Below are 57,671 nucleotides of genomic sequence, written 5' to 3'. Positions count from 1 at the left end.
TGATCCGCCTGTACGGGGCGCCGCGCCCGGCCATCCGGCTGCTCGCCACCGCCCCCGTGGCGGAAGGCGCCGGAGGACCGTCGCTCAGGTGGCGGCCGATGACACCCGGCGCTCCCATCAGCACCGGCCGGACGGTCTCCGGCACGATCACCAGGCGAGGTCCACCCGCGGCGACGCGTCACTGACGCCCCCTCGCGGCGTCACCGGCCCTCCTCCGGCGGGCCTGCGCCCTTCGAGCAGTCGCGCTTCTTGAGCGGCTTCGATCGCCCGCCGTTCCCCCTCTCACCCTTGCCTGTGTCCGGACGTCCGGCGCCACGGGCGCGGTCGTCCGGAAGATCATTCTGGAGACGGACCCGTCATGGCACTTTTCCGCAAGGCCGCCACAGCCGCGCTAGCCTGCGCCCTGCTGCTGGCTCTGCCCGCCTCACCCGCCTTTGCCCACGACACGCTCAAGCGCAGCTCCCCGGCCAAGAACGCCGAGGTCTCCTCGGTCGAGGAGATCGAGCTCGAGTACAGCGCGAGCGTGAAGTTCCCGTTCGTCGTCCTGCACGACGCGACCGGTGAGGAGGTCGCGCTCGGCGAGCCCCGGCTCGACGGGCCGCTGGTGTCCGCCGAGGTGCCGGAGCCGCTCACGCCCGGCTCGTACGTGATCGCCTGGCGTGTCGTTTCCTCCGACGGACATCCCATTGAGGGCGAAATTCCCTTCAGCGTGAAAGGATCATCTTCGGCATCGGCCTCGCCCGCAGGTCCGGCGGCGGCCACACCGCCCGGCGCGGCTCCCGGCACGGGGGCGGCCCAGCCTTCCGCGGCGGCCCCGGAGCAGGCTGCGGGGCCGGCTGTGGAGCCGGCTGCGGGGCGGTCCGCGGAGCCGGCCGGGGTTCCCGGCTGGATCTGGGGCGGGCTGGCGGTGCTGGTGGTGCTGGGCGCGTTCGTGCTGTTCAGGAGCTCGCGCCGGAGGCCCGATCGGGAGGAAGTGAATGCGGATTGAACAGGCCAGGCAGGTCGCGCGGGACTGGGTGCGGGACGAGGGCGCCGCGCTGCCCGGGTTCGGCGGGGCGTTCCTGACCGGGTCGGTGTTGTGGGCCGACCCGCGGGAGGAGCTGTCACCGACGTCGGACGTGGACGTCATGGTGGTCGCCGAGCCGGGCGCGCACCTCGGTCACATCGGGAAATTTCCGTACAAGGGGGTGCTGCTGGAGGTCTCCTCCACGGGCCCTCTCGGCTCCTCGCACGAGGTGCTGAGCGACTACCACCTCGCGGGCAGCTTCCACCTGCCCTGCGTGCTGGCCGACCCGTCCGGACGGCTGACCGAGCTTCAGCAGGTCGTCTCCCGCGACTTCGCCGAACGCCCCTGGATCCTCGCGCGCTGCACCAACGCCATGGACCGGGTGCGCGGATGGATCAACGGCGTGGACGAGTCCGCGCCGCTGCCCGACCAGGTCACCGCCTGGCTGTTCGGCACGGGGGTGACCGCGCACGTGCTGCTCGTGGCCGGGCTGCGCAACCCCACCGTCCGCCGCCGGTACGCGGCCGTCCGCGAACTGCTCGCCGAGCACGGGCGGATCGACTTCCACGAGAGCCTGCTCGACCAGCTCGGCTGCGCCGGCCTCGACGCCGCCAGGGTGCGCGGGCACCTGGCGGCGCTGAGCAAGGCGTTCGACGCGACCTCCTCGGTGCGGGTGCCCGGCTACCGGTTCGACTCCGACATCTCTCCCGCCGCCCGCCCGGCCGCCATCGACGGCGGCCTGGAGCTCATCGAGCGTGGCCTGCACAGGGAGGCGGTCTTCTGGCTGGTGGCCACGTACGCGCGCTGCCTGGCCAAACGGTCGGCGGCCGGGCTGCCCGCCGAGTACGAGGACGAGTTCCACGAGCTGCTGGCCGACCTGGGAGCGGAGACGTTCGCCGACCGCCGGCGCCGCGGGGACCGCGTCCTCGCCGCGCTGCCGGGCCTCTGGCAAACGGCCATGGCGCTCTGCTGACCACCCCCGCCACCCCGGCCGCCCGGCCGGGGTGTCAGCGGCCGTCGAGGCGGGGGAGGGCGTCGCCGTAGATGTCCGGGCTGCGGTCCACCTCGCCGACGAAGTCGCCGGGGAAGCCCAGGTCGAACTCCACCGCCGCCTCCAGCCGCCGCATCGCCTCCTCCGGCAGTGCCCGGGACGCGTCCGAAGCCCCCAGGCAGTCCTTGAGCTGCTCGGCGTTGCTCGTCCCCAGGATCGGATGCACGCCGCGCCGCAGCGCCCACCCGATCGCGACCTGCGAGGCCGTGAGCCCCAGCTCGCCCGCCACCTCCAGCACGGCACGCACCCCGGCCCGGTCCCGCTCGCTGATCGACTCGGGTGACACGCGCGAGGCCACCGCCCCCGGCTCGGCGTACCGTCCGGACAGCACCCCGTGCGCGAGCACGCCCCACGCCGCCACGCTGATGCCGAGCGCCCGCGCCATCGGCAGCAGCTCCCGCTCGATGTCCCGCTTGAGCAGGCTGTACGGCACCTGCAACCCCGCGAACGGCGTCCACCCCCGCCACTCCGCCAGCATGTCGGCCCGGCTCACCACCCACGCCGGCGCGTCGGAGATGCCCACGTAGAGCACCTTCCCCGACCGGACCACGTCGTCGAGCGCCCGCATCGTCTCCTCGATCGGGGTGTGCCGGTCCCACACGTGCACCCAGAACAGGTCGAGGTAGTCGGTACGCAGCCGCCGCAGGCTCTGCTCCAGCGACAGGACGAGGTTCTTGCGGTGGTTGCCCGCGGCGTTGAGGTCGGTGCGGTCGCGGGTGGGCGTGTACTTCGTGGCCAGCACGAAGCGGTCGCGGCGGCCCTGGAGCAGCTCGCCGACCACGCTCTCGCTCTCGCCGTACATCGAGGCCGTGTCCACGACGTTGCCGCCGGACCCGGCGTACAGGTCGAAGACACGCCGCACCTCGGGCGAGCTCTCGCGGTAGGTCATCGCGCCGAGGAACAGCTCGGAGACCCGCAGCCCCGTGCGGCCGAGCAGCCGGTACCGCATCACGCCGCCGCCTGGTAGGGGACGGCCAGCCTGGCCTGGCGCAGCGCCTCGCTCCACCAGCCGAGCTGGTCGAGCAGCACCTTGGCGGCGGCCTCGGCGCCCTCGGGGTCGCGGATCAGCCGGCCGTCGGCGTCGAACCTGGTCCAGTGCTGGTCGAAGCTGAGCCAGTTGCGGATCGTCACCGCGTGCAGCTCGTTGAAGACCTGCCGCAGGTGCTCGGCCGCGCGGATGCCGCCGCCCTGCCCGCCGTAGGAGATCAGCGCCACGGGCTTGGCCTGCCACTGCGTCAGGTGCCAGTCGATGAGGTGCTTGAGCGCGGCGGGGAAACTGTGGTTGTACTCGGGCGTCACCACCACGAACGCGTCCGCCCGCTCCAGCCGCTCCGCCAGCCGCCGCATCTCCTCCGGCCGGCCGGTCACGTCCATCAGCGTCTCCTGCGAGAGCGGCAGCGCCGCGGGCAGCGGCGTGTCGGCCGGGTCGATGACATCCAGGTCGAACAGTGCGTGCGCGCTCGCCTGCCCGGTGAACCATCGGGCGATCCCGGGGCCGTAGCGCCCCTCGCGAAGGCTGCCCGAGATCACCCCCAACTTCATCTTCGTCATGGGTGCCAGCCTGCCGACCCGCCGCGCCCGCAGGAAGGCCGTGCCCAGACTGGCCCCGGCAGGGCCACGATAAACCGGGGCACGGTGCGTAGACTCGGGGGTCGTGAGCGAGAACGAGCTGGGCGCCTACCTGCGCTCGCGCCGCGAGGCCGTCAAGCCTTCCGACGTGGGCCTGCCCGACGGCGGCAGGCGCCGCACCCCCGGGCTGCGCAGGTCGGAGCTGGCCACGGTGGCGGGGCTGAGCGTCGAGTACCTGACCAGGCTGGAGCAGGGCCGTGACCGCAACCCGTCGGTGCAGGTGCTGGTGTCGCTGGCCGACGCCCTGCGCCTGACGCCCGACGAGCGCATCCACCTGCGCCACCTGGCCAAGGTGACCAGCGGCGGCCTCGCGCTGTGCCCGGCCGCCACGCAGGCGCCCGCCCGCACCGTACGCCCGGCCGTGCGCGCGCTGCTCGACCGGCTGGAGCCCGCGCCCGCCGCGCTGTTCAACCGGCTGGGCGAGGTGATCGACCACACCACCGGGTTCGAGCGGCTCTTCGGCCCCATCGGGCTCCTGGACGGCGACCCGCCGAACCTGACCCGGTACGTGTTCACCGACGTGCGGGCCAGGATCGCCTTCCCCGACTGGGACAAGGTGGCCGACGAGCAGGCGGCCGCCCTCAAGTACGAGACCGGGGCCGACGACTCGTGGGCGGGCGAGCTGGTGGACCTGCTCGCGTTCGCGGCCGGGGAGGCGTTCACCGGACGCCTGGCCGCCTCCTCCGGGCCGCCGCGGCAGGCGCCCGTGCAGCGCGTCGCCCATCCCCGGGCCGGTGAGCTGCGCCTGGCCAGGGAGCCGCTCGACCTGCTCGGCGACGACCAGCGCATCCTCGTCTACCTGCCGGCCGACGCCGAGACCGCGGCGGCCCTCGACCGCCTCACCGGCCGCCACCCCGGCGCCCTGCGCGCGGTCAGCGCCTGAACCGTTCCGCTTGAGCGCCGCCCGCCCGGGTAGCGGACCGGCATGAGGCGGGGGAACTGGGAGGTCAGACCGCTGGGCGGCTGGATGGGCTGCCTGGCGATGATCCTCATATCGCTGGTCCTGTCGGTGGTGCTGACGATCGTCGTCAACCTGCTGCTGTGAGCCCGCCGCTCAGGCCCGGCGCAGCGTGCGGGTCAGGCCGGCGGCGATCGTCGTGGCCAGCACCCAGCCCGCCGCGATCAGCCCGTACGCCAGCCACTGCGTGCCCCCGCCGGGGTTGAACGCCTTCTCCTGCCCGAAGTCGATGATCGGCAGCAGCAGGTCGAGGCTGTAGACGAACGAGTTGAACCCCGGCGCCTCCCCGGGCTTCAGCGGCGGCGGCTCGGCCACCCCGAACACCACCGTGCCCACCGCCAGCAGCGCCACCAGCCAGCCGGCCGCCCGCAGCGGGCGGAAGCCGTACCCCACGGTGACGTCCTGCAGCCGCCCCCAGAACCTGGCGTACCCCGGCAGGGTGTGGCGGCGCTGCTGCTGGCCGGCCAGGAGCGTCTCGCGGGCGTCGGCCTCGCTGCCCAGCCGCCGGTACATCGCGGCGAGCTGCTCGTAGGCGTTCGGCAGGTAACCGTCAGGGTCCCGGCGCAGCCAGCCCAGCCGCTCGCCGGCCGGCAGCATGGGCTCCAGCGCCTCGTACGACAGGCCGTCCATGCACAGCTCGTCCGGCCACACCGCGGCGTCGTCCTGCAGCACCCCGATGCGGGCGTGCCGCAGGTCGACCGCGCCTCGCACCGGCTCGGCCGTCCGCATCGCCAGCTCCCGCGCCTCCAGCCGGCGGCAGGTGAGCGCCTTGCCGCCCGGCGCCCGCAGCGTGGCGTCGTCGAAGCACAGGCGGCTGCCGATCTGCGCGTACGTCAGCCGGATCCGGCCGCGCGCCGAGAAGCCCTCGCACAGGTTGAGCACCTTGCCGACCGTGATGCCGTTCGCCGACAGGGCCGAGCCGCCGGGGTTGTCCAGGGTGGCGCCCTTGAAGTGCGCGGGACCGGTCACCGAGGCGTCGGTCAGGCTGATCTCCCCCTCGGCGGACATCCCCTCGCGGGCCAGCAGCGCGCCGTCCACGGCCAGGCGGTCGCCCTTCAGCGCCACGCCGCCGGGGGCGCGCAGGCGCGCGCCGTCCAGGTTGAGCGCGCGGCCGACGGCGGCGCCCTCCAGCCAGACGGTGCCCTCGGTCTCGACCAGCGACAGGTACAGGCCGGCCTCCGCGTTCAGCCCGCCGCCGTGCAGGGCCAGGCCGCCCGGGTTGCGCAGCACGGAGCGCCGCAGCGTGAGCGGGCCGGAGACGCGGGCGAACCGCAGCGAGAACTCGCCCTCCGCGTGCACCTCCCGCGCGAACAGGCCCACTTGGACGACCAGGTTCGACCCGCCGAACGCCAGGCCGCCGGGGGCACGCAGGCGGGCCCCTTCGAGGTTCACCGCGGCGCCGATCCTGGCCGCGGTCAGGATGATCTCGCCGTCGCAGGTGAACCCGTCGCGGGCCAGCAGGTTGCTGCCGACGTCCAGGTGCTCGGCGTTGAGCGCGGCACCGGCGGACGGCTGCAGGCGCGCGCCGTTCAGCGAGAAGTTGCTGCTGATGCGGGCGCTGCGCAGGCGCAGCTCGCCGGACACCCGGCAGCCGGTCAGCCGCAGGTCGCCCTCGACCTGGAGGTTCGAGGCGATCAGGCCGGGCAGGCTGGAGCCGGCGAAGCTGAGGAAGCTGGTGCGGGCCTGGTACAGGTCGGGGGTCTCGTCGAAGGCGCAGTCGCGGAACGTGACCGGCAGGTCGATCTCGCCGAACGCCAGGTGTAACAGGCCGGTGATGCGGGCCCCCGACAGGCGCAGGGCCGGCTTGTCGGCCGGGTCGGTGTACTCGCCGAGCAGCAGCTCCGCCAGCACCTCCGCCCGTACGACGCGGTCGGCGCCCCATGCGGCGGCGTTGGCGGGGGAGTCGCGGTCGGGGTCGCCCGAGCGCAGGTCCACGTCGTGGCCGCGGCGGATGGCGGCGGCCACGGCCTGCTCGGGGGCGGTGAGTTCGGCGTTCGGCACACGCACATCCTGCTGCACTCGCGCCCCTCCGCGAACCCGCGCCGCCACCGTCACTCACGTCCGCCGGTCAGTTCCGTCCCGCCCGTCGGTCACGAACGCCTGTCAGCCCTGAACGCCCATCACTCCCGAACGCCCATCACTCCCGAACGCCTGTCACTCCCGGACGTCGAAGCCCAGCGAGCCCGCCACCACCGTCGCCTGGAACGGGTCGATGACCGCGTCCTTGAGCGTCACCTCGCGCGGGTCGAGCGTGCTGAGATCGCTGCCGCGCAGGTCGCACCGCGTCAGGTCGGCGCCGTGCAGCCACGCCCCCGACAGGTCGGCCCGGCGCAGCTCGGCGCCCTCCAGCCGGGCCCCGGTCAGGTCGGCCTCGCGCAGCCGGGTGCCGTGGAAGGTGCTGCCGCGCAGGTCGGCGCCGGGCAGCCCGACGTACGACCAGTCGCCGCCCGTCACCTTCAGCAGCCCGAACGTGCAGCCGTCGAACATGCTGCCCGTCAGCTTGCACCCGCTGAACGTGGCGTCGAAGAACGAGCAGCGCGAGAACGTGCAGTTGAGGAACCGCGCGTCCTCGTGCACCGACACGTTGAACCGCACGTTCCTGAACTGGCACTCCTCGAAGGAGGAGCGGTGGTCGACCAGCTCGGTCATGTCCACGTCCTGGAACAGGACCCGGTGATGGCTCTCGCCGTCGATCTCGCGGCCGTCCCAGTCGGCGGACCTGATCGTCGTCTCCGTCGGGGGCGACTGGATGCCGTGCCTGCGCTCTGCCATGCGAACAAACTAGCGGATCCGGCCGCCCGCTAGGCGCGCTTGGCGATGGAGGTGATGAAGGGCTGCACCAGCTTGGCCGCCAGGGGGCCGAACGCCGCCAGGATGAGCACGTACGCGGCCGCCAGCGCGCCCAGGTCGGGGTGCACGCCCGCGCCCACCGCCAGGCCCGCGATGACGATGTTGAACTCGCCGCGCGGGATGAGCGCGATGCCCGCCCGCGCCTGGCCGGCCTTGGCGATGCCCGCGCGCCTGGCGGCGTACATGCCGGTCAGCAGCTTGGTGATCATGCTGACCAGGGCCAGCAGCGCGGCCAGCCCGGCCACCGGCAGGATCTTCGCCGGATCGGTCTGCAGGCCGAAGAAGACGAAGAACACCGCCGCGAACAGGTCGCGCAGCGGCGCCAGCAACGCGTGCGCGTCCTCGGCGAGCTGGCCCGACAGCGCGATGCCCACCAGGAACGCGCCCACCGCCGCCGAGACCTGCAGCTGCTGCGCCAGGCCGGCCACCAGCAGGGCCAGCCCGACCACCTTGAGCAGCAGCACCTCGGAGTTCGGGCTGCGCACGAACGCCTCGATGAACCGTCCGAACCGCAGCGCCACGACCAGCACCACGCTCACCGTCAGCAGCGCGATGCCCACCGAGACCGCGCCCTGCACGAAGCTGAGCCCGGCCAGCAGGGTGGTCAGGACCGGCAGGTAGACCGCCATCGTCAGGTCCTCGAACACCAGCAGCGACAGCACCGTCGGCGTCTCCCTGTTGCCCAGCCACCCCAGGTCGGACAGCACCTTGGCGGTGATGCCCGAGGAGGTGGCGTAGGTGACGCCCGCCATCGCCACGGCCGCGACGGGGCCCCAGCCGAGCAGTAACGCGCAGATGGCGCCGGGGGCGGCGTTGAGCACCAGGTCCACGATGCCCGCGCGGGCGTTGCCCGTCAGGCTCGTGACCAGCTCGTCGGCGTTGTATTCGAGGCCCAGCGTGAGCAGCAGCAGGACCACGCCCAGCTCGGAGCCGATCTCGAGGAAGTCCGTGCTCGTCGCCAGCGGCAGCACGCCGCCGGTGCCGAAGGCCAGGCCGGCGATCAGGTAGAGCGGGATGGGGGAGATGCCCCCGCGCAGCGCGAGCGCGCCCAGGATTCCCAGGCCGAGGAGGACAGCACCGAACTCGAGGAAAACGATCGCGGTATGGTGCACCCGCGGCCCTACCCGTTCGCCAGGATGTCGGCGACCTCTGCGGTGCTCTCCTCGCCGCCCACGACGACCACGATGTCGCCGGCGCTGAAGGGGAAGTCCGGTCCGGGGCTGGCGAACACCTGGCCGCTGCGCACCACCGCGACGATGGAGGCGCTCGTACGGGTCCGCACGCGGGCGTCACCCATGGGGCGGCCCGCGTAGGGGGAGCCGGCCGGAATGGGGAGCTGCACGCTGACCAGGCCTTCGACCTGCTGGTGGAGCTGATTGAGCCGGGCCACGATCCGGGGGGCGCCCAGCAGCTCGGCCAGGGCGTCGGCCTCCTCGTCGTTGAGCTTGACCGTCTGGCAGACGGCGTCCGGGTCTTCCTTGTCGTAGATGACCAGGTCCCGGCGTCCGGTGCGGTGGGACACGACGCCTACCCGTTGTCCTTTTCGGGTGGTGAAATCGTGTCGCAGTCCGATTCCCGGCAGTGCTGTTTGTTCGACCTCCACCTAACCCACCCGTCCAGATCCGCACATTTCCGGATAACCCTACCAACGTCATACCCCGGTCTGTTCTCGGTCAATTGCCCGTTACGTCGCAGCTTGCGTCCCCTGCCGCGGACAAGCTCCCCCTGCGAACGCCACAGGCTCCCGCCCCGCGCTGTGCCGCCCGCGTTCCGGGCCGGCTGCTGTGGTGGGCTTCTCCCGGAAGCCCCGGCGTGTGATGGTCGCCTGCAGGCGGTGGGGCGTACGTGCGAGACTGCACCTAGGTGTCCGGGCCACGTGAGAGGCAGCGGGCGCCGTCCGGCAAGCTGGCGACACCACAAAGGGATATACGCACCATGCCGACCGCCCCTCCGATCCGGCTGGTTCTCGTGGAAGATCACGCCATGGTCGCGGAAGCCATCGGCCTGGCTCTGGGCAGGGCGCCCGATCTCGAGGTGGTCGCCCAGTCGGGCACGATCGCGGCCGCGCTGGCCGATACCGGCAGGTGCCAGCCCGATGTGGTCGTGCTCGATCGCAGGCTGCCCGACGGCGACGGCGTGGCGGCGATTGGGCGGCTGGCGGCGGTGGCGCCCAGGGCGCGGGTGCTGGTGCTGACCGGGGAGGCGACGGCCTCCGTGGCCGCCCGGGTGGTGGCGGCGGGCGGGGCCGGGCTGGTGGTGAAGTCGTCGCGGCTGGGCGAGCTGGAGTCGGCCGTGCGGGAGGTGGCCGCCGGCGGGGTGGTGTTCGCGCCCGGGCTGCTGCCCGGCGTGCTCGACCGGCTGACCGGCCGCGCCGGGCATGTGGGGTCCGCGCTGACCGCCCGCGAGCGCGAGACGCTGCTGCTCCTGGCCGAGGGCGCCAGCACGTACGAGATCAGCGACCGTCTGGGCGTGGCCCGCAACACGGCGCGCAACCACGTCCAGCACGTCCTGGAGAAGCTGGGCGCCCGCTCCAAGCTGGAGGCGGTGGCGCTGGCCCGGCGGGACGGGCTGCTCGACTGACGCATCTGCACCAGGACAGGTCCCACAGGTGCATCACATGGCCTGGAGCGCTTGCGTCTCGTGACCAGCCACAAGACTCCCCGAGAGTAGAGTGCGTGGAAAGTGAGGAGGCCGAGCGTTACCAGGTGGACACTCATCTGCCAGAGGAAATGGGCAGTATCACGGTGGCGCGCCGCCTGGCGGGAACGGTCCTGAGGGAGTGCGGCTACCAGGGGCGTCACGAGGACGTCCTGCTGGTGGTCTCCGAGTTGGTGACGAACGCGCTCGTGCACGGGGACGGCCCGCCGGCGCTGAGGGTGAGAGCCGGCGCGTCGCGGGTGCGGATCGAGGTGGGCGACACCGGGGTGGCGCTCCCGGAGACCCGCGAGCCCGGCCCGCTGAGCGGCTGGGGGCTGCACGTCGTACGGCTGCTGTCCACCGGCTGGGGCATCTCGCCCGGTGAGAGCGGCAAGGTGGTGTGGTGCGAGCTGGCCGCGCGGCTCGCCCCGGTGCAACCGAGCCCCAGCGAAGCCTGAAGCCCCAGCGAAACCGGAGCCCCAGCGAAACCGGAGCCCCAGCGAAACCGGAGCCCCAGCGAAACCGGAGCCCCAGCGAAGCCTGGAGAGGGCGAAGCGGCCCGGGCCAGGGCTTGATCGGGTTTGGCGCTACGGTCATGTCGTGCAAGGCTGCGGTATGCCCGAGCATGACCAACCGCAGGAGGATATGCGGCTGCTGGTCCAGAGCATCCGCGACTACGCCATCTTCATGCTCGACCCTCGCGGCGTGATCGTGAGCTGGAACATCGGGGCGGAACGCATCAAGGGCTACACCGCCGACGAGATCGTGGGCACCCACTTCTCCGTGTTCTACCCGCCCGAGGCCGTGGCGGAGGGCAGGCCCGCCGCCGGCCTGCGGGAGGCCGCCACCGAAGGCCGGTGGGAGGAGGAGGGCTGGCGGGTCCGCAAGGACGGCACCCGGTTCTGGGCCGGCGTCGTCATCACCGCCCTGTACGACGAGAGCGGCGAGCTGCGCGGATTCGGCAAGGTGACGCGCGACCTGACCGAGCCGCGCAGCCTGGCCAGAGCCCTGGACGAGCGCGGCATGCTGCTGTCCCGCCTGGTCCAGGCGCAGGAGCGCGAGCGCAGGCGGATCGCCTCCGACGTGCACGACGACACGATCCAGGCCATGGTCACCGTCGGCATGCGGCTGCGGATGTGGGAGCGGGAGCTGCCCGAGGAGTACGCCCGCACGGTGCGGGCGCTCGACGACGCCGTGGACGCCGCCGTACGCCGCCTGCGCGAGCTGGCCTTCGACCTGCGCCCGCCGGGCGACGGCCTGATCCCCAGCCTGGACGCCTACCTGCGGGAGACGATGCCGGCCGCCGGCGTGGCCGTCGAGCTGAGCCACCGCCTGGACGCCGAGCCGCCGTACGAGGCCGTCGTGACCGTCTACCGCATCTGCCAGGAGGCGCTGGCGAACGTGCGCAGGCACGCGGGGGCGAGCCGGGTCAGCGTGGAGCTGGCCTCGCTCGACCGGGGCGTGCACGTCCGCGTCAGGGACGACGGCTCCGGCCTGGCCGCCAAGGACGGCGAGGCGATGCACTACGGGCTGGCCGAGATGCGGGAGCGGGCCGAGGCGGCGGGCGGCTGGTGGACGATCGACGGCCCGCCGGGCGCGGGCACGACGGTGGAGTTCTGGGTCCCCGCCGTGCCCCGGGGGTGACCGGCCACCCATGCTCACGAGGCGGACACGCCGCCCGGCCACGTCCACGACCTGATGTCGGCGGGGTCCTCGCCGTGGTCCCGGGTGTGCGCGCGGGCGCGCAGCCGCTCGTCGCTCATCCGCTGCCGCAGGTGCGCGGCCTTGCTGCCGAGCCCGGGAACCCGGTCGATCACGTCCATGACCAGGTGGAAGCGGTCGATGTCGTTCAGCATGCACATGTCGAACGGCGTCGTGGTCGTGCCCTCCTCCTTGTACCCGCGCACGTGGAGGTGGGCGTGGCCGTGCCGCCGGTAGGCGAGCTGGTGGATGAGGGACGGGTAGCCGTGGAAGTTGAAGATGATCGGCCTGTCCGTGGTGAACAGCGTGTCGAACTCGGCGTCCGGCATGCCGTGCGGATGCTCCGACGGCGGTTGCAGCTTCATCAGGTCGACCACGTTCACGACGCGGACCCTCAGCTCGGGCAGGTGCTCGCGCAGCAGCGCGGCGGCGGCCAGCGTCTCCAGGGTCGGCACGTCCCCCGCGCAGGCCAGCACCACGTCCGGCTCGGTGCCCTCGTCGGTGGAGGCCCACGGCAGGATGCCGATCCCGCGCGTGTTGTGCGCGATGGCCTCGTCCATGGTGAACAGGTCGAGCACCGGCTGCTTGCCGGCCACGATCACGTTCACGTAGTCCCTGGAACGCAGGCAGTGGTCGGCCACCGACAGCAGCGTGTTCGCGTCCGGCGGCAGGTAGACCCGCACCACCGACGCCTTCTTGTTCACGACCACGTCGAGGAAGCCCGGGTCCTGGTGGCTGAAGCCGTTGTGGTCCTGCCGCCACACGTGCGACGACAGCAGGTACGTCAGCGACGCCACCGGCCGCCGCCACGAGATCTTCTGCGACGACTCCAGCCACTTGGCGTGCTGGTTGAACATGGCGTCCACGATGTGGATGAACGCCTCGTAGCAGTTGAACAGCCCGTGCCGCCCGGTCAGCAGGTAGCCCTCCAGCCAGCCCTGGCACAGGTGCTCGCTCAGCACCTCCATGACCCGGCCGCCCTCGCCCAGGTTCTCGTCCGTGGGCAGGGTCTCGGCGTCCCAGGCCTTGTCGGTGACCTCGAACACCTCCGACAGCCGGTTCGAGGCCGTCTCGTCCGGCCCCATCAGCCGGAACGTCCGGGGGTTGGCGGCGATCACGTCCCGCAGGAACCCGCCCAGCACCCGCGTCGGCTCGCTCGACTGCGCGGCCGGCGCCTTGACCTCCACCGCGAGCCGGCGGAAGTCCGGCAGGCGCAGCGGCTCCAGCAGCTCGCCGCCGTTGGTGTGCGGGTTGGCGCTCATCCTGCGCTCGCCGCGCGGCACCGTGGCCAGCACGTCCGCGACCGGCCTGCCGTCCGGGCCGAACAGCTCCTCCGGCCGGTACGAGCGCATCCACTCCTCCAGCATGGCCAGGTGGCCGGCGTTCTCCCTGACCGTGGGCAGCGGCACCTGGTGGGCCCGCCACGTGCCCTCGACCGGCTTGCCGTCCACCTCCTTCGGCCCGGTCCAGCCCTTCGGCGTCCGCAGGATGATCATCGGGAGGCGGGCGGCGTCGCCCGCCTTGTACGCGGCCAGCTCCTCGAACGCGGTGTCCAGCGCGCCCGCCATCTCCTCGTGGTCGGCGCCGACGAGGTGGGGGCGGTAACCGTACCCCTCCATGAGCTTGATCAGCTCGCCGGTGGGGATGCGGGCCAGGACGGTCGGGTTGGCGATCTTGTAGCCGTTGAGGTGCAGGATGGGCAGCACCGTCCCGTCGCGGCGGCGGTCCAGGAACTTGTTGGAGTGCCAGCTCGCGGCCAGGGGGCCGGTCTCGGCCTCGCCGTCGCCGATGATGCAGGCCACGACCAGGTCGGGGTTGTCGAAGGCGGCGCCGTACGCGTGCGCCAGCGCGTAGCCCAGCTCGCCGCCCTCGTGAATGGAGCCGGGGGTCTCCGGCGCGACGTGGCTCGGCACGCCGCCGGGGAAGGAGAACTGCCGGAACAGCCGCCGCATGCCCTCCACGTCCTGTGACACGTCGGGATAGCGCTCGGTGTACGAGCCCTCCAGCCACGCGTGGGCCACCGCCGCGGGGCCGCCGTGACCGGGGCCCGCGATGTAGATCATGTCCTGGTCCCGCTCGCGGATCACCCGGTTGAGGTGCGCGAAGCAGAAGTTCAGGCCCGGCGTCGTACCCCAGTGGCCGAGCAGGCGCGGCTTGATGTGCTCCGGCCGCAGCGGCTCGGTGAGCAGGGGATTGTCCAGCAGGTAGATCTGCCCGACGGACAGGTAGTTCGCCGCCCGCCAGTACGCGTCGATGTGGTCCATGCCCCTGCTGATTCCTCGACAGGGCGGGATGAATCCCCAACGGGGTGCCGAACCTGCCGCGAGGGGTGTTCCTCCGATCCGGATCGTCCATGATCCGCAGCCGCGGCCACGCGGGCCGCGAATCCCACTGAGCGTCTAAAGACATCGCTCCGCCATGCGCGGAATCAACGGCGGGGGGTAGGCAGTTACGGGACGATGGAACCAGGCATGATCGGGTTGGCGACGCGAGGAGGAACGGCGTGAACGGCGACATCACCCAGAGCCAGGAGTGGGCGGCCCTGGGCAAGCACCACGAGGAGCTGGCGGGCAGGCATCTGCGCGAGCTGTTCGCGGAGGATCCGGGCCGGGCGCGGCGCATGACGGCGACCGCCGGCGACCTCTACCTCGACTACGCCAAGCACCGCGCCACGCAGGAGACCATCGGCCTGCTCACCGCGCTGGCCGAGCGGGCGGGGCTGCGCGAGCGCATCGCGGCCATGTTCTCCGGCGAGCACATCAACGTCAGCGAGGACCGCGCCGTCCTGCACGTCGCGCTGCGCCTGCCGCGCGACGCCGAGCTGGTCGTGGACGGCCAGGACGTCGTGGCCGACGTGCACGCCGTGCTCGACAAGATGAGCGCCTTCTCCGACCGGGTGCGGTCGAAGGAGTGGAGGGGCGCCACCGGCAAGCCGATCGAGACCGTCGTCAACATCGGCATCGGCGGCTCCGACCTCGGCCCCGCCATGGCCTACGAGGCGCTGCGCGACTACGCCGACGCCGGCATCGCGGCCAGGTTCGTCTCCAACATCGACCCGGCCGACATCACCGGCAACCTCGCCGGCCTCGACCCCGCGACCACGCTGTTCGTGGTCAGCTCCAAGACCTTCACCACGCTGGAGACGCTCACCAACGCCAGGGTCGCGCGCCGCTGGCTGGTCGAGGCGCTCGGCGAGGACGCCGTCTCCAAGCACTTCGTGGCCGTTTCCACCAACGCCGCCAAGGTCGCCGAGTTCGGCATCGACACCGACAACATGTTCGGCTTCTGGGACTGGGTGGGCGGCCGCTACTCCTACGACGGCGCCATCGGCCTGTCCCTGATGATCGCCATCGGGCCCGAGCGGTTCCGCGAGATGCTGGCCGGCTTCCACACCATCGACGAGCACTTCCGCACGGCCCCGTTCGAGGCCAACATGCCGGTGCTGATGGCCCTGCTCGGCATCTGGTACACCGACTTCTTCGGCGCCGAGACCCGCGCCGTCCTGCCCTACAGCCAGCGGCTGCACCGCTTCCCCGCCTACCTGCAGCAGCTCACGATGGAGTCCAACGGCAAGTCCGTGCGCGCCGACGGCACCCCGGTCACGGCCAGGACCGGCGAGATCTTCTGGGGCGAGCCGGGCACCAACGGCCAGCACGCCTTCTACCAGCTCCTGCACCAGGGCACCCGGCTCGTGCCGGCCGACTTCATCGGCTTCGCCGAGCCCCACGACGACCGCGAGGGCATGCACGACCAGCTCGCGGCCAACCTCTTCGCCCAGACCACGGCGCTGGCGTTCGGCAAGACCGCCGAGGAGATCGCCGCCGAGGGCACCGCGCCCGAGATCGTGCCGCACAAGGTGATGCCGGGCAACCGCCCCACCTCCACCATCCTCGCGCCCAAGCTCACCCCGTCCACGCTGGGCCAGCTCGTCGCGCTCTACGAGCACATCGTGTTCGTCGAGGGCACCATCTGGGGCGTCGACTCCTTCGACCAGTGGGGCGTCGAGTTGGGCAAGAAGATGGCGCTCGACCTCGCGCCCGCGCTGACCTCCGACGAGCCGCCCGCCACCTTCCCCGACACCTCGACGGAGCAGCTCATCCGCAGGTACCGGGAGCTGCGCGGAAGGCGTGCCTGAGATGGAGCAGGCGGGCGCGCTCGTCCTGTTCGGCGTCACGGGCGACCTCGCGCGCAAGATGTTGCTGCCCGCGCTCTACCGCCTGACGGCGGACAGCCGGCTCGACCTGCCGGTCATCGGCGTGGCCAAGACCGACCTCGACCTCGACGGGCTGCGCGAGCACGCCCGCGAGGCGTGCGGCGGCGTGCGCGACGCGGCGTTCGAGAAGCTGGCGGGCAACCTGCGGCTGGTGGCGGGCGACTACCGCGACCCCGCCACGTTCGAGCGGCTGCGCGAGGAGACCGCGGGCAAGGGCTTCCTCACGCACTACCTGGCGGTGCCGCCCGCGCTGTTCGCCGCCGTCGCCGAGGGGCTGGCCGGGGCCGGTCTCAACCGCGACGCGCGGCTGGTGGTGGAGAAGCCGTTCGGGCACGACCTCGGCTCGGCGCGCGAGCTGAACAACGCGCTGCTGCGCCACTTCGACGAGGACCACCTGCGCCGCGTCGACCACTTCCTGGGCAAGGAGCCGGTCGAGGACCTGATGGTGTTCCGGTTCGCCAACATGCTGCTGGAGCCCATCTGGAACCGGTCCTTCATCCGCAGCGTGCAGATCACCATGGCCGAGGACTTCGACGTGCGCGACCGCGGCGCCTTCTACGACGCCAACGGCACCGTCCGCGACGTGGTGCAGAACCACCTGCTGCAGCTCCTGGCCATCCTCGCGATGGACCCGCCGCCGTCCACCGACGCCCGGGCCCAGCTCGACGAGAAGTGGCGGGTGCTGCGCGCGGTCCAGGCCATCGACCCCGCCGACGTCGTACGCGGCCAGTACACCGGCTACCTCGACACCGACGGCGTGCGCCCCGGCTCCACCACGGAGACCTACGTCGCCCTGCGCGCCTACATCGACAACTGGCGCTGGGCCGGGGTGCCCTGGTGCATCCGCTCCGGCAAGGCCCTGCCGACCACCGACCTGGAGGTCGTCGCCGAGCTGCGCCGGCCGCCGGTGACCATGTTCGCCAACGGTGACGCGCCCGACAGCCCCAACCTCATCCGGTTCCGGCTGCAGCCCGACGCCGGGGTGACGTTCGACCTGCTGGCCAAGGAGCCGGGCAAGATGCACGCCCGGCCGGTGCCGGTCAGCGTCGACTTCACCAAGGTGCTCGGGCCGATGGAGGCCGCCTACGAGCGCATCCTGCTCGACGCGGTCAGCGGCGATCCGCGCAGGTTCGCCAGGTTCGACCTGGTGGAGGAGTCGTGGCGGATCGTGCAGCCGGTGCTCGGCCTGGACGAGGCGCCGCTGCCGTACGAGCGGGGGTCGTGGGGTCCCGTGGCGGCGGCGGAGATCGCGCCGGGCGGGTGGCACGAGATCTCCACGACGTTCGACTGACCGGCGGCCGCCCTGTCGACGGGGCGGCGTCGCGGGGTGACGATGGGGAGATGGACATCATGGAACTGGTGGAACAGTCGAAGGACGCCGCGACCGTCAAGCGCGTCTTCGGCGAGCCGATCCAGCACGGTGACGTCGTCGTCATCCCCGTCGCCAAGGTCGCCCAAGGGGGCGGCGGAGGCCAGGGCCAGGGTAAGAGCGAGAAGGGCGAGGAGGGAGGAGGCAGCGGCGGCGGCTTCGGCTTCGGCGCCTCGCCGGCCGGCGTGTTCGTGCTCAAGGACGGCGACGTCCTGTGGCGGCCCGCCGTCGACGTCAACCGCATCGTCATCGGAGGTCAGTTCGTGGCGGTCGTGCTGCTGCTGACCCTGCGGACCATCTTCAAGAAGCGGCGCCGCAGGCGCTGACACTCCCGTGCTCATCGATCTGCTCGACGACGCCGAGCTGCCCGGACATCCCTTCCTGGTCCCCGGCTCCAACCTGCCGGTACGGCTGGCGAGGCTGGGCGGCCCGGCCACCCTCGTCCGCTTCCCTCCCGGCTGGGTACGGCCCGAACGCGGCCACTACCTGGCCGGGGAGGAGTTCGTGGTGTTGTCGGGCGAGCTGCACGTCTCGGGCATCACCTACCTGCCGGGGCAGCACGGCTGGCTGCCCGCCGGCACGCTGCGCCACTCGAGCGCCGCCCCGCACGGCGCGCTGGCGTTCACCGCCTTCTCGGGCCAGGCGACCTGGGTCCGCAGCGATCGGGACGAACCCGACGGCCCGGCCCAGCGCACGCCCCTGGAGAGCGTCGTCATCCCGCGCGGTGGCCTGCCGCTCACCCCGCACTCCGCCCTGCTCGACACGCCGATCCCGCTCGACCGCGACGCCGAGGTGATCACGGTGCCGACCTGGACGTGGGAGCGGTCGGCGTTGATCCCTGAGGGCCGCGTGCTCGTAAGATGGGGGCAATGACGGCTATGGCACAGGTCGCGGCTTTCGGTGCAATCGTCCTGTATGGGGTGATGACGCCCGACCCGGGCCTCGCGGTGGTGGTGCGCCGCTCGGCTGTCTCAGGGCGCGGGCCCGGCATGGCGGCCGCGGCGGGTATCGCGGTGGCGTCGTTCGCCTTGGTGGTGGCTGTCGCCGACGTCGGAGCGCTCTTGGCCACCTCGTTCACCGTGGTGCAGGTGGCCGGGGCCGCGTACCTGTTCTACCTCGGGATCAGGTCGCTGTGGGCGGCCTGGCGCGGGAGCGAGGCCCTGCGGCCGGGCGTCCCCGAACCTGACGGGCGGCGCGGCTCGTGGGCGGCGTTCACCGAGGGGCTCCTGGCGACCGTGCTCAACCCGATGGCGGCGCTGTTCTACGCGGCCCTCGTGCCGCAGTTCCTCGGCGGCGGAGCCGATGCGCCGGCGCTCGGCGTGGTGGCGCTGGCGGGCACGGTCGCGTGGTTCCTGCTGGTGGCGAACCTCGTGGGCCTCCTCCATGAGGTGTTCGCCGTACCGATCGTCCGCAGGGTGGTGGACGGCCTGGCGGGTGTCGTCCTCATCTGCTTCGGCGTCCTGCTGGCGTTCACCCGCCCGTGACTAGGAGACGGTGACGCCGAGCAGGTGCCCCAGCCCGAACGTGACGGTGGCCGCCCCCACGCCCAGGGCGAGCTGGCGCAGCCCGCCCAGCCACCACGGCCGCGCCGTCATCACCGCCACGGCGGCCCCGAACCCGAACAACGCCACCACGCTCAGCACCAGCGCCACCATCAGCCCGGACGCCCCGAACAGGAACGGCACCAGCGGCACCAGCGCCCCGGCGGCGAACGCGCCGAACGACGACGCGGCGGCCACGTACGGGGAGGGCAGGTCGTCGACGTCCACGCCGAGCTCCTCGCGCACGTGCACCCGCAACGCCTGCTCCGGATCGGCCGACAACCCCGCGGCCACCCGCTCGGCCAGCTCGGCGTCCAGCCCGCGAGACCGGTAGAGCGCCGCCAGCTCGGCCTGCTCGCCCACGGGGTTCCTGGCCAGCTCCCGCCGCTCGACGGCGATCTCGGCGCGCATCAGCTCGGTCTGCGACTTCACGGAGGTGTACTCACCGGCGGCCATCGAGCATGCCCCGGCGATCAACCCGGCGAACCCGGCCAGCACCGCACCCTGGCCCGCCCCTGCCGCGCCGACGACCCCGGCGATCAGCGCGAAGTTGGAGACCAGCCCGTCCATCGCGCCGAACACCGCCGGCCGCAGCCAGCCGCCGGTGACGTCGCGGTGGCTGTGGTGCTGTTCTGGGGATTCCGGGCGGACAAGCTCGATGGTCATCAAATCCTCCAAATTACGGATCTCTCTCTTCAAATTTGGCATATCCGAACAGAGGTTCGCAACGAAGGAAAGGCTTGCCTGACCTGCAATGGGTTGCGGTGTGTGAATATGTGTTCGCTTTGAGTAGTAGCTCGGGGTTCAAGCGATGGTAATGTCGTCGCGTCACTCGATGTGATCACGCGAACGCGTATGGCCGTGAGGGGTCATGGCGTGCGAGGCCCGCAGCCGGCATCCCCACCGTCATCCGCGTGGAGATCGAGGGCGACGGAGCTCCCGGGGCCGAGGTGTTCCGCCTGCACGAGGGTCGTTACGAGCTGGCCACCGCAGCCAAGGCGGGCGAAACCCTCACCTTGACCCAGCCGTTCCCGGTCTCCTTCGACCCCGCGATCCTGACCGGCCGCCGCCGCAGATCCTGAGCAGCGGCGGTCCGGGAGGTCAGGCGTGTGCCGGGGCCGTGACGGCCGGGGCGTCGGCGGGCTGCGGCGTGCCGTGGATCAGCGCGTCGCACTCCGCGATCGTCTCCTCCAGCAGCGTACGCAGCAGCGCGTCCGGATCGGCGATGCACGCCTGCACGATCCCCACCACCGCCAGCTGCACCGCGTTCGGCGCCGCGTACCGGCGGAAGCCCTTCTCCGTGATCCGGGCGGCCCGGCTGAAGCGCCTGGCCTGCTCGGCCGCGTGCGGCACCTCCTCCATCGCGCGCCGGCTGCGCTCGCTCATCCGCCCCGAAGGGGCGCCGTCGAGGCGGGCCAGCATCTCCTCCGCCGCCAGCACCGAGACCGCGAGCGCGAGCTGCCGCTCGGCCGCCGCCACCGGCAGGGCGGTGGTGGCGCAGCGTAGCGCGATGTGCGCGTCCACGCGCAGGTCGTCGCTGGCCAGGCCGATGATGGAGGGCACCAGCCGGACGAGCTTGGCCCGGCTCTCGTCGCTGGTGTTGTCGTTCACCAGGCGGGCGAGCGCGGCCAGCAGCGGGTGCGTGCAGGCCGGATGGTCGCTCCAGCGCTCCCCGGCCAGGTAGGAGGCCAGCTCCATGAAGCAGGCGCCGCGCTTCGGGTTGCGATGCCTGCCGCGGGAAAGGACCGGCATGTGATCAAGGTGATTGTCCACGGGTGCTCCACTGCTCCACGCGATCGCCGTCGCTCCAGCGCCGTTCATCCAGTCTGCGCCGGAGTGCGGCTCAATGCCAGTGATGCGGGGTGTTCTTGATGAGCGTTCCCCCTACCCGCCCGCGTCACACTCACACGCCCACGAAGACCGCGACCGTGCGGGCCGGGACGGTCAGCGTGCCCGTGGCCCGGTCGGCCGACGCCGTGCGGACGACCGGGTCGGCCGAGCCCGCCTGTACGGGGTGCAGCGCCACCTCCCGGCCCGCCGGCGACGGCATCGCCTGCGTGTGCTCCGCCGGGGTCGCGTTGAAGACGACCGTGACCGACCTCCAGCGCGGGTCGAGCCCCTCGGTGTCCACGTGCATGGTGATGACGCCCTCCGCCGAGTCCGGGAACGACAGCCGCCGCTGCACCTCCTCCAGCGTCCCCAGCGCGAACGCCGGTGACGACGCCCTGATCCGCAGCAGCTCCCCGTACCGCGCGCGGGCGGCGTCGATGTCCGCGCAGCCGGGCCGCAGCGCCGGGTCGGCGAGCAGCGGGCGGGCGTAGGGCCACTTGGCCTCGTTGTCCGCCCGGGGCGGCAGGCCGGCGCCGAAGCCGTTGCCCTGCGCGCAGTCCCACAACAACCGGTTGAACCAGTCGCCCGAGTCGTAGGAGTTGCGGTCGAGCGACTTCGAGCGCAGCCGCTCGGTGCCCGCGTGCACGAACGTCGTCCCCTGCGACAGCACCGCCGTGGCCAGCGACAACGCCTGCATGCGCACCCGGTCCGCCATCGGCGTGTCCTGCGGCAGCTTGTACGCCAGCGCGTCGAACAGCGTCTCGTTGTCGTGCGCGTCCACGTACGTCACCGCCTCACCCGGAGCGGCGGTGTACCCGGCGGGCGAGCCGTTGTAGTCGATCTCCGAGCCCTTCCTGCCGGACGGCAGCACGTAGTCGCGCAGGTTCCCGGTCAGGCCGATCCTGATCAGGTCGGAGTAGTTCGCCAGGCGGGCCCGCTGTTGCTCGGCGGTGCCGTTGGCGGGGGAGCCGTTGGGCGCCCCGGCCAGCCCGGAGCCGAAGCCCTGCACGCGCGGGTCGGCGTCGAACGGGGTGCCGCCGCGCACCGCGTCCCGCAGCCGGTCGGTGAACGTGCCGATGCCGGTGCCGGCCAGGTTCGCCTGCGTGGCCTGCTCGAAGCGGGCGCCGTCGGCCACCTCGCCGAAGTTCCAGCCCTCGCCGTACAGGATGATCGACTTGCCGTCCACGCCGTCGTCGGCCAGGGTCAGCTCGTCGAGGGCCCGGCGGACGGCGAGCAGGTTCGCCTTCGGGTGGTGGCCCATGAGGTCGAAGCGGAAGCCGTCGATCTTGTACTGCTTCGCCCACGTGACGACCGAGTCCACCACGAGCTTGCCCATCATCAGGTGCTCGGGCGCGGTGTTGGCGCAGCAGGTGGAGGTGGCCACGGTGCCGTCGTCGAGGAGCCGGTGGTAGTAGCCGGGCACGATCGGGTCGAGCACGTCGGTGGAGTGCGTGTGGTTGTAGACCACGTCCATGACCACGCGCAGCCCCGCCCGGTTGAGCCCGGCGACCATGCCGCGGAACTCCTTGATCCGCTCGCCGGGCCTGGTCGCGTACGAGCCCTCCGGCACCGTGTAGTGCAGCGGGTCGTACCCCCAGTTGAAGGAGTCCTTCGCGGCCGTGCGCGCCACGCACTCCTGCTGCTGCTCGGAGTCGGGCGGCAGCGCCGCCAGGTCGCAGGACGGCTCCGTGCGGTCGGCCGCCCGCTCCGGCACCGTGGCGAAGTCGAACGCGGGCAGCAGGTGCACGTGCGTCAGCCCGTCGGCGGCCAGCGCCCGCAGCTCGCGCAGGCCGGCGCCGTCGTGCTGGAAGGCCGCGTACGTGCCGCGCAGCGCCGCGGGGACGGTGGCGTCGGAGGCGGAGAAGTCGCGCACGTGCAGCTCGTAGATCGAGGCCCTGTCCTGCGGCACCGCGGCGGGCTTGGCCAGCCGGTCCCAGCCGGGTGGCCGGTACGCGGCGGCGTCGAGGCTGACGAGCCTGCTGCGCTCCCCGTCGGGGGTGACGTCCAGGCTGTACGGGTCGGTGACCTCGTTGGTGACGACCTCGCCGGCCTTGGGGGAGTAGACCGTGACCAGGTACGTATACTCCCGCCCCAGCCACGTCGGCAGCCCGCGCACCGACCACACGCCGCTCTCGTCGTCGCGCCGCATCCGGTGAATGGTACGGCCGGTCGAGCCGTACAGGGCCAGCTCGACCTTCCGCGCGGTCGGCGCCCAGAGCGCGAGCCTGGGGACGACCTGCCCGGACGGGCCGAGCGTGGCGGTGGCGGCCTTGGCGTACAGGTCGTCCAGCACCCCGGGGATCTGCACGCCGGTCGCGGCCACCAGCGTGCCGGCGGCGTCCCGCGCCACGGCCACGACCTGGCCGCGCAGCGCGTCGCGGACGAGGTCGGCGTCGCGCGGGTCCACCTTCAGCGCCGGGTACGCGGCCAGGTGCGGCCACCGGCGCCGCTGCTCCTCGCTCAGCGTGCCGGGCACGAGCCGGATGAGCCGCAGGTCACCGGTCAGGTCGCCGTTCTCGTAGGCGATGCCGCCGCGGTCGCTGAAGGCCAGGGAGTGCCGCAGCGACGGCTCGGCCTGCCAGGCCACCGTGTCGCGGTCGATCCAGTGCGCCCTGGCCTTGCCCAGGTCGGCGTCCGCGGCCGTGGCGGCGGGCACCGGCAGCACAAGCCCCTCGGTGCCGGCCAGCCGCCACACCTCGTGGCCAGACGCGGACACGTCGAGCGACTGGTCGGCGGGCAGATCCTTGTCGTCGCCCTTGTGGATGATGTAACTCAGGCTCTTCGCCCCCTCGGCGAGCGGCACCTCGAACACGGCCCCGAAGCCGTCGGCGCGTACCGGCGGCAGCGGCGAGGCCCAGTCGGTGGGCTCCGCGGCGCCTCCCCACACGTGCAGCCCCCAGCCGTCATGGTTCCCGTCCGGGCGGCGGTAATGCAGGACGACCCTGTTCTCGGCCGCGGCCCTGGTCGGGTGGACGGCCTGCGCGCCGGACACGGCGTACGCCTCCGGCTGCACGGCGGGCGTGAAGTGCTGGTCGGCGCCGGGATCCTTGGTGTCGCCGCGGTGAATGACGTAGTCGAGGGGGAGCTCCGCGTTCTTCAGCGGAACCCTCCAGTACGCGCCGAAGGTGTCCACACCGTCCCGCCTGCGCGGGCTCGCCCAGTCCGTGGCCGTGCCGTCGGCGATCGCGTCGCCCCACAGGTGCAGGCCCCAGCCGTCGTGGTCGGCGCGCTGGTAGTGCACCACCAGCCAGTCGCGGTTCGCCGTGCCGGGCTGCTCGGGGGCGGGCTCGGGGCCCGCTGTCGCGTCCGCCGCGGCCGAGGCGACGGCGCCTGCCGCGTCCTTCACGATCGCCTTGTACGCGAGCGGCATCCCGGCGGGCACGTCCCGCAGGTCGTGGAAGACGCGGAACGTGCGGCCGTTGGGCGCGTCGTCGGTGCCGACGGGCCGCCAGGGCCCGTCGCCGATCCTGGCGGCGAACGTCACCTGGGCGAACCCGGTTCCGGGCACCTCGGCGGTGATCGGCACGCGGCCGTCGTCGGCGGTGCCGCGCCGGGGATAACGGCCAGACCACCACGGCCTCCACAGGTTTTCGAGGGTGTTGCCCGGAAATACTCATCCCGCCCGATCTTTGCAATGCTTTCAGGAAATTACTGAAATGAGGCAAACTCCACCGTCGCGGACGCGCGAGCTGACGCGGGGCTTCGAGAGGTTCACCATGGAGAGCGACCTCTGACCCCAAGGTCATCACCAGCGGAAACGCCGGTGGACGCGGGGATCCCGGCTTGGAAGGCAACATGTAACAACTTGCAGAATCCTTGCGTCACCATCTGGAGATCGGCGTCACGGCGGCGTAACCTCCGGCTTACTCCGACCTCCGACCGAGCTGTGAGGAGAAGGACATGCGACGACTCTTACCGTCCGCGGCGGCCGTTGCGGCACTCGTTCTGACGGTTTCCGCCTGTGGTGGCGGCGGTGGTGAGACCGCCGCTCCGCCTGCCCAGGTCTCCGACCCGTCGAAGGTGAGCGGCGAGGTGACGTGGTGGGACACGACGCGCCCCGACAGCGAGGGGCCGACGTTCCAGGCGTTGATCAAGGAGTTCCAGGCGAAGTATCCGCAGGTCAAGGTCAACTATGTGAACGTGCCCTCGGACCAGGCGCAGAACCAGTTCCAGACGGCCGCCCAGGCCGGGACCGGCGCGCCCGACGTGATCAGGTCGGAGGTGGCGTGGACGTCGCAGTTCGCGTCGCTGGGCTACCTGCAGCCCCTGGACGGCACCCGCGCGGTGGACCAGCCTGACGACTTCCTGCCAGGCCCGCTGAGCAGCACGAAGTTCAACGGCAAGACGTACGCCGTGCCGCAGGTCACCGACACGCTCGCGCTGATCTACAACAAGCGGCTGCTGAAGGAGGCCGGGCACGAGGAGCCGCCGAAGACCATCGCCGAGCTGAAGCAGACCGCGCTCGACGTCAAGGCCAAGACCGGCGCCGCCGGCCTGGCACTGAACGTCGACTCCTACTTCCTGCTGCCCTTCATGTACGGCGAGGGCGGCGACCTGCTCGACGTGGCCAACAAGAAGATCGTGGTCAACTCCCCGGCGAACGTGAAGGCCATGGAGACCGTGGCCGACCTGATCAGCTCGGGCGCCGCGCCCAAGCCCGCCACCACCGAGAGCTACGCCAACGCCATGACCGCGCTCAAGGAGGGCAAGGCGGCCATGATCTACAACGGGCCGTGGGCGCTGTCGGAGATCTACCAGGGCAAGGAGTTCCAGGACAAGGAGAACCTGGGCATCGCGCCGGTCCCGGCCGGCTCGGTCAAGGCGGCGGCCCCCACGGGCGGCTGGAACCTGGCCATCTACGCCGGCTCCAAGAACATCCCGGCCGCCTACGAGTTCGTCCGGTTCATGACCACGGCCGAGGCGCAGGCCAAGATCGCCAAGGAGATCAGCCTGCTGCCCACCCGCACCTCCGCCTACAGCAACCCCGACGTGCAGGGCAACGCGGACGTCGCGGTGTTCAAGCCGATCATGGACACCGCGGTGCCGCGCCCCTGGATCCCCGAGGGCGGGCAGCTCTTCCAGCCGCTGCTGGAGGGCTACCAGTCGCTGGTCGGCGGCAAGTCGGGGCCCGCGGACATGCTCAAGGCGGTCGACGAGCAGTACCGCGGGATCATGAAGGACTGGAGCTGACCGGTGACGGTCTCCACCCGTAGGGTGACGGCCGCGGGCGAGTCCGCCCGCGGCCGTCGCCGCGAACGACCCGGGCCGCTGCGGCGCTCGTTCGGCAACCACTGGTACGCGTGGGCGATGGTCACCCCCGTGCTCGCGGTGATGCTGGTGTTGATCGGCTGGCCGCTGGCCCGCGGCGTCTACCTCTCGCTGACGGACGCCACCGAGGCCAACATCGGCCGCACCATCGGCGTGAACGTCATCCCCGCCTCCTACGAGTTCGTCGGCCTGGAGAACTACGCGCGGATCCTGACCAGCGGCGTGTTCTGGGACAAGCTGCTGTGGACCGTGGTCTGGACGGCGGTCTGCGTCGCCCTGCACTACGGCATCGGCCTCGGTCTGGCCGTGATGCTCAACCGCCGCCTGCGCTTCCGCTCGGTCTACCGGGTGCTGCTGATCCTGCCGTGGGCCGTGCCCGCGTTCGTGGCCGCCTTCATCTGGCGCTACCTCTACAACAGCGACTACGGCGTGATCAACGGCTTCCTCAGGCTGGCCGGGCTGGGCGGCGTGGGCTGGCTGGACGACCCGACCACGGCGAAGATCGCGGTGATCGCCGTGAACGTGTGGATCGGCGTGCCGTTCATGATGGTCGCCCTGCTCGGCGGGCTGCAGTCGATCCCGGCAGAGCTGTACGAGGCGGCCGAGGTGGACGGGGCGGGCGCCTGGCAGCGGTTCACGGCGATCACGCTGCCCGGGCTGCGCCAGGTGTCCAGCACGGTCGTGCTGCTGGGCACGATCTGGACGTTCAACATGTTCCCCATCATCTTCCTGGTCACGCGGGGCGGGCCGGGCAGCGAGACGGAGATCCTGGTCACCTACGCCTTCCGCGAGGCGTTCACCGGGATCCGCAACTACTCCGGCTCGGCGGCCTGGGGAGTGATCATCCTGGCCATGCTGGTCGTGCTGGCCGTCGGCTACCGCCGTACCCTGCGCAGTCAAGGAGATCCATGGTGAGCACCCGTACGCGCGGGCGGGGCGAGCGCGGCCCGCTGGCCTCGATCGGCCTGCACGCCGGGCTGCTGCTGGCCGTCGCCGTCTCCCTGTTCCCCGTCGTCTGGCTGGTGCTGACCTCGCTCAAGCCGCGCGACAGCTGGCTGTCGACGGAGCTGCAGTTCTTCAACGACTCCTCGCTGGACAACTACACGCGCGTGCTGACGGAGACCGAGTTCCCGCGGTGGCTGCTCAACAGCGTGCTGACGGCCGGGCTGACCATGGTGCTGGGCGTGTTCCTGGCGGCCACCACCGGGTACGCGGTCAGCCGGTTCCGCTTCCCCGGGCACCGGTCGGTGATGTGGCTGCTGCTGGTCACCCAGATGTTCCCGGTGGCCATCCTCATCGTGCCGCTGTACAACCTGATGGCCGGGCTCGGGCTGCTGAACCAGATCCCCGGCCTGGTGATCGCGTACATGACGATCGCGGTGCCGTTCTGCGCCTGGATGATGAAGAGCTACTTCGACACCGTGCCGATCGAGATCGACCAGGCGGGGATGGTCGACGGGCTGACGCCGTTCGGCACGTTCTGGCGGGTGGTGCTGCCGCTGTCGCGGCCCGGCATCGCGGTGACCGCGTTCTACTGCTTCATGACCGCCTGGGGCGAGGTCGGATACGCCACGGTGTTCATGTCGCAGGAGGACAAGCGCACGCTGGGCGTGGGGCTGCAGCAGTTCATCGGCCAGCACTGGTCCGACTGGGGGTTGATGACGGCCTCGGCGGTGCTCATCGCCATCCCGGCGGGCGTGGTGTTCCTGCTGGTCCAGCGGCATCTGATCACCGGGCTCACGGCCGGCGCCACGAAGGCGTGACCTACCCTTGAGTAATCGAACAATCACTTTGCGTAATCGTGGTCTTCGCTGGATCCTGGTCCCATGGACGGATTCCTCGACGAGACCTGCGGGGGCGTGACGGAGCTCCGCGTGCACGGCGTCTCCGGCACGCCCCCGGCCGGCACCCTCGGCCACCCGCACCCCCGGCTCGTCGCGGGCGACGGCACCACCGGGTTCTACCGGCGATGGTGGGAGAGCGACCGGCCGTCCGGCGACCATCCCGACGTGCCCGGCGTGCGCCACCGGGAGGCGTACGCGTGGGGCAACCTCACCTCCGGCGGGCGCACGATCGCGCTGTGGCTGCTCCTGCTGCCGTTCTCGCTGGCCAACCTGTCGTACTTCATGCTGCCCAGGCCCGCGCGGGGCGTGCGGCTGCGGCACGTGACCGAGGCGGCGCAGCGGCTGTTCGCGCTGCTGCTCACCGGCACGCTCGTCGGCGCCGTCACCCGGGCCAGTGTCGACCTCGTCGGCTGGCAGTGCACGGCGGCCGGGCGGGCCTGCACCTACGACACGGCGCCCGGGTGGGTGCGCTGGCTCGGGGTGCTGTGGGGTGACGAGCCGTCCAAGCGGCTGGCCGTCACCGCGCTGGTGCCGCTGCTGGTCGTGGTGCTGCTGTGGTGGCTCGCGCGGCGCACCTGGCTGCGGGACGAGCGCACGGTGCCGCCCGAGGTCGCGGCTCAGGACGGGGTGCTGCTGGCCAGGCCGAGGCTGTGGCACGGGGCGGCACCGGTGTGGCGGCTGCGGGTCGTGCACGTGGCGTTCTCGATCGGCTCCATCGCGGTGGCCGTGTCGGCGCCCTTCGCGGGCACGGCCACCGGCCTCGCGCTGACCGTGGCCAACGCGGGCGTGATGCTCGCCGCCGCCGTGCTCGCCGCGCTGCCGTCCATCGCGCGGCGGCTGGACCCGCACGGCGGGCAGCGGGCGCCCTGGTGGCTGACGTTCGCGTGCCACGTGCTGCGGGTGGCCGCGCCGGTGGCGTTCCTGGCCACGGCCGGGGCGGCGCTGGCGGGGATGCCGACCGGGGTGGCGGGCACCGCTGCGTGGTGGCTGCCCGGCGTCGGGATTGGAACGTTCCAGTACGCGGCCACGGTCGGGCTGGCGGCGTTCCTGCTGGTGGCGACGGCCGTGCTGGCACGCATGGACCGGCGGGAAGCGGACGGTGAGCAGGGCGCGGCCGGCGTCGGGCAGGGCGGGCCGGAGCGGCGGGCGCTGGGTGGGATGGGCGCGTGGGTCGTGCTGATGGTGGCCGTGGGCAGTGCGAACGTCATGGCGCTCGGGCTGCTGTTCTGGACGGCCACGTTCTTCGGCGTCCCCGCGTACCCGGCCTCGCAGCAGCCCGTCGGCGGGAAGCTGTTCCTCGACGAGGCCGTGTGGTGGACGGCGGCGCTCGTGCCGCTGCTGCTGGCCGGGCTCGTCGTCGTGGCCGTGGTGTTGTGGCTGATCCGCCGGGCGGTGGCGGGGCGGCTGGCGCCGGAGCTCAAGCCGTACTATCTGGAACGCGACGACGCCCGGGTGGTCGCGCGCACGTGGGCGCTGGCCGCGCTCACCGACCGTGCCGGGCTCGTGCTGGGCGTGCTCACCGGGATCGGGGTCGCCGGGTCCGCCGCCGTGACCGTGATCCACCGGCTGCGGCTGTTCACCCCGGACGGCGGGCTCGCCGGGCTGCTCGCCTCGGCCGGGAGCTGGGTCATGGTGGCCGTCGTGGTGGCGCTGGTGGTGGTGGGGCGGCGCACGTACCGGGACACCCGGTTGCGCAGGACGGTCGGGATCCTGTGGGACATCTGCACGTTCTGGCCGCGCGCCATCCATCCGCTGTCGCCGCCCTGCTACACCGAACGGGTCGTCCCCGAGCTGATGACGCGCGTCGGCCGGCTCGCCCCCACCGAGCGCGACCAGGTCGTGCTGTCGGGACACAGCCAGGGCAGCGTCATCGTGGCCGCCCTGGTGCTGCAGCTCGATCCGGGACAGCGGGCGCGCGTGCGGCTGCTGACACATGGGTCGCCGCTGCGCCGCCTGTACGCGCCGTACTTCCCCGCCTACTTCGGCGGCGCCGGGCTGGGCGCCGTGCGGGAGCGGGTGAGCTGGTGCAACCTCTACCGGCTGAGCGACCCCATCGGCGGTCCCGTCTTCCGGCGCGTCGATCCCCTCGCCGGCGGGCAGCGGGACGCGGTGGACCGGTTCTGCTGGGACCCGGCCCGGCCAGGACCGGGGGAGCCGCTGCCCGAGACGCGGTGGCACTCCGGGTACTGGCTCGATCCCGCCTACGACGCGGCGCTGGATCGGCTGATCATCGTCAAACCCGCCGCCTGAGCCCTCGGCGCGGGTAGGGTGGCGCCCGCGTTCCGAATCGATCGCCGCATCCGGATGGGGGCTCGACGGTGAGGTGGGTACTGCTGCTGCTGGTGGCCGGGGGTCTGTGGTGGCCGGGCCCGGCCACCGCCGCCGCGGCGAACCAGGAGGCTGGGGCCGGTGCCGGGCTGGGTGCCGGGGCTGGGGAGAGTGCCGGTGGGCGGGTGGCGTTCATCGGGGTGCCCGGGCTGTTGTGGGGCGATCTCGATCCGCGCGACACGCCGCGGCTGTGGGAGCTGGCCGGGCAGAGCGGGCTCGGGTCCCTGTCCGTCAAGGCCGTCGGCACCGTGACCTGCCCGTACGACGGGTGGCTGAGCGTGTCGTCCGGCGTGCGCGCGGCCGTGGGGCGGCGCTGCGGGCTCCCGCCCGAGCCGGCCGCCCGGGGGCAGGGCGCGGTCGTCCCGGGGATGGCCGAGCTGCTCGGCACGCGGGACGGCGCCAACGCGGGCACGCTCGGCGCCGCCGTGCACGCCGCCGGCCACTGCACGGCCGCCGTCGGCAGGGGCGCGGCGCTCGCGCTGGCCGACAAGGAGGGCGAGGTCGATCTGTACGCCGCCACCCCCGCCGGGCTGAGCGACTGGTCGCGCTGCCGGGTGCTGGCCGTGGACGTGGCCGCGCTCGCGCAGCCGTACCTGGTGGACGGCAGGCTGCCGCAGGAGGCGGAGCTGCTGCCGCCCGAGCGGCGGCGCGACCTGGCCCGCCAGGCCGACGCCGAGGTCGGCGCGGCGCTGGACCGGCTGCCCGCCGGCACGGAGATCGTGCTGGCCGGGATCGGCGACCACGGCTCCGCGCCGCACCTGCGCGTGGCCATGTGGAAGCGCCCCGGCACCGCACCCGCCGCGCAACCCGCGAGCCCGGAGGAGGTGACAGGGCCGCGGATCGGGGGGAACTCGGCGCGGCGGGACGACATCGTGCTGCTGCCCGACATCACCCCCACCGTCCTGACCGCCGCCGGCATCACCACGCCCCCGAACGTGATCGGGCTGCCGTGGCGGCTCGGGGAGCCGATCAGCTCGGCCGACCTCGTGCGGGCCGACCTGGCCGGAACCACCGTGCGCGGCATGACCGGCTACTTCTTCACCGGGTTCGCCACCCTGACGGTCGCCTTCTACGTGCTGTCCTACGTGCTGCTCTCCCGCCGGCGCAGGCTCGGTTTCGTCGGGGTGGCCGCGATCGCGATGGCCTGCGTGCCCGTCTCGACGTACGTGGTGAACCTGCTGCCGTGGGACCGCAGCCCGTCCATCCCCCCGACCCTGATCGCGTGCGTGCTGGCGGTCACGGCGGTGCTCAGCGCGATCGCGCTGCTCGGCCCGTGGCGGCGCGACCCGCTCGGCCCGCCGGCGGCGGTCTGCGCGATCAACTTCGCGGTGCTCGTCGGCGACCTGCTGACCGGGACGAACCTGCAGTTCAACGCGCTCATGGGATACACCGCCGTGGTCGGCGGGCGGTACTACGGGCTGGCGAACATCCCGTTCGCGCTGCTGGCCACGTCCGTGCTGATGGGCGCCGCCGTGGCCGCCGAGCACCTGGTACGCGCCGGGCGCAGGCGCCTGGCCGTGGCCGTGGTGACGGGCCTCGGCGTGGTCGCGACGCTGCTGGCCGGCTGGCCGGGCGTCGGCAGCGACTTCGGCGGCGTGATCGCGTTCGCGCCGGGGATCGCCGTGACGGCGCTGCTGGTGGCGGGCAGGAAGGTGTCGCTGCTGAAGCTGGCCGGGTTCAGCATGCTGGGCGGGGTGGCCGTGTCGGTGATCGCCGTGCTCGACTGGCTGCGGCCGCCGCAGTCGCAGACGCACCTGGGCAGGTTCGTGGGGCAGGTGCTCGACGGGACGTTCTGGCCCATGATCGGCCGCAAGCTGGGCGCCATGCTGCACACGCTGCTCTCGCCGAACCTCATGCCGATCGTGCTGGCCGGGCTGGTGTTCCTGGTGTTCGCGGTGCTGCGGCCCGGGCAGGTGAGCGCTGGCCTGGTGCCCAGGGCGTTCGCGCGGGCGCCCATGCTGCGGGCCGGGCTGGTCGGCGCGCTGGCCAGCGGCGTCGTCGGCATGCTGGTCAACGACTCCGGCACGGCCGTGCTGTCCATGGCCGTGGCACTGGCCGTGCCGCTGGTGCTGCACGCCGGGGTGCGGCTACCAGGTGAGGTGAAGCCGCTCGGGCGCGCGGTGGATGAGCGTGGCCGCCATGGTGACGTCCTCGCCGGCGAGGTGTAGGCCGGGCAGCTCGCGGACGAGCAGCTCCAGGGTGATCGTAAGCTGCTCGCGGGCCAGCAGCGAGCCCGGGCAGCCGTGCACCCCGTGCCCGAACGACAGGTGCCGCACCGGCTCCCGGGCCAGGTCGAACGTGTCCGGCCGGTCGGACACCGTCGCGTCCCGCCCCGCCGAGCCGAACGACACGAAGACGGTGTCGCCCTCGGCCAGCTTCGTGCCCGACAACGTCAGCGGCCGGGTGACGGTGCGGCGGAAGCCCTGCACCGGCGCCTCGTACCTGGCGGCCTCCTCGATCGCGGCGGGCACGAGCTCGGGCCGGGCGCACAGCAGCTCCCACTGGCGGCGGTCGCGCAGCAGGTGGTGCACGGTGCTGCCGAGCAGCGCCGTCGTGGTGAGGTGGCCGGCCAGCATGAGGTTCTCGATGTTGGAGACGATCTCGTCGCGGTCGTCCAGGGCGCGGGTCAGCTCGCCGGTGAGGGTCTCGGCCGTGCCCGGGGCGCGGGCGTGGGCGTCCAGCAGGTGTCGCAGGGCGGCCACCTCGCGGGCGGCGGCGACCTGGTCGTCCTCGGGCATCGGGGTGAACAGCAGGTCCTCGGCGCGGTGGCCGGCCCGGACGGCGGCGGGCACGTCGGCCGGGTCCAGGCCCAGCAGGTGGCCGATGACGGTGGCGGGCAGCGGCCTGGCGTAGGCGGACATCCACTTCACCTGGCCCGCCTTCGCGAACGAGGCGATCAGGCCGGCCGCCGTGGACCGTACGAAGGGGAGCGCGGCCGCCACCCTGGCGGGTGACAGGCCCCTGGTCAGCGGCCTGCGGTAGCGGGCGTGGGCCTCACCGTCCGCGCTCAGCACCACCGGGGCGCCGCCGGGCGCGCCCGCCAGCTCGGCGAACGCGCGCGGGCCCGGCAGCACGTCGGGGCGGAGCGCGCCCCGGGAGGAGAAGTCGCCCGGCCTGCTCAGCACCTCGCGCACGTCGGCGTGGCGGGCCACCAGCCAGGCGTCCAGCTCCTCGACGAACGTCAGGCCGGGGGCGGCACGGGCCCTGGCGTAGACGGGATACGGGTCGCGGTAGAGCGCCTCTCGATCCACGTCCCCCATCCTGAAACGCGAGGTGGGAGGCGTACAAGATCTGAAATTTTCTTTTAGTTCACTCTTTGGTCTTGAAAGTTATATCCACGGGCGATTGAGTTCGGTCGTGCAGACCCTCCGATTGCTGGCCGCCGCCGCGCTCGTGTTAGGCCCCATGGCCATCAGCGCGCCGGCACAGGCCGATCCCACCCCTCCCGCAGAGGACACGCTGGAGACGGCGTCGTCCTACCAGGCCTCCTCCACGCTGCTCGCCCCCACCGCCGCGGCGCCCGAGCGGCTGGAGACCGCCAAGAAGACCCGGCCGGTGGCGCCGGGCATCTCGCTGACCTCGTTCGACACCTATGACGCGCTCGGCTGGCTGCGCGCGGACGCCGTCACCGCCGACCTGGGCGGTGCGAAGGCGGACTACGTCTTCTCCGGCGAGGTGTCGAAGACCGAGCCGCTGTCCGGGCCCGCCAAGCGCTCGCGGGCCGTCGCGGCCGTCAACGGCGACTTCTTCGACATCAACAACTCCGGCGCCGCGCAGGGCATCGGCGTGCAGAACGGCGCGCTGATCCAGTCGCCGGTCGCCGGCCACGAGAACGCCGTCGCGGTCACCGGCGACGGGGTCGGCCGCGTGCTGAAGATGTACTTCGAGGGCACCGCCACCCCGTCCGGCGGCGCGCCGGTCAAGCTCACCCAGTTCAACCAGATCATCCAGCGCGACGGCGTGGGCCTGTTCACGCCGCTGTGGGGCTCCTACAACCGGGCCCGCGCGGTCGAGGGGGCCACCTCCGTCGCCGAGGTCGTGCTGGTGGACGGGGTCGTCACCGAGGTACGCACCTCCGCCGGCACCGGCCCGATCCCCGCCGGCACCACGATCCTGCTCGGCCGGGACGCCGGGGCCGCCGCCCTGGCCGCGCTCAAGGCCGGCGACAAGGTGGACGTGGCCTACCAGCCCAAGCCTTCTGACGGCAGCTCGGTGAAGGCCGCCGTGGGCGGCAACTGGGTGCTGGTCAAGGACGGCGTCGTGCAGAACTCGACCGACCCGGCCGCGCACCCGCGCACCGCCGTCGGCTTCTCGGCGGACGGCAGGAAGATGTACCTGCTGACCGTGGACGGCCGCCAGGCCGACAGCCGCGGCGTCACGCTGAACGAGCTGGCCGCGATGATGAAGGACCTCGGCGCCGCCAACGCGCTCAACCTCGACGGCGGCGGCTCCTCCACCATGCTGGCCCGCGAGCCCGGCTCCGCCGACGTGCAGGTGGAGAACAGCCCCTCCGACGGCGGCGAGCGCCACGTGCCCAACGGCCTGGCGCTCTACGCGCCCGAGGGCAGCGGCAGGCTCAAGGGCTTCTGGCTGGAGACCGCGAGCGACCCCGCCAAGGCGCCCGGCGTCGGGCCCGTCGCCGGTGGCCGTCCCGAGCGGGTCTTCCCCGGCCTGACCAGGCGGCTGACCGCCGCCGGCTACGACGAGACGTACGGCCCCGCCGCCGGCACCCCGTCCTGGCGGGCGAACCCGGCCGTGCACGGCGTCATCCGTGACGGGAAGTTCCACGCCCTGCTGCCCGGCACCACCACCGTCACCGCCTCGCGCGGCAACGCCAAGGGCACCATCGAGCTGACCGTGCTGCAGCCGCTGGAGCGGCTCGGCACCACCGCCGACCGGCTCGGCATGCCCGGCGAGGGCGGCACCGCCACGTTCGGCGTGGTCGGCTACGACCGCAACGGCAACTCCGCGCCCATCGAGCCCGGCGACCTCACGCTCGACTACGACCGGAACCTGTTCGAGGTCACCGCGGCCGACCACGGCTCCTTCACCGTCAAGGCGAAGCAGGCCACCGGCTCCGGCCTGATCACCGCCAAGGTCGGCAGGATCAGCACCGCGGTGCCGGTGACGGTCGGGTTCGAGTCCAAGCCGGTCGCCGACTTCGAGGACGCGGCCACGTGGACGTTCGCCGCCGCCCGCGCCACCGGCTCGCTGTCGGCCGCGCCCGGGCAGAGCGGGGGCGGGCTCAAGCTGTCGTACGACTTCACCACCTCCACCGCCACCCGGGCCGCGTACGCCAGCCCGCCCCAGCAGATCGTGGTCGAGGGGCAGCCGCAGGCGTTCGGGTTGTGGATCAACTCCACCGGCAAGGGGGAGTGGCCGAGCCTGGAGTTCTACGACGCGCTCGGGCAGTCGCAGATCCTGCGCGGCCCCTACATGACGTGGACCGGCTGGAAGTACGTCGAGTTCACCGTGCCGCCGGGCGTGAACTACCCGCTCAAGCTGCGGCGCTTCTACGTGGCCGAGACGAAGGCCGACGTGAAGTACACCAACGAGATCCTCATCGACGGGCTGGTCGCCAAGGTGCCGCCGTCGGTCTCGGCCCCGGAGGCGCCCAGGAAGGCGGACCCCGTGGTCAGGAGCGAGGTCTCCACGATGCCGTGGCGGTTCGCGGTCATGTCGGACGCGCAGTTCGTGGCCAGGAACCCGGACAGCGACCTGGTCAGGAACGCGCGCCGCACCCTCCAGGAGATCAAGGCGGCCCAGCCGGACTTCCTGGTGATCAACGGTGACCTGGTGGACGAGGCGTCGCCGGAGGACTTCGCGCTGGCGAAGAAGATCCTCGACGAAGAGCTCGGCGGAACGGTGAAATATCACTACATTCCGGGCAACCATGAGGTCATGGGCGGCAAGATCGACAACTTCAAGGCCGTCTTCGGGGACACGTACCAGACCTTCGACCACAAGGGCACCCGCTTCATCACCCTGGACACCTCCCGCCTCACCCTCAGGGGCGGCGGCTACGACCAGGTGGCGCGGCTCCGGTCCCTGCTGGACTCGGCGGCCGGGGACGGCTCGATCGGGTCCGTCGCCGTGCTGTTCCACGTGCCGCCGCGCGACCCCACGCCCGGCAAGGGCAGCCAGCTCGGCGACCGCAAGGAGGCCGCGCTCGTCGAGGGCTGGCTGGCCGACTTCCAGCGCACCACCGGCAAGGGCGCCGCGTTCATCGGCGCGCACGTGGGGACCTTCCACGCCGAGCACGTGGACGCGGTGCCGTACTTCATCAACGGCAACTCCGGCAAGAACCCCGCCACCGCCCCCGAGGACGGCGGGTTCACCGGATGGTCGCTGTGGGGCGTGGACCCCGTGACGCGGACCGAGGCCGAGCACGTCAGGCGGAACTGGTTCGCCGACGCGCCCGACTGGATCGGCACGCAGGTGCGGCCGCACGTGGACGGCCTCACGCTCACCGCCCCGGCCACGGTCGCGGTCGGCGCGCCCGCCCCGGTGACGGCGGCGGTCGAGCAGGCCTCCCGTACGGTGCCCGCCGCCTACCCGGTGTCGGCCACCTGGTCCGGCTCGCCGAACCTGCACGTCGGCACCCGCAGGACCGCCAAGCCCTGGCACGTCGCCGTGCTCGACCCCGAGTCCGGCACGCTGACGGCGCTGCGGCCCGGACAGGTGACGGTGGCCGTCACGGTCAGCGGCGTCACGAAGCAGGCGCAGGTGGCGCTGACCGCCAAGGCAGCCGCCTGACCTGCGCTCCGGGGGCCCCGCGGGACGGTGATCGTCCCGCGGGGCCCTTCGCGTGTCCGCTCCAGGGGCCGCGGGTACGAGAGCGGGGGAGGTTCACCGATGACCATGGAGTTCGATCTCGTGCCCGCCGGGCTGGCCCGTGCCATCGAGGAGCTGCCACTGGTGGACCACCACACGCACGGGGCCGTGCCGCACGACCTGTCGCGCGTGGCGTTCGAGGGGATGCTCAGCGAGTCCGACCGGCCCGTGCCCGACTGGGCGAGCCCGTTCGACTCCCAGCTCGGCCTCGCCGTCCTGCGCCACTGCGCGCCCGTGCTCGGCCTCGAACCCTTCTGCACGCCCGAGGAGTACCTCGCCAGGCGGGCCAGGCTCGGCGCCGACGAGGTCAACCGGCTGCTGCTCGGTGCCGCCGGGCTCGGGCATCTGCTGGTCGAGACGGGCTACCGGGGCGAGGAGCTGCTCGGGCCCTCGGGCATGGCGGAGGCGTGCGGGGCGCCCGCCGACGAGGTGGTGCGCCTGGAGAGCGTGGCCGAGCAGGTGGCCGCCTCCGGGTGCGGGGCCGGCGCGTTCGCCGGGCGGTTCGCCGAGGCGCTGGAGGAGCGTACGCGGACGGCGCGCGGGCTCAAGAGCGTGGCCGCCTACCGGTGCGGGCTCGACTTCGACCCCGCGCCGCCGTCGCGGGCGGAGGTCGCCGAGGCCGCCGGGCGGTGGCTGGCCGGCGGGGGCGGGCGGCTGGCGGATCCCGTACTGGTGCGGCATCTCATCTGGGCGGGGCTGGAGCGGGGGCTGCCCCTGCAGTTCCACACCGGCTTCGGGGACCCGGACCTGGACCTGCGGCGGGCCGACCCGCTGCTGCTGCGCGGGCTGATCGAGCTGGCCGAGCCGACCGGGGTGCCGCTGCTGTTGCTGCACTGCTACCCGTACCAGCGGCACGCGGGGTTCCTGGCGCAGGCGTACCCGAACGTCTTCTTCGACGTGGGGCTCGGCGTCAACTACACGGGGGCGCGCGGCGCGGCGGTGGTGGCCGAGAGCCTGGAGGTGGCGCCGTTCGCGAAGCTGCTCTACTCCTCCGACGCGTGGGGGCCGGCCGAGCTGCACCACCTGGGGTCGGTGTTGTGGCGGCGGGCGATGGCGCGGGTGCTGGGCGGGTTCGTGGCGGACGGCGAGTGGTCGTCGGCTCAGGCGGTGCGGGTGGCCACCATGGTGGGGGTGGAGAACGCGCGGCGCGTTTACGGGCTGGCCTGAAAGGTGATTCCGGGGGCAGCGTTCGACCCGTTGATACTACGGCGGTTGGGGGGTTCATGGCGGGGACGTTCGTCGGCGGCCGGAAGGTGGCCGTGGAGGTGGCGTTGCGGGCGGCGCTGCACCGCGAGCTGCCCGCCGCCGTGGCGCTGCGGCGGGAGCTGCACGCCGTGCCGTGCGTGTCGGGGGAGGAGGAGCCGACGCTGCGGCGGGTGCTCGCGGCGCTGCCCGGCTCGGTGGTCGAGTACGTGGCGGGGACGGGTGCGGTGGTGCGGGCCGGCGGGCCGGGGCCGGCGGTGGGGGTGCGGGGGGAACTGGACGCGCTGCCGATCGCCGAGCGCACCGGCGTGCCCTGGGCCGCCGTCAACGGCGCCATGCACGCCTGCGGCCACGACGTGCACCTGGCCGCCGTGGTCGCGCTCGCCCGCGCCGTCGCGGACGTCGTCTCGGGGGACGTTCCCGGCACCGGTCCCGGGACGGTCGCCGGAGACGCCGGAGAGGCCGTGGCCGAGCCGGTGGAGGCGGCGGAGGCGGCGGAGGCAGGGAGCGGCGTCGTGCCGCTGCTCGCGGTGCTGCAGCCGCGCGAGGAGACCTTCCCCTCCGGGGCGCTCGACGTCGTCACCTCCGGCGTGCTCGGCAGGCACGACGTCCGCGCCATGATCGGCGCCCACGTGCAGCCCGTCCTGCCGGAAGGCACGATCGCCTGCACCCCGGGCCCGGTGAACGCCGCCTCCGACGAGTTCAGGGTGACCGTCAAGGGAGGCGAGGGGCACGCCGCGTACCCGCATCTCACCCGCGACCCCGTGCTCGCCATGGCGCAGGTGATCGTGGCGGCGCAGCAGCTCGTCAGCCGGGTCGCGGACCCGATGGCACCGACGGTGGTGACGTTCGGCACGGTCAACGCCGGCACCGCGCCCAACGCCGTGCCCGGGGAGGCGACGGCGCGGGGCACGCTCAGGACCATGTCGCAGGAGTGGCGCCGGCGGCTGCACCGCAGGTTCACGCAGGTCGCCGAGGACACGGCCAGGGCGTACGGGTGCAACGCCGTCGTCGAGATCATTCCCGGCGAGCCGGTCCTGATCAACGACCCGTCGCTGGCCGCCAGGACGGGGGAGCGGCTGCGGGAGCACGGGTGGACGGTGAACGACGAGCTGCGCTCGTGCGGGGCCGACGACTTCGCCCGCTACGGCGACGTGGCGGCGTCGCTGATGATGTTCGTGGGCGTGGACACCGAGAGCGGCCTGCACAGCCCCGCCTTCCTGCCCGGTGACGCCGCCGTGGGCGCGGTCGCGGAGGCGCTGCTGGCCGGCTACCTGGCCGCCTCCTCGGGCACCGCGGCCATCCGGCCCTGCCGCCACCGGGCGCCCGGGGGATGACGCCCCGCCGGCGCGCGGGCGAAGGGGACGGACAGCGACCCCATCGCTGACTGAATCGCCATGAACCTCTAGGCTCGGCGGAGATGGACCTCGAAACTTTCACCCCCGCTTCCGGCCGTCTCGAACCCAGGGCGGCACTCCGCTCCGACGCCCCCTCCCTCGACCTCAACGGCACGTGGCGCTTCCGCCTCTCGCCCACCGCAGGCGTCCCCGACGACTTCGCCCGCCCCGACTACGACGACACGGGCTGGGACGACCTCCCGGTCCCGTCGCACTGGGTCCTGCAAGGGCACGGTGCCCCCGCCTACACCAACGTCTCCTTCCCCATCCCCATCGACCCGCCCCACGTCCCCGACGAGAACCCGACCGGCGACTACCGCCGCGCCTTCGACCTGCCCGAGGGCTGGACGGGCGGGCGGCTGCGGTTCGACGGGGTGGAGTCGTTCGCCCGGATCTGGCTCAACGGGCACGAGCTGGGCTTCACGACCGGCAGCCGGCTGCCCGCCGAGTACGACGCCGCCCCGTACCTGCGCCCCGGCCGCAACGTGCTGGCCGTGCGCGTGCACCAGTGGTCGGCCGCCACCTACCTGGAGGACCAGGACATGTGGTGGCTGCCCGGCATCTTCCGCGACGTCACGCTCACCCGGTCCACCGCCGACGTCTTCGTCCACGCCTCCTACCAGGACGGCCGCGGCACCCTCAGCTTCGAGGGCACCGGCACGCTCAGCGTCCCCGAGCTCGGCATCGACGGCCTGGAGCCCGGCGCCGAGATCACCGTGGACGTCGAGCCGTGGACGGCGGAGACCCCGCGCCTGTACGAGGCCGTGGTGACCTGCCCCGGCGAGACGGTACGGGTGCGCGTCGGCTTCCGCACGATCTCCATCGTGGACGGCGTGCTGCTGGCCAACGGCCGCCCGCTGCTGCTCAAGGGCGTCAACCGGCACGAGTTCCACCCGGAGCGCGGGCGGGCGGTGCCGTACGAGACGATGCGCGAGGACGTGCTGCTCATGAAGCGGCACAACGTCAACGCCGTCAGGACCAGCCACTACCCGCCCCACCCGGACTTCCTCGACCTGTGCGACGAGCTGGGCCTGTGGGTGATCGACGAGTGCGACCTGGAGACCCACGGCTTCGGCCAGGTCGGCTGGCGCGCCAACCCCACCGACGACCCCCGCTACGCCGACGCGCTGCTCGACCGCATGCGCCGCATGGTCGAACGCGACAAGAACCACCCCAGCATCATCATGTGGTCCCTCGGCAACGAGGCCGGCGTGGGCCGCAACCTGGCCCTCATGTCCGCCTGGACCCGCGATCGCGACCCGTCCAGGCCGCTGCACTACGAGGGCGACCGCTCGTGCGAGCACACGGACGTCTACTCCCGCATGTACGCCTCCCACGCCGAGGTCGAGGCCATCGGCAGGCGCGAGGAGGACCCGCTCGACGACCCCGAGCTGGACGCGCGGCGGCGGGCGATGCCGTTCATGCAGTGCGAGTACGCCCACGCCATGGGCAACGGGCCCGGCGGGCTGGCCGAGTACCAGGAGCTGTTCGAGCGGTATCCGCGGCTGGCCGGCGGGTTCATCTGGGAGTGGATCGATCACGGGCTGGCGCATCCCACCCATGAGTACGCGTACGGCGGCGACTACGGCGAGCCCGTGCACGACGGGAACTTCGTCATCGACGGCCTCGTCTTCCCCGACCGGACACCGTCGCCCGGGCTGCTCGACCTGAAGAAGGTGTTCGAGCCGGTCCGGTTCGAGTTCGGTGACGGGGTGGTGCGCGTCGTCAACCACTACGGCTTCACGGACCTGTCGCACCTGCGGTTCACGGCGACCGTGCAGGCCGAGGGGGAGACGATCGCCGAGCATCCGCTCGACGTGCCCGCGGCGGGCGGCGAGTGCAAGCTGCCCGAGCCGGCGGACGGGCCGAACGGGGAGCGCTGGCTCACCGTACGGGCGGTGCTGGCCGAGGATCTGCCGTGGGCGCCGGCCGGGCACGAGGTGGCCTGGGGGCAGGCGCTGCTGGCCCGTCCCGAGCCCAGGGAGCACGTCGCGACCGAGGCATTCACCCACACGGGCACTGGCAGCGGCACCGGCAGGGCCTTCCGTCGAGGTGGGGAGCTGACCGTCGGCGGGTGCGTGTTCGACGCGGCGACGGGGCGGCTCGTGCGGCTGTTCGGGACGGAGGTGGAGGGGCCGCGGCTCGACCTGTGGCGGGCCCCCACCGACAACGACCGCGCCGCCGGCCTCGAGGCCCGCTGGCGCGCGCTCGGCCTGCACCGGCTCACCCACCGGGTGGACGACATCTCGACCGGCGACGGCCTGACCGTACGGACCAGGGTCGCGCCGGCGGACACCGACCTCGGGATGGTGGCGACGTACCGGTGGACCTTCGACGGCGGGCTCCGGCTGCTGCTGGACATCGAGCCGGAGGGCGACTGGCGCGACCCGATCCCGCGGCTCGGCGTGACGATGTCGCTGCCGGGTCCGGCAGTGGACCGGGTGACGTGGTTCGGGCTCGGGCCGGGCGAGGTGTACCCGGACACGGGCATGGCCGCCCGGGTGGGGCGGTGGTCGGCCACGGTGGAGTCGATGCAGACGCCGTACGTGTACCCGCAGGAGAACGGGCACCGCGCTGACGTGCGGTGGGCCGAGCTGGGCGGCTTCCGGGTGTCGGGCGAGCCGGTGTTCGGGCTTACTGTGCGGCGGTGGAGCGCCCTGGAGCTGGCCGCCGCCCGTCACCGGCCCGACCTGGTGGCGGGGGAGCGGGTGTACGTCCACCTGGACCTCGCCCACCAGGGCATCGGCACGGCCACCTGCGGTCCGGGCCCCCTGCCCGCCTACGACCTGAGGGCCCGCCGCGCCACCCTCCGCGTCCGCTTCGCCCAGCCCTGACCGACGACCGAGGGCCGACCCCCGCCTGGTGGGCCCGGCCTTCGGCGTGCTCCCACACGGCCGCGCCCCTCTCCGCCCGTGGCGCCGCGCGCGGTGCGCGTGGCGCGGTGCGTGTGGCGCGGTGCGCGTGGCGCCGTGTGCGGGACGCCGTGCGTGGCACGGGTGGTATGCGGCCGGGTGAGGCCGGGGCCGTGGTGCGGGACCGTTGGAGCCGGTCCCGCACCGGTTGGCGGGTGTGGCGTCAGGCGGCCGGGACCGTCAGGACGGTGCCCGCGCCGACCGTGAGGCCGCCCTCGCGGATGGCGAAGCCGAGCCCCGGCTCGACCGCGACCGCCTTGCCCAGCTCGACCGTCACCTCCACCGTCTCCCCAGGCAGCGCCCCGGCGTCGTCCGGCAGGACGAGCTCGCCCGGCACGTCCGTCGTCCGCAGGTAGAACTGCGGCCGGTACCCCGACGTGACGGGCCGCCTCCGCCCGCCCTCCTCCGGCGTGAGGAGGTAGACGCGGGCGGTGAACCGGCCGCGGGCGTGCTGGGTGCCGGGCGCCGCCAGCACCATGCCCCGCCGCACCTGCTCGCGGCGCACCCCGCGCAGCAGTACGGCGGCGTTGTCGCCGGCCTCGCCCCGCTCCATCGTCTTGCCGAACGTCTCCACGCCCGTCACGACGGCGGAGAAGGCGTCACCGAACCCGACCACCTCGACCGTGTCGCCGATCCGCACCGTGCCCCGCTCGATGGCCCCGGTGACGACCGTGCCGCGCCCGGTGACGGTCAGCACGTTCTCGACCGGCATCAGGAACGGCGCGTCCACGTACCGCACCGGCACGGGGATGTGCGTGTCCACCGCGTCGAGCAGCGCCTCGACCGACGCCGTCCAGACCGGGTCGCCCTCCAGCGCCCGCAGCCCGGACACCCGGACCATCGGGACGCCGTGGTACCCGTGCTCGGCGAGCAGGTCCTGCAGCTCCAGCTCGACCAGGTCGGTCAGCTCCGGGTCGGCGCCGTCGGCCTTGTTGACGGCCACGACCAGGTGCTCGACGCCGACCCGCTTGGCGAGCAGCACGTGCTCCCTGGTCTGCGGCATGATCCCGTCGTGCGCGGACACGACGAGGATCGCGCCGTCGAGCTGCGCCGCCCCCGTGATCATGTTCTTCACGTAGTCGGCGTGCCCCGGCATGTCCACGTGCGCGTAGTGGCGGGTCGCGGTCTCGTACTCGACGTGCGAGATGTTGATCGTGATCCCCCTGGACGCCTCCTCCGGCGTCCGGTCGATCCGCTCGAACGGCGTGTACGTGGCCTGCCCGCGCTCCGCCAGCACCTTGGTGATGGCGGCGGTCAGCGTGGTCTTGCCGTGGTCGACGTGCCCCATCGTGCCGATGTTGAGATGCGGCTTGTTCCGTACATAGGCCTGCTTGGCCATCGGTTCCCTTTCCCAGAACCTGGATCCGTGGTGACCCGTCAGGGTCGTCAACCTCCCCCCGCCGGGTCACTCCGGAACTAACGGGAAGAGGTCAGCGCTCCAGGCCGTCGCACGCGTACGAGCCCGGCAGCGAGGCTGCGGGCGTCGCGAGGCGCGCGTACGGGAACATGAGGAACATAGTGCGGGGATCAGCACCGCACCGCAACGGATTATTCCGCGGGGGCTACGGCCTGCCGACGCCCATGTACGTGTACCCGAGCGCGCGCATCCCCGCCGGGTCCAGCAGGTTGCGGCCGTCGAAGAGCACCGGCCGCCGCATCGCCGAGGCCGCCTGCGCCCAGTCGACCTCCTTGAGCTGCGGCCACTCGGTCACCACGATCGCCGCGTCGGCGCCCGCCAGCGCCTCCTCCGGCGTGGCGTGACGGGTCGTGGAGATCCACGGCTCCACCTCGCCCGGCCGGGCCATCGGGTCCCAGCAGTGCACCTCGGCGCCCTCGGCCAGCAGCCGGCCGGCCAGCACCGTGCTGGTCGCCTCCCGCATGTCGTCGGTGCCCGGCTTGAACGTCAGCCCGAGCAGCGCCACCCGCATGCCCGCCAGCGTGCCCAGCTCGTCCTTCAGCTTCTGGATCGCCCGGCGCTTCTGCAGGTTGTTGACCTCGATCACGGCCGACAGGAGCTGCAGGTGGTAGCCGGTGTTGCTGGCGAGCTGCCGCAGCGCCTCGGAGTCCTTCGGGAAGCAGGAGCCGCCCCAGCCGATGCCGGGCCGCAGGAAGTGCGGGCCGAGGCGGTGGTCGAGACCGACGGCGCGGGCCACCTCCTCGACGTCGGCGCCGGTCTTCTCGCACAGCGTGGCGATCTCGTTGATGAAGCTGATCTTCGTGGCGAGCAGCGCGTTGGAGGCGAGCTTGACCATCTCGGCCGAGCGCACGTCCATCACGACGACCGGGCCCTCCACGCCGTCGTGCAGGTCGGCGATGAGCTGCGCGGTGGCCTCGTCGGCCGCGCCGATGACGATGCGGTCGGGGTGCATGAAGTCGGTGACCGCGCGGCCCTCGGCGGTGAACTCGGGGTTGGCGGCGTACCCGACGTGGGCCAGGCCCGCCGCGTCGAGCGCGGCCCGCACCCGGGCGCCGGTGCCGACCGGCACGGTCGACTTGACCACCACCGCCTTCAGGTGCGTGGCGCCCTCCAGCGACTTCACCACCGACCAGATCCGGGACAGGTCCGCGTCGCCGGAGGCCGAGGGCGGCGTGTCCACGCACACGTACGCGATCTCGGCGCCGTCGAGCGTCTCCGCGAGATCCAGCGTGAAGGTCAGCCGCTCCTTGTTCCTGACGATCAGGTCGCCGAGGCCGGGCTCGTAGATCGGCACGTCGCCGGAGCGCAGCAGGTCCACCTTGTCGGGGTCGATGTCCCGGACCACCACCCGGTGCCCCAGCTCGGCGAGGCAGGCACCGGTCACCAGACCGATGTACCCGGCACCGAACACGGCCACCTGCCGTTCCGGCTTGCCAACCATCGTTGACCATCCAATCTCGCGAACGCCGCCACAGGGCGGGCCCGCTGCTCGGGAAGTGAGGTGCCGAAACCGGCGGAGGATCATCACACCTTAACGTCCTCCCTCACATTGTCCTCGACCCGGTTGGCGGGTGGCACAACGCGGGCCCCGCTGTTCGTCCGGCAGACCGAAGCAGACCGGGTGGAGATGACCTACGGTGCGGATATGCCACGTATCGGTCTCGATGACGTCCATCGTTTCGCCGTGCCCTCCGATCCGGCGCTGCGCCCCGACGGCGGCGCGGTCGCGTACACGCTCACCACCGTCGATCGCGAGTCCGACGAGAACCGTACGGAGATCTGGCTCGCCGCCCCGGAGTCCGAGCCGCGCCGCCTGGCCAGGGGCAGCGCGCCGAGGTGGTCGCCCGACGGGCGCACGCTGGCGTTCCTGCGGCCGGTGGACGGCAAGCCGCAGCTCCACCTGCTGCCCATGGATGGCGGCGAGCCGTACGCGCTGACGCGGGCCCCGCTCGGCGCCGGGCCCGCACGCTGGTCGCCGGACGGCACCAGGATCGCCTACGCGGGACCGGCCGGGCCGGAACCCGACCTGGACGCGCCCGTCGTCATCGACCGGCTCGACTACAAGGCCGACGGGGCCGGGCTGCTGCGCGGGGTCACCACGCACCTGTTCGTGGTGGACGCCGGCTCGGGGGAGAGCACCCAGGTCACCGAGGGCGACTTCCACGCGGGCGAGCCCTCCTGGTCGCCGGACGGGACGCGGCTGGCCTTCGTGACCGACCCGGCCGCCGACCGCGACCTGCGGCCGGGCGGCGCCGCCTTCGCCGTGCCCGCCTCCGGCGGCGAGCCCGAGCGGCTGACCGGGCCCGAGCTCCTCTGCGGCGGCGTGTGGTGGCTCGGCGACCGGCTGGTCACCGCCGCGCTGAAGGGCGGCCCCGTCGGGCACGTCCGCCTGTACGCGCTGGGCCCCGGCGGAGCGGCCGAGATCGAGACCGGCCTCGACCGCAACGTGATGACCGGGCACCCCGGCTACCCCGGCGCCTCCCCGGCGCTGCTCGGCGACGACCTCGTGTTCTGCGCCCGCGACGGCGGCCGTACGCACCTCTACCGCATCCCCGGCGGCGAGCTCGCCACCAAGATCGTTCCCGAGGAGGTCAGCGTCGCCGGGGCCAGCACCGCGGCCGGCCGCCTCGCGTACGTGGCCGCGAGCCCGCACAGCGCCGGCGAGATCTACCTGCTGGAGCCCGGCGAGCCGGCCGCGCGCCGGCTCACCGCCCACGCGCCCGCCGATCTCGACCCGTACGTGCCGGAACGCCGCACCTTCACCGCCCCCGACGGCACCGTCGTCGAGGGCTTCGTCTGGCGCGACGAGAACGCCGCCACCCCCGGGCCGCTCCTGCTCGACATCCACGGCGGCCCGCACAACGCCTGGGCCCCCGTGCTCGACGGGTTCCGCGTCTACCGCCAGATCCTGGCCGCCCGCGGCTGGACCGTGCTGGCGATCAACCCCCGTGCCAGCGACGGCTACGGCGAGGCGTTCTACACCGCCGCCGTGGGCGCCTGGGGCCTGGCCGACACCCAGGACTTCCTCGCCGCCGTGGACACCCTGGTCGCCGAGGGCGTCGCGGACCCCGAGCGGCTGGCGGTCACCGGATACAGCTACGGCGGCTACATGACCTGCTGGCTGACCGCCACCACGGACCGGTTCAAGGCGGCCGTGTCCGGCGGCCCCGTCACCGACCTGACCAGCATGAGCGGCACGTCCGACATGGGGCTCCTGCTCAAGGAGTACGAGTGCCCCGGCGACCTGGCCGCCCAGTCGCCGCTCACCCACGTGGGCCGGGTCACCGCGCCCACCCTCCTCCTGCACGGCGAGAGCGACGACCGCTGCCCCATCGGGCAGTCCGAGCAGTGGTTCGCCGCGCTGCGCGAGCGGCGGGTGCCCGTGACGCTCGTACGCTATCCCGGGGCCAGCCACCTGTTCCAGGGCGGCGGCCGGCCCTCGCACCGGTACGACTACAACGAACGGATGATCGCGTGGCTGGAGCGATGGGCCGGCTGATCGCGGGCGCCGCGGTGCCCGGGCTCAGAGGGTGATCCACTCCGTGGACGTGGTCACCTCGTCCAGCACCGACGGGATCGGCTCGACCCCGATCCCCGGCCCCGTGGGCACCTCCAGGTGGCCGTCCACCAGCTCGAACGGCTCCGTGACGTCGGTCGCGAAGTAGCGGCGCGAGCCGGAGGTGTCGCCGGGCAGGGTGAAGCCGGGCAGGGCGGCGAGCGCCACGTTCGCCGCCCGGCCCAGGCCCGTCTCCAGCATGCCGCCGCACCACACGGCGACCCCGTTGGCCCGGCACAGGTCGTGGATGCGCCGCGCCTCCAGGTAACCGCCGATCCGGCCCGGCTTGATGTTGATGATCGAGCAGGAGCCGAGCGCGATCGCGGCGGCGGCGTGCTCGGCCGACTCGATCGACTCGTCCAGGCAGATCGGCGTCCTGAGCTGCTTCGCCAGCTTGGCGTGCTGGACCAGGTCGTCGTTGGCCAGGGGCTGCTCGATCAGCAGCAGGCCGAACGCGTCGAGCCTGGCCAGGCGGGGGGCGTCCGTCAGCGAGTAGGCGGCGTTCGCGTCCACCTGGAGCAGCACGTCGTCGCCGAACCGCTCGCGTACGGCACGGACCGGCTCGACGTCCCAGCCGGGCTCGATCTTCAGCTTGATCCGGACGTACCCCTCGTCCAGGTAGCCGGCGACGGCGTCGAGGAGTTGCGGGACCGAGTCCATGATGCCGACCGACACCCCGCACGGCACCCGCGTCCTGGCCGCGCCGAGGAACCGGCCGAACGACTCGCCCGCCGCCCTGAGCTGCGCGTCGAGCACCGCCGTCTCCAGGGCCGCCTTGGCCATGCGGTGGCCCTTGATCGGCTCCAGGGCGCGGGCGACGTCGTTCGCGCCGAGGTTCTTCGGCAGCGCGGGCAGCAGGAAGCGGCGGATCACCTCGGCGGCGCCGTCCACGTACTCGGGGGAGTAGAGCGGCTCGGACATGGCCACGCACTCGCCCCAGCCCTCCGCGTCGGGCGTCACGACCCGCACCAGCAGGACGTCCCGGGCGGTCTCGGTGCCGAACGAGGTGCGGAACGGCGCCACCAGCGGCATCGCGATCCGCCGTAGCTCAACTCCAGTGATCTTCACGCTCTCTCCACTACGTAGTACCGCTTCCCGGAGAACCCCGTGACCGCGTGGCCCTCCGCCATCAGACCCCCGAGCACGTCGCGTACGGCGTGCCGCCACGCCTTGGCCGCGCCCGGGTCGGACCGGCGCAGCCCCTCGACGTCCCCGGGGACCGCGACCAGCACCCTGCGGGCGTCACCCACCGGCGCGGCCACCGGCCTGCCGCCCTCGTCGGCCAGCGCCACCACGGCGTCCCCGGCGTCCCCGGGGTCCGGGAGATCGTACGGCTCCCGCCGCGCCGGCGCCTCCACGTGCGGCGCGGTCAGCGGCCACGAGGCGAGCAGCCGGTCCGACTCGTCGCCCTGGTTGATCGCGTCGTCCAGGATCCCGTAGAAGCACGGCAGGTACTCCACCGGCCTGGCGCCCAGCTTGGCCAGGTTGAAGTGCGCGTTGCGGCGCACCAGCGGGTCGTAGGTCCAGGTGACGCGCTCCAGCCCGCGCTCCAGGGCCCAGCGCCGCTGGTGCAGCTTGAGGTCGAGGCCGGCGCCGCGCCGGGTGGCGCCCGTGACGTGCGAGTGCAGCGTGCGGTCCGCCGCGAGGAAGCCCACCGAGCCGCCGACGAGCACGTCGCCGTCGAAGGCGCCGGCGACGTAGCCGCCCGCGTGCGACAGGGCCCGCATCAGCTCGATCGTGATGGGCGGCGCGCCGGGGCCGAAATGCCAGATGTCGTCGAACAGCGCGTCGACACGCTCGAGCTCCACCATCTCGCGGAGTTCCCTGACCTCGATCAACGATCCACCCTTCCGTCACGATCCCCTGCGACGGTATGCCATCGCGGGGCGTGCGGATTCGTCGTGGACCACCAAGAGGGCGAGCCTTTTCGTCGCACCGCCCAACCGCCCCCGGTTTGCCGCCCGACCATCCCCGGTTACTGTGCAGGGTCAGCGGGTGCCGGCGGTCAGGGCGATGCGGATCCGGCTGGGCGCCTCCTGGCTCAGCCGTACCGACTCCAGCGGCACCGTGACCTCGGGCGTGCGGTAGCGGCCGCCCGCGAAGCGATCGGCCAGGTCGGCGCGGACCGCCGCCGCCGTCACGTCGCCGTCGAGCGAGCTGCGCCCGTCGCGCCAGATCTCCACCATGCACGGGCCCGGCTGCGCCGCCAGCGCCAGCCCGGCCACGGTCGCCCCCGCCAGGGCCCCGAGGTCGCGGCGCGTCCAGCCGTAGTGCCAGATGCCCGCCGCCACCACCGGCGCGGCCGGGCAGCCGCCGGGCGCGGTGAGGACCACGTCCATGCCCTGCACCAGCAGCTCGGCGATCTCCTCCGCGCTGCGCGCGACGAGGTCGCCGACCTGGAGCCCGGGGAAGTGCGGCACGGGGCCGGCCAGGCCGTAGATGAGCTTGACGCCCGTTCCGAGAGGGCCGGGGCCGTCGTCGTGCCAGCCGCAGGCGATGACATCGACCGACTCGGGAGACCTCCACGTGCCGATACGCAGCATGTCTATTGACTACCCTTTGCCGTGAACCGTAACACACCGTTACACGCTTGAGGCGGGCGGGGTTGTGCCGTGAAGCATTGACAGGCCGATCATCGCAGGCTCCTGGCATCGAGCTGCCGCAGCACCCGCGACACCACCACCGGGTCCGCGCCCGGGTCGCGCCGCGCCTCCAGCACCACCTGCCTGGCGGCGGACATCATCTCGCCCTGCACCCGCCGCATCAGCCTGACCCGCCGCGCCCGCTGCTCGTACGCCTCCCGCCGCTCCTCGTCGGCCACCTCCGGGCTGATCCGCAGCCCGATGTCCAGCATCCGCCTGCTCAGCACCTCGACGACGTCCTCGGGCAGCTCCTCGGCCTCGTCGATCTCCCGCAGCCGCCGCCTGGCCGCCTTGGCGGCGGCGATGGCCAGCCGCTTCTCCAGCTCCCGCTCGGCCGCGGTGTCGGCCTTGACCCCCAGCCGCGTCACCAGCCACGGCAGCGTCAGCCCCTGCGCGATCAGCGTCGTCAGGATGACGGCGAACGCGACGAACACGATCACCGGCCGCTCGGGGAACGGCGTGCCGTCCTCCGCCCGCAGCGGGATGGCCAGCGCGAGCGCCACCGACGCCACCCCGCGCATGCCCGCCCACCACATGACCACGGTCTCGCGCCAGCTCAGCGGGATCTCGGTGTCGTCGCCGCGGCCCACCTTCTTCGCCAGCCACGCGGCCGGCAGCAGCCACAGCAGCCGGACGAGCACCACGACCGCGACCACGACGGCGCTCCAGCCGAGCACCGCCCCGAGCCGGCCGTGCACGGTGCCGAGCACGGCATGCAGCTCCAGCCCGATCAGCCCGAACGCGACCCCGGTCACCAGCGTGTCCACGACCTGCCAGAACGTCGCCGAGGCGAACCTGCCGAACACGTCGTCGGCCTCGAACATGCGGTCACTCAGGTAGAACGCGCTGGTCAGCACCGCCAGCACCCCGGAGCCGTGCCACTCGTCGGCCAGCGCGTACGCCGCGAACGGCACCAGCAGCGACAGCCCCACCTGCAACGTCGCGTCGCCGAGCAGCGCCATCAGCCGCCCGCCCAGCCACCCCAGCGCCAGCCCCACCAGCACCGCCACCACGGCCGACAGCATGAACTCGGCCAGCGCCCCCGGCCAGGAGAACGCGCCCGTCACCACGGCCGCGACCGCCACGTGGTAGAGCACGATCGCGGTCACGTCGTTGAACAATCCCTCGCCTTCGAGCAGCGACACCATGCGCCGGGGCAGCCCCAGCCGGCCCGCCACCGCCGAGGCCGCGACCGGGTCGGGCGGCGCCACCAGCGCGCCCAGCGCCACCGCCGCCGCCAGCGGCAGCCCCGGCACCAGCAGGTGCGCCGCCCCCGCCACCGCCGCCGTCGTCACGAACACCAGCGCCACGGCCAGCAGGAAGATCGGCTGCCAGTTGGCCGCGAACTGCCGCCACGACGTGCGCTGCACGGCCGCGTACAGCAGCGGCGGCAGCAGCAGGGGCAGCACGATGCCGGGCGGGACGTCCACGTTCGGCACGAAGGGCAGGACGGCCAGCAGGATGCCCAGCAGCGTCATCAGCACCGGCGGCGGCAACCCCAGCCGCTCACCCACCGGCACCGTGACCAGGGCGCCCAGCAACACGAGCATGAGCAGCACGAACTGGTCCACGACGCCCCCCGGTGATCGTCGGCACCAGCGTAACCGCGCACCCCCGCCGTCAGCGGGCCGGAAACCCCGGCCGGCCAGGATCGTGGTGGCCCCGCAGGTAGCCGGCGGCGGCCGTCCCGGGCACCTCCCCGCGCCTCCCCGGGGTGACGCGCCCGTGCCGGCGCGCACGGGGCCCGTGATCGCTCCCGGTGGGCAGGGCCCCCGCCCGGCCGTGGTGCTTGCCCGGGACTTTACCTTTCAGGGCCTCACGCCATCATTGCGCTGTGTGATAGTAATGTGACACTGCGTATCCGAAGAGATCCGGGAGATCTTCATGGTGGCGTACATCCTCTCGATCTTGGCGGCGGTGGGCGCGGTGGCGCTCACCGCGCTGCTGTTCAGGCGGGTGAAGACGGCGGGCGAGGACCGCGACCCCAACGGCCCCTCGGCCGCTCACGCCGGCGCGATGTTGTCGGCCATGTTCCTGCTCGTGTTCGCCATCGCGATCATCGTCCCCTGGACCACGGCCGACGCCGCCAGGCTGAACACCCACGCCGAGAGCCAGTCCTCGGTCGACGCCTACTGGGCCGCCTCGGGGCTGCCCGGGTCCGCGCCGGAGGAGGTGCGCAGGTCGCTGCGTGACTACGTCGCCTTCGTGGTCAAGGACGAGTGGCCGCTCATGGCCGGCGGGCACATGCATCCCGTCGGCGACGAGCGCATGGACGACCTGCGCGGGCGGGTCAACGCCCTGCAGCCGCGCGACGACGGGGAGGAGGACGCCAAGGCGACCGTGCTGGAGCACATCAGCGCCATCTCCACGGCCCGCGCCCAGCGGACCGCCGACGCCGGCGCCACGCCGCCCGACGGGCTGCTCATCCTGACCGTCCTCACCGGGGTGCTGGTCGTCGTCTTCCCGTTCCTGGCCGGGGCCAGGCCGCGCGGGCTGGCCATGCTGCCGCTGGTGGCGACGGCGGCGTTGATCGGGTTCGGCACCTACCTGACATGGGACATCTCCCGCGCCTTCGACGGGCCGCTGGCCGTCGGGCCGGACGCGTTCCGGGGGGCGCTGGAGGAGTTCGCGCGGATCAGCGGGGGGATGTGACCGTGGGCGTCAGGCGTGCGCCCCTCCTGCTCGCCGCCACCCTCGCCCTGGCCGCCGCCGCAGGCCCAGCGGCCGCCGCCTTCGAACCACAGCTCGGCCCGGCGGCGGCGTCCGGGCGGCTGGCCGCTCCGGGTTCCGGGCCGGTGGCCGTGCGGGTGGCGGCGGTGTCCGGGCGGGTGGGTGTGCCGCGGGTGGTGCCGGTGGCGGGGCGGGTGCCGTCGCCGGGGCCGGTGCCGAAGGTGGGCCGGGTGCCCGCGCCGCGGCCGGTGCCGCGGGTGTCCGTACGCAGGCCCGTGCCGCCCAAGAGGGTCACCGTCGGGCCCACGGTGAAGGTGCCGCGGGTGCTCACGCGGCGATCCCCTGATCCCAAGGTGTCGATCTCGATGCCGCGTGGGAAGCGGCGGGCGGCGCCCGAGGTGACGGTGCCGCAGGTGACGGTGTTCCCCGATGGCGTGTGTGCGGGCGGGGTCGTGCTGGGGGAGTGCCCGCGCGGCCGGCCACAGGCGGCGCCCAGGGCCGTCGCCCCGCCCGTGGTGCCGGTCCTCGTGCAGCCGCCGCCCAGTCCGACTCCCATCCCAACCCCCACCCCGACGCCCTCGTCCCGGCGGCACGTGCGGCAGGCCGAGCCGCCGGAACGCCGGCGCAACCCGATGAACACCGTCCTGCTCACCGTCGTGCTGGTGACGGCGATCACCGCCACGACGGCGGTGGCGTTCCGGGCGCGCCGGTGATTCTTCACGCGATGCGTTCGCGCCGACGCGGCGATGCTGCGATGCGGGGATGCGGGGATGCGCGGATGCGGCGATGCGCCGACGTGCCGATGCGCGGACGTGCCCGGCCTGCGGACGCGCCGGGTCGGCGGGAGGAGGTGTGATGGGGGCGCGGCGCCGATGCGAGTCCGGTGAAAATGGGAAGCGGAGGTCGAGAGCCACGTGTCACACTGACGCGGCGATCGAGGAGGTGCGGTGCCCGAGGAAGAGGTGCTGGCGGGCGGCGGGATCAACCACGTGGTAAGGGCGGGCGACACCGTGCGCCGCCCGCAGGGCCCCTGGACCCCGGCCGTGCACGCGCTGCTGCGGCACCTGGAGGCCCGGGGGTTCACCGGCGCGCCGAGGAGTCACGGCATCGACGAGCAGGGGCGGGAGGTGCTCGACTTCGTGCCGGGCGAGACCGCCGACTACCCGCTGCCCGGCTGGGTGCGTACGGACGAGGTGCTGGCGGCCGTGGCCCGGCTGCTGCGCGGCTACCACGACGCCACGGCCGGCCTCTCCCACGACGGCCCCTGGTACTTCCCGCCGGTCGAGCCGGCCGAGGTGATCTGCCACGGGGACGTGGCCACGTACAACTGCGTGTTCAGGCAGGGCAGGCCGGTCGCGTTCATCGACTTCGACACGGCGCACCCGGGGCCGCGCGTCTGGGACGTGGCGTACGCGGCCTACCGGTTCGTGCCGCTGCACGATCCAGGCGACGGCGACGGGATCCCGGTGGCGGAGCAGGCGCGGCGGCTGCGGCTGTTCTCCGGCGCGTACGGGCTGGACGAGGCCGGCAGGCGGGCACTGGTGCCGACCGCGATCAGGCGGCTGGAGCACCTGGTCGGATTCATGCGGGAGCGTGCCGCCGCGGGCGACGCGGCCTTCGCCGGCCACGTCGCCCGGGGGGACGACCGCTTCTACGAGCTGAACATGGCGCACCTGCGCCGCCACGAGAGCGCTCTCACTACTTGCTGAAGCCCGCGGTCAGACCGCTGAGCAGCTGGCGGCGGCCCACCACGTACAGGATGAGGATCGGCAGCGTGGTCAGCACGACCGAGGCCAGGACGGCGGGCACGTTGATGCTGTACTCCTCCTGGAAGGACCACAGCGCCAGCGGCAGCACGCGCTTGTCCGGCGTCTGCGTGAGCACCAGCGGCAGCAGGAACCCGTTCCAGATGTGCAGCGCGTTGTAGATCGTCACGGTCACCACGGCCGGCCGCGCCAGGGGGAACGCCAGCCGCCAGAGCATCCCGCTCTCGGTCGCGCCGTCGATCCGCATCGACTCGAACAGCTCCTTGGGCACGTCCCTGATGAAGTTCGACAGGACCAGCACCGACAGCGGGATCGCGAACGCGATCGACGGCAGGATCATCGCCATCAGCGAGTCGTACAGGCCGAGCTGGATGATGATCAGGTAGACCGGGATGATCGTGGCCTGCAGCGGGATGGCCAGGCCCATGAGGAACAGCGAGTTCGTCCAGCGCAGCAGCCTGCTCCTGCCGCCGCGCACGATCGCGTACGCCGCCATGAAGCTGACCGCCACGGCCGGCACCACGGCGCCTATCGTGACGATGACGCTGTTGACGAAGTACTGCACGAAGTCCGACTCGATGACCAGCCGGTAGTTCGCCAGCGTCGGCTCCGACGGCGGGGCGAACGGGTTCTCCAGGTAGTACCTCGACTGGGACTTGAAGCTCGTGATGACGATCCAGTAGATCGGCACCACCACGATCACCAGCCACAGGACGCTGGTCAGCCCGGCCAGGTAGTTGGGGCGCTCCTTGCCGCGCGAGGTGACGCGGCGGTGGCGCGGGTTGTCGGCCTTGGCGGTGCCGAGGTGCTCCGGGGCCCTGGTGGGGACGGTCGTCATGCGTCAGGCCCCTTCTAGCTGGCTGTGGCTGGCGTCGCGCCCGCCGAGCCGGCGCAGGAGCAGCGACAGGGCGAGGCCGACGAGGACGAGGATGATCGCGATCACGCTGGCCGGGCCCATGAGGTTGGCCATGAAGCCGCGCTTGTACATGTCGACCGCGAGCACGCGGGTGGCGTCGCCGGGGCCGCCGGCGGTCAGCACGAAGATCAGGTCGAAGAGCGTCAGCGACCCGACCACCATCAGCGTCGAGGACGTGATGATCGTGTACTTGAGCTGCGGCAGCGTGATGCTGAAGAACCTGCGCACCCGGCCCGCGCCGTCCAGCTCCGCGGCCTCGTACATCGAGCGCGGGATCTGGCGGATGCCGCCCTGGTAGACCAGCGAGTGGAACGGGATGTACTGCCACGACACCACGAAGATCACGACGCTGAAGGCGAGCACCGGGTCGCCCAGCCAGTCCTGGATCAGGAGGTCGATGCCCAGGCCCGCGCCCAGCCCGAAGTTCGGGTCGAGCAGCGCCTTGTACGTGATCGCCAGGGCCGCCGAGCTGAGCAGCAGCGGGACGAAGAAGATCACCGACAGGACCGCCCGGTACCGCTGCCGCCCGGCCAGGAACGCGCCCATCAGGATGCTCGCCGGCGTCTGGACCAGCCACGACACCGCCATGAGGAGGAACGTCACCCACAGCGCGTGCGGCAGGCCGGGATCGCTCAGGATCGCGGCCCAGTTGCCGAGGCCCGCGGGGCTCATCGCCCCGATGCCGTCCCACGTCACGAAGCTCAGCGCGAGCACTCCGCCCAGCGGGATCACGGCGAACCCGACGAAGAACACCAGCGCCGGGATGGTCATCCATGCGACGGAGCCGCCACGGCCCGCCTTGGAGGCGGGCCTGGCGGCCGTTGTGATCGCGCTCACTTGCCGATGACCGCGTTCATGTTGGTGGCGAACTCCTGCGGCGAGATCGACAGCTGGAACAGCTTGGAGATGTTGTCCAGCAGCACCTCGGCGGCCGTCGGGCTGAGCGCCTGGTCCCACGACTGGCCGAAGGACTTGGCGTTGACGGCGATGTTGTAGACGAAGGTCAGGAAGTCCTTGTCCTTGGAGGCCGCGAAGTGCGCGTCCGAGCCCTTGAGGATCGGGACGGCGCCCGTCCCCACCCACTCCTTGGCGGACGTGTCGTCGATCAGCGCGCCGGCGAAGAACTTCTTGGCGATCTCCTTCTGCTCGGGCGTGGCCTTGGAGGAGATGGACATGTACTGGCCGGGGTTGCCGACCGTATTGCCGGGGTCGCCCTTGCCGCCGTCGACCGGCGGGAAGTTCATGTAGCCGAGGTTGCCGCCGGAGACGAAGTCGCCGCCGTCGGTCGACATGCTGCCGTACGTCCAGCCGCCGTGCAGCATCATCGCGGCCTTGCCGGTGTAGAGCAGCGCCTGGTCGGCGTTGGAGTCGGCGGTGATCGAGGAGAAGCCCTTGACGAACCCGTCGGCCTTGACCAGCTTCTGCACCTCGCCCAGGGCCTGGATCGCGAGCGGGTTGTTCCAGGCGTCCTTCTCGCCGTCGAACACGGCCTGGAAGATCTCGGGGCCGCCGATGCGGTCGAAGAGGAACTCCAGCCACATCATGTTCGTCCAGCGGGACTGGCCGCCGAGCGAGAACGGCGCGATGCCCTTGGCGTTGAACTTGGGCACCAGGTCCAGGATGTCGCCCCACGTCTGGGGCGGCTGGGCGCCGATCTTCTCGAAGGCCCGCTTGTCGTAGTACAGGACGATGGGCTGCAGGGTCTCGCACGGCATCGCGTAGATCTTGCCGTCGACGGTGGCCGCGCCGAAGGCGGAGGGGAACAGCTTGTCCTTCACGGCCGGGTTCTGGTCGAACCACGGGGTCAGGTCCTCGACCGCGCCCGCCTGCACGTAGCTGCGCAGGCCGCCGCCTCCCCAGCCCCAGATCAGGGTGGGGGCCTGGCCGGCGCCGATGGCGGTCTTGATCTTCGTCTTGAACGCGTCGTTCTGGAAGGTCGTGCCCTCGATCGTCGCGTTGGGATTGGCCTTGTTGTGCCGCTCCATGGTCCTGGTGCGCACGCCCTCCTGAGGCTGCGTCGACAGGTACCAGTACGTGGCGGTGTTGCCGCCGCCACCACCGCTGGTGGTCGCGTTGCCGGAGCCGCCACCGGCGCCGGTCTGGGTGGGTCCTGTGCCGCCGCAGGCGGCGAGT

The 57,671-nt window shown here is 72.6% G+C and carries 46 protein-coding genes (2 of these 46 running past the window's edge); 26 read left to right on the top strand and 20 right to left on the bottom strand.

Annotated elements, in window-relative coordinates:
- The 3 genes from HD593_RS34435 to HD593_RS34425 form a co-directional block, all read left to right on the top strand.
- Positions 1-185: the final stretch of a hypothetical protein gene (locus HD593_RS34435; RefSeq protein ID WP_185106111.1), read on the top strand. Its footprint begins 430 nt before the window's first position; only the last 185 of its 615 coding nucleotides appear in the window; its start codon lies off the left edge, out of view; the stop codon is at positions 183-185.
- 173 nt (positions 186-358) lie between these two features.
- Entirely contained in the window at positions 359-988 is a 630-nt protein-coding gene (locus tag HD593_RS34430) for a copper resistance CopC family protein (protein ID WP_185106110.1), read from the top strand.
- Positions 978-1,979, top strand: coding sequence for a hypothetical protein (locus HD593_RS34425; RefSeq protein WP_185106109.1), 1,002 nt, complete (start codon positions 978-980; stop codon positions 1,977-1,979). Before HD593_RS34430 ends, HD593_RS34425 begins: the two co-directional genes overlap by 11 nt.
- Before the next feature lie 34 nt (positions 1,980-2,013).
- Here the strand turns inward: HD593_RS34425 and HD593_RS34420 are convergent, their stop codons facing one another.
- Both HD593_RS34420 and HD593_RS34415 read right to left on the bottom strand, forming a co-directional pair.
- A complete protein-coding gene (locus HD593_RS34420; protein ID WP_185112303.1) occupies positions 2,014-3,006 on the bottom strand; it encodes an aldo/keto reductase in 993 nt (330 codons plus the stop codon).
- Entirely contained in the window at positions 3,006-3,608 is a 603-nt protein-coding gene (locus HD593_RS34415; RefSeq protein ID WP_185106108.1) for an NADPH-dependent FMN reductase, read from the bottom strand. Before HD593_RS34415 ends, HD593_RS34420 begins: the two co-directional genes overlap by 1 nt.
- Before the next feature lie 103 nt (positions 3,609-3,711).
- Between HD593_RS34415 and HD593_RS34410 the strand changes: the two genes are divergently transcribed.
- Positions 3,712-4,569 (top strand): helix-turn-helix domain-containing protein, encoded by an 858-nt coding sequence (locus HD593_RS34410; protein ID WP_185106107.1) that lies wholly within the window; start codon positions 3,712-3,714, stop codon positions 4,567-4,569.
- A gap of 171 nt (positions 4,570-4,740) precedes the next feature.
- Here the strand turns inward: HD593_RS34410 and HD593_RS62180 are convergent, their stop codons facing one another.
- The 4 genes from HD593_RS62180 to HD593_RS34390 all read right to left on the bottom strand — a co-directional run bounded on the left by HD593_RS62180 (position 4,741) and on the right by HD593_RS34390 (position 9,097).
- A complete protein-coding gene (locus tag HD593_RS62180; RefSeq protein WP_185106106.1) occupies positions 4,741-6,645 on the bottom strand; it encodes a hypothetical protein in 1,905 nt (634 codons plus the stop codon).
- A gap of 153 nt (positions 6,646-6,798) precedes the next feature.
- A complete protein-coding gene (locus tag HD593_RS34400; protein ID WP_185106105.1) occupies positions 6,799-7,416 on the bottom strand; it encodes a pentapeptide repeat-containing protein in 618 nt (205 codons plus the stop codon).
- A 29-nt stretch (positions 7,417-7,445) separates the two neighbouring features.
- Positions 7,446-8,606, bottom strand: coding sequence for a cation:proton antiporter (locus HD593_RS34395; RefSeq protein WP_185106104.1), 1,161 nt, complete (start codon positions 8,604-8,606; stop codon positions 7,446-7,448).
- Between the two features lie 8 nt (positions 8,607-8,614).
- Positions 8,615-9,097 (bottom strand): cation:proton antiporter regulatory subunit, encoded by a 483-nt coding sequence (locus HD593_RS34390; RefSeq protein WP_185106103.1) that lies wholly within the window; start codon positions 9,095-9,097, stop codon positions 8,615-8,617.
- Between the two features lie 332 nt (positions 9,098-9,429).
- On the opposite strand from HD593_RS34390, the gene HD593_RS34385 reads away from it, so the two are divergent.
- From HD593_RS34385 to HD593_RS34375, 3 genes are all read left to right on the top strand, one after another.
- The gene (locus tag HD593_RS34385; RefSeq protein WP_185106102.1) at positions 9,430-10,074 is read left to right on the top strand and encodes a response regulator transcription factor; all 645 of its coding nucleotides are present in this window, start codon (positions 9,430-9,432) and stop codon (positions 10,072-10,074) included.
- A gap of 149 nt (positions 10,075-10,223) precedes the next feature.
- Positions 10,224-10,589 carry an ATP-binding protein gene (locus tag HD593_RS34380; RefSeq protein ID WP_185106101.1) on the top strand — a complete coding sequence of 122 codons (366 nt, stop codon included), beginning with the start codon at positions 10,224-10,226 and terminating at the stop codon, positions 10,587-10,589.
- A 187-nt stretch (positions 10,590-10,776) separates the two neighbouring features.
- Entirely contained in the window at positions 10,777-11,775 is a 999-nt protein-coding gene (locus HD593_RS34375) for a PAS domain-containing sensor histidine kinase (RefSeq protein ID WP_246546862.1), read from the top strand.
- A gap of 14 nt (positions 11,776-11,789) precedes the next feature.
- On the opposite strand, the gene HD593_RS34370 is transcribed toward HD593_RS34375, so the two are convergent.
- Positions 11,790-14,096 carry a phosphoketolase family protein gene (locus tag HD593_RS34370; protein WP_185106099.1) on the bottom strand — a complete coding sequence of 769 codons (2,307 nt, stop codon included), beginning with the start codon at positions 14,094-14,096 and terminating at the stop codon, positions 11,790-11,792.
- Positions 14,097-14,335: 239 nt separating this feature from the next.
- Between HD593_RS34370 and pgi the strand changes: the two genes are divergently transcribed.
- Genes pgi through HD593_RS34345 form a run of 5 tightly spaced genes read left to right on the top strand, consistent with a single transcriptional unit; the run spans position 14,336 to position 18,898 of the window.
- Positions 14,336-15,967 carry a glucose-6-phosphate isomerase gene (pgi, locus tag HD593_RS34365; protein WP_185106098.1) on the top strand — a complete coding sequence of 544 codons (1,632 nt, stop codon included), beginning with the start codon at positions 14,336-14,338 and terminating at the stop codon, positions 15,965-15,967.
- A gap of 1 nt (position 15,968) precedes the next feature.
- Positions 15,969-17,336: a glucose-6-phosphate dehydrogenase gene (gene zwf / locus HD593_RS34360; protein ID WP_185112302.1), complete on the top strand. Its 1,368-nt coding sequence runs from the start codon at positions 15,969-15,971 to the stop codon at positions 17,334-17,336.
- A gap of 50 nt (positions 17,337-17,386) precedes the next feature.
- Positions 17,387-17,740, top strand: coding sequence for a GerW family sporulation protein (locus tag HD593_RS34355; RefSeq protein WP_185106097.1), 354 nt, complete (start codon positions 17,387-17,389; stop codon positions 17,738-17,740).
- Between the two features lie 7 nt (positions 17,741-17,747).
- Positions 17,748-18,287: a cupin domain-containing protein gene (locus tag HD593_RS34350; protein ID WP_185106096.1), complete on the top strand. Its 540-nt coding sequence runs from the start codon at positions 17,748-17,750 to the stop codon at positions 18,285-18,287.
- Between the two features lie 50 nt (positions 18,288-18,337).
- A complete protein-coding gene (locus tag HD593_RS34345) occupies positions 18,338-18,898 on the top strand; it encodes a LysE family translocator (RefSeq protein WP_246546860.1) in 561 nt (186 codons plus the stop codon).
- Here HD593_RS34345 and HD593_RS34340 read toward each other — a convergent pair whose 3' ends face one another.
- Positions 18,899-19,621: a VIT1/CCC1 transporter family protein gene (locus tag HD593_RS34340; RefSeq protein WP_185106094.1), complete on the bottom strand. Its 723-nt coding sequence runs from the start codon at positions 19,619-19,621 to the stop codon at positions 18,899-18,901. It abuts the gene before it with no gap.
- Positions 19,622-19,869: 248 nt separating this feature from the next.
- Between HD593_RS34340 and HD593_RS34335 the strand changes: the two genes are divergently transcribed.
- Positions 19,870-20,037: a hypothetical protein gene (locus tag HD593_RS34335; protein ID WP_185106093.1), complete on the top strand. Its 168-nt coding sequence runs from the start codon at positions 19,870-19,872 to the stop codon at positions 20,035-20,037.
- 19 nt (positions 20,038-20,056) lie between these two features.
- Here the strand turns inward: HD593_RS34335 and HD593_RS34330 are convergent, their stop codons facing one another.
- Both HD593_RS34330 and pulA read right to left on the bottom strand, forming a co-directional pair.
- Positions 20,057-20,707 carry a hypothetical protein gene (locus HD593_RS34330; protein ID WP_246546858.1) on the bottom strand — a complete coding sequence of 217 codons (651 nt, stop codon included), beginning with the start codon at positions 20,705-20,707 and terminating at the stop codon, positions 20,057-20,059.
- Positions 20,708-20,858: 151 nt separating this feature from the next.
- Positions 20,859-24,311 (bottom strand): pullulanase-type alpha-1,6-glucosidase, encoded by a 3,453-nt coding sequence (pulA, locus tag HD593_RS34325; RefSeq protein WP_312903916.1) that lies wholly within the window; start codon positions 24,309-24,311, stop codon positions 20,859-20,861.
- Positions 24,312-24,685: 374 nt separating this feature from the next.
- Between pulA and HD593_RS34320 the strand changes: the two genes are divergently transcribed.
- From HD593_RS34320 to HD593_RS34300, 5 genes are all read left to right on the top strand, one after another.
- On the top strand, positions 24,686-25,975 hold the full coding sequence (locus tag HD593_RS34320) for an extracellular solute-binding protein (RefSeq protein WP_185106092.1): 1,290 nt from the start codon (positions 24,686-24,688) through the stop codon (positions 25,973-25,975).
- A 3-nt stretch (positions 25,976-25,978) separates the two neighbouring features.
- Complete coding sequence (locus HD593_RS34315; protein WP_185106091.1) at positions 25,979-26,968, top strand: carbohydrate ABC transporter permease; 990 nt, start codon at positions 25,979-25,981, stop codon at positions 26,966-26,968.
- The gene (locus HD593_RS34310; RefSeq protein WP_185106090.1) at positions 26,962-27,816 is read left to right on the top strand and encodes a sugar ABC transporter permease; all 855 of its coding nucleotides are present in this window, start codon (positions 26,962-26,964) and stop codon (positions 27,814-27,816) included. Before HD593_RS34315 ends, HD593_RS34310 begins: the two co-directional genes overlap by 7 nt.
- Positions 27,817-27,879: 63 nt before the next feature.
- Positions 27,880-30,147: a hypothetical protein gene (locus HD593_RS34305; protein WP_185106089.1), complete on the top strand. Its 2,268-nt coding sequence runs from the start codon at positions 27,880-27,882 to the stop codon at positions 30,145-30,147.
- A gap of 68 nt (positions 30,148-30,215) precedes the next feature.
- Positions 30,216-32,393: an alkaline phosphatase family protein gene (locus tag HD593_RS34300; RefSeq protein WP_185106088.1), complete on the top strand. Its 2,178-nt coding sequence runs from the start codon at positions 30,216-30,218 to the stop codon at positions 32,391-32,393.
- Here the strand turns inward: HD593_RS34300 and HD593_RS64615 are convergent.
- Complete coding sequence (locus HD593_RS64615) at positions 32,313-33,476, bottom strand: cytochrome P450 (protein ID WP_312903914.1); 1,164 nt, start codon at positions 33,474-33,476, stop codon at positions 32,313-32,315. The genes HD593_RS34300 and HD593_RS64615 overlap by 81 nt on opposite strands.
- A 106-nt stretch (positions 33,477-33,582) precedes the next feature.
- Between HD593_RS64615 and HD593_RS34290 the strand changes: the two genes are divergently transcribed.
- The 4 genes from HD593_RS34290 (at position 33,583) to HD593_RS34275 (ending at position 42,493) form a co-directional block, all read left to right on the top strand.
- Positions 33,583-36,981 carry a phosphodiester glycosidase family protein gene (locus HD593_RS34290; RefSeq protein ID WP_312903912.1) on the top strand — a complete coding sequence of 1,133 codons (3,399 nt, stop codon included), beginning with the start codon at positions 33,583-33,585 and terminating at the stop codon, positions 36,979-36,981.
- Positions 36,982-37,080: 99 nt separating this feature from the next.
- Positions 37,081-38,226 carry an amidohydrolase family protein gene (locus HD593_RS34285; protein WP_185106086.1) on the top strand — a complete coding sequence of 382 codons (1,146 nt, stop codon included), beginning with the start codon at positions 37,081-37,083 and terminating at the stop codon, positions 38,224-38,226.
- Positions 38,227-38,282: 56 nt separating this feature from the next.
- On the top strand, positions 38,283-39,599 hold the full coding sequence (locus HD593_RS34280) for a M20 metallopeptidase family protein (protein WP_185106085.1): 1,317 nt from the start codon (positions 38,283-38,285) through the stop codon (positions 39,597-39,599).
- Positions 39,600-39,682: 83 nt separating this feature from the next.
- Positions 39,683-42,493, top strand: a complete 2,811-nt coding sequence (locus tag HD593_RS34275; RefSeq protein ID WP_185106084.1) for a glycoside hydrolase family 2 TIM barrel-domain containing protein — start codon at positions 39,683-39,685, stop codon at positions 42,491-42,493.
- A 241-nt stretch (positions 42,494-42,734) separates the two neighbouring features.
- Here the strand turns inward: HD593_RS34275 and tuf are convergent, their stop codons facing one another.
- Complete coding sequence (tuf, locus tag HD593_RS34270) at positions 42,735-43,910, bottom strand: elongation factor Tu (protein ID WP_185106083.1); 1,176 nt, start codon at positions 43,908-43,910, stop codon at positions 42,735-42,737.
- 223 nt (positions 43,911-44,133) lie between these two features.
- Positions 44,134-45,429 carry a UDP-glucose dehydrogenase family protein gene (locus HD593_RS34265; protein WP_185106082.1) on the bottom strand — a complete coding sequence of 432 codons (1,296 nt, stop codon included), beginning with the start codon at positions 45,427-45,429 and terminating at the stop codon, positions 44,134-44,136.
- 243 nt (positions 45,430-45,672) lie between these two features.
- Between HD593_RS34265 and HD593_RS64610 the strand changes: the two genes are divergently transcribed.
- Complete coding sequence (locus HD593_RS64610) at positions 45,673-47,487, top strand: S9 family peptidase (protein ID WP_185106081.1); 1,815 nt, start codon at positions 45,673-45,675, stop codon at positions 47,485-47,487.
- Positions 47,488-47,511: 24 nt separating this feature from the next.
- Here the strand turns inward: HD593_RS64610 and menC are convergent, their stop codons facing one another.
- The 4 genes from menC to HD593_RS34240 form a co-directional block, all read right to left on the bottom strand.
- On the bottom strand, positions 47,512-48,612 hold the full coding sequence (menC, locus tag HD593_RS34255) for an o-succinylbenzoate synthase (RefSeq protein ID WP_185106080.1): 1,101 nt from the start codon (positions 48,610-48,612) through the stop codon (positions 47,512-47,514).
- Entirely contained in the window at positions 48,609-49,382 is a 774-nt protein-coding gene (locus HD593_RS34250; RefSeq protein WP_185106079.1) for a GNAT family N-acetyltransferase, read from the bottom strand. The genes menC and HD593_RS34250 overlap by 4 nt, the downstream gene beginning before the upstream one ends.
- 150 nt (positions 49,383-49,532) lie before the next feature.
- Positions 49,533-50,087 carry an acyclic terpene utilization AtuA family protein gene (locus HD593_RS34245; RefSeq protein ID WP_185106078.1) on the bottom strand — a complete coding sequence of 185 codons (555 nt, stop codon included), beginning with the start codon at positions 50,085-50,087 and terminating at the stop codon, positions 49,533-49,535.
- Positions 50,088-50,176: 89 nt separating this feature from the next.
- Positions 50,177-51,757: a Na+/H+ antiporter gene (locus HD593_RS34240; RefSeq protein WP_185106077.1), complete on the bottom strand. Its 1,581-nt coding sequence runs from the start codon at positions 51,755-51,757 to the stop codon at positions 50,177-50,179.
- A 313-nt stretch (positions 51,758-52,070) separates the two neighbouring features.
- On the opposite strand from HD593_RS34240, the gene HD593_RS34235 reads away from it, so the two are divergent.
- From HD593_RS34235 to HD593_RS34225, 3 genes are all read left to right on the top strand, one after another.
- Complete coding sequence (locus HD593_RS34235; RefSeq protein WP_185106076.1) at positions 52,071-52,838, top strand: bestrophin-like domain; 768 nt, start codon at positions 52,071-52,073, stop codon at positions 52,836-52,838.
- 2 nt (positions 52,839-52,840) lie between these two features.
- Positions 52,841-53,569, top strand: a complete 729-nt coding sequence (locus tag HD593_RS34230; RefSeq protein ID WP_185106075.1) for a hypothetical protein — start codon at positions 52,841-52,843, stop codon at positions 53,567-53,569.
- Between the two features lie 234 nt (positions 53,570-53,803).
- Positions 53,804-54,565, top strand: a complete 762-nt coding sequence (locus tag HD593_RS34225) for a phosphotransferase (RefSeq protein ID WP_185106074.1) — start codon at positions 53,804-53,806, stop codon at positions 54,563-54,565.
- Here the strand turns inward: HD593_RS34225 and HD593_RS34220 are convergent.
- The 3 genes from HD593_RS34220 to HD593_RS34210 all read right to left on the bottom strand — a co-directional run.
- On the bottom strand, positions 54,555-55,460 hold the full coding sequence (locus tag HD593_RS34220) for a carbohydrate ABC transporter permease (RefSeq protein WP_185106073.1): 906 nt from the start codon (positions 55,458-55,460) through the stop codon (positions 54,555-54,557). The genes HD593_RS34225 and HD593_RS34220 overlap by 11 nt on opposite strands.
- 3 nt (positions 55,461-55,463) lie before the next feature.
- Entirely contained in the window at positions 55,464-56,309 is an 846-nt protein-coding gene (locus tag HD593_RS34215; RefSeq protein WP_185112298.1) for a carbohydrate ABC transporter permease, read from the bottom strand.
- A 62-nt stretch (positions 56,310-56,371) separates the two neighbouring features.
- Positions 56,372-57,671 carry the 3' portion of an extracellular solute-binding protein gene (locus HD593_RS34210; RefSeq protein ID WP_312903910.1) on the bottom strand. The gene runs 71 nt beyond the window's last position, so only the last 1,300 of its 1,371 coding nucleotides appear in the window; its start codon lies beyond the right edge, outside the window; it ends in the stop codon at positions 56,372-56,374.

The sequence above is a fragment of the Nonomuraea rubra genome (assembly GCF_014207985.1).
In the GTDB taxonomy this organism is placed as follows: domain Bacteria; phylum Actinomycetota; class Actinomycetes; order Streptosporangiales; family Streptosporangiaceae; genus Nonomuraea; species Nonomuraea rubra.
Note: the sequence above shows the minus strand (reverse complement) of the source record. Positions and strands in the feature narration are given on the sequence as shown.

Coding starts and splice junctions, on each gene's coding strand:
- tuf (WP_185106083.1), bottom strand. CDS start 43,910: ATGGCCAAGCAGGCCTATGTACGGAACAAGCCGCATCTCAACATCGGC.
- HD593_RS34370 (WP_185106099.1), bottom strand. CDS start 14,096: ATGGACCACATCGACGCGTACTGGCGGGCGGCGAACTACCTGTCCGTC.
- HD593_RS34385 (WP_185106102.1), top strand. CDS start 9,430: ATGCCGACCGCCCCTCCGATCCGGCTGGTTCTCGTGGAAGATCACGCC.
- HD593_RS34275 (WP_185106084.1), top strand. CDS start 39,683: ATGGACCTCGAAACTTTCACCCCCGCTTCCGGCCGTCTCGAACCCAGG.
- HD593_RS34355 (WP_185106097.1), top strand. CDS start 17,387: ATGGACATCATGGAACTGGTGGAACAGTCGAAGGACGCCGCGACCGTC.
- HD593_RS34430 (WP_185106110.1), top strand. CDS start 359: ATGGCACTTTTCCGCAAGGCCGCCACAGCCGCGCTAGCCTGCGCCCTG.
- HD593_RS34400 (WP_185106105.1), bottom strand. CDS start 7,416: ATGGCAGAGCGCAGGCACGGCATCCAGTCGCCCCCGACGGAGACGACG.
- HD593_RS34320 (WP_185106092.1), top strand. CDS start 24,686: ATGCGACGACTCTTACCGTCCGCGGCGGCCGTTGCGGCACTCGTTCTG.
- HD593_RS34235 (WP_185106076.1), top strand. CDS start 52,071: ATGGTGGCGTACATCCTCTCGATCTTGGCGGCGGTGGGCGCGGTGGCG.
- HD593_RS34215 (WP_185112298.1), bottom strand. CDS start 56,309: ATGACCATCCCGGCGCTGGTGTTCTTCGTCGGGTTCGCCGTGATCCCG.
- HD593_RS34415 (WP_185106108.1), bottom strand. CDS start 3,608: ATGACGAAGATGAAGTTGGGGGTGATCTCGGGCAGCCTTCGCGAGGGG.
- HD593_RS34305 (WP_185106089.1), top strand. CDS start 27,880: ATGGACGGATTCCTCGACGAGACCTGCGGGGGCGTGACGGAGCTCCGC.
- HD593_RS34220 (WP_185106073.1), bottom strand. CDS start 55,460: ATGACGACCGTCCCCACCAGGGCCCCGGAGCACCTCGGCACCGCCAAG.
- HD593_RS34245 (WP_185106078.1), bottom strand. CDS start 50,087: ATGCTGCGTATCGGCACGTGGAGGTCTCCCGAGTCGGTCGATGTCATC.
- HD593_RS34345 (WP_246546860.1), top strand. CDS start 18,338: ATGACGCCCGACCCGGGCCTCGCGGTGGTGGTGCGCCGCTCGGCTGTC.
- HD593_RS34425 (WP_185106109.1), top strand. CDS start 978: ATGCGGATTGAACAGGCCAGGCAGGTCGCGCGGGACTGGGTGCGGGAC.
- HD593_RS34310 (WP_185106090.1), top strand. CDS start 26,962: ATGGTGAGCACCCGTACGCGCGGGCGGGGCGAGCGCGGCCCGCTGGCC.
- HD593_RS34265 (WP_185106082.1), bottom strand. CDS start 45,429: ATGGTTGGCAAGCCGGAACGGCAGGTGGCCGTGTTCGGTGCCGGGTAC.
- HD593_RS34380 (WP_185106101.1), top strand. CDS start 10,224: ATGGGCAGTATCACGGTGGCGCGCCGCCTGGCGGGAACGGTCCTGAGG.
- HD593_RS34375 (WP_246546862.1), top strand. CDS start 10,777: ATGCGGCTGCTGGTCCAGAGCATCCGCGACTACGCCATCTTCATGCTC.
- HD593_RS34420 (WP_185112303.1), bottom strand. CDS start 3,006: ATGCGGTACCGGCTGCTCGGCCGCACGGGGCTGCGGGTCTCCGAGCTG.
- HD593_RS34285 (WP_185106086.1), top strand. CDS start 37,081: ATGACCATGGAGTTCGATCTCGTGCCCGCCGGGCTGGCCCGTGCCATC.
- HD593_RS34280 (WP_185106085.1), top strand. CDS start 38,283: ATGGCGGGGACGTTCGTCGGCGGCCGGAAGGTGGCCGTGGAGGTGGCG.
- HD593_RS34330 (WP_246546858.1), bottom strand. CDS start 20,707: ATGCCGGTCCTTTCCCGCGGCAGGCATCGCAACCCGAAGCGCGGCGCC.
- zwf (WP_185112302.1), top strand. CDS start 15,969: ATGGAGCAGGCGGGCGCGCTCGTCCTGTTCGGCGTCACGGGCGACCTC.
- HD593_RS34340 (WP_185106094.1), bottom strand. CDS start 19,621: ATGACCATCGAGCTTGTCCGCCCGGAATCCCCAGAACAGCACCACAGC.